The 57,671-nt window shown below is 35.5% G+C and carries 53 protein-coding genes and 1 riboswitch (1 of these 54 running past the window's edge); of the genes, 14 read left to right on the top strand and 39 right to left on the bottom strand.

Annotation, left to right across the window (positions count from 1 at the left end; genetic code table 11):
- On the bottom strand, positions 1-902 hold the 5' portion of the coding sequence (locus ACWNMZ_RS05305; protein ID WP_031536084.1) for a sugar ABC transporter substrate-binding protein. The gene continues 208 nt to the left of window position 1, outside the view; 902 of the gene's 1,110 nt are visible here — the first part of the coding sequence; its start codon is at positions 900-902; its stop codon lies beyond the left edge, outside the window.
- Between the two features lie 280 nt (positions 903-1,182).
- Positions 1,183-2,163 carry a sensor domain-containing diguanylate cyclase gene (locus tag ACWNMZ_RS05300; RefSeq protein WP_031536082.1) on the bottom strand — a complete coding sequence of 327 codons (981 nt, stop codon included), beginning with the start codon at positions 2,161-2,163 and terminating at the stop codon, positions 1,183-1,185.
- 107 nt (positions 2,164-2,270) lie between these two features.
- Positions 2,271-2,356, bottom strand: a riboswitch (cyclic di-GMP riboswitch).
- 256 nt (positions 2,357-2,612) lie between these two features.
- Between ACWNMZ_RS05300 and ACWNMZ_RS05295 the strand changes: the two genes are divergently transcribed.
- Positions 2,613-3,149, top strand: coding sequence for a CueP family metal-binding protein (locus ACWNMZ_RS05295; RefSeq protein ID WP_251628335.1), 537 nt, complete (start codon positions 2,613-2,615; stop codon positions 3,147-3,149).
- Positions 3,150-3,197: 48 nt separating this feature from the next.
- On the opposite strand, the gene ACWNMZ_RS05290 is transcribed toward ACWNMZ_RS05295, so the two are convergent.
- Genes ACWNMZ_RS05290 through ACWNMZ_RS05280 form a run of 3 tightly spaced genes read right to left on the bottom strand, consistent with a single transcriptional unit; the run spans position 3,198 to position 6,095 of the window.
- Positions 3,198-4,022, bottom strand: a complete 825-nt coding sequence (locus tag ACWNMZ_RS05290; RefSeq protein ID WP_251628334.1) for a GNAT family N-acetyltransferase — start codon at positions 4,020-4,022, stop codon at positions 3,198-3,200.
- A 14-nt stretch (positions 4,023-4,036) separates the two neighbouring features.
- Positions 4,037-5,107 carry a UvrB/UvrC motif-containing protein gene (locus ACWNMZ_RS05285; RefSeq protein WP_031536076.1) on the bottom strand — a complete coding sequence of 357 codons (1,071 nt, stop codon included), beginning with the start codon at positions 5,105-5,107 and terminating at the stop codon, positions 4,037-4,039.
- A 22-nt stretch (positions 5,108-5,129) separates the two neighbouring features.
- On the bottom strand, positions 5,130-6,095 hold the full coding sequence (locus ACWNMZ_RS05280; protein ID WP_031536074.1) for a S66 family peptidase: 966 nt from the start codon (positions 6,093-6,095) through the stop codon (positions 5,130-5,132).
- Between the two features lie 124 nt (positions 6,096-6,219).
- On the opposite strand from ACWNMZ_RS05280, the gene ACWNMZ_RS05275 reads away from it, so the two are divergent.
- Positions 6,220-6,432, top strand: a complete 213-nt coding sequence (locus ACWNMZ_RS05275) for a DUF5316 family protein (RefSeq protein ID WP_031536072.1) — start codon at positions 6,220-6,222, stop codon at positions 6,430-6,432.
- Between the two features lie 30 nt (positions 6,433-6,462).
- Here the strand turns inward: ACWNMZ_RS05275 and abc-f are convergent, their stop codons facing one another.
- Positions 6,463-8,097, bottom strand: coding sequence for a ribosomal protection-like ABC-F family protein (gene abc-f, locus ACWNMZ_RS05270; protein WP_031536071.1), 1,635 nt, complete (start codon positions 8,095-8,097; stop codon positions 6,463-6,465).
- A 481-nt stretch (positions 8,098-8,578) separates the two neighbouring features.
- Here abc-f and ACWNMZ_RS05265 point away from each other — a divergent pair, with 481 nt between their 5' ends.
- Positions 8,579-10,027, top strand: a complete 1,449-nt coding sequence (locus ACWNMZ_RS05265) for an amino acid ABC transporter substrate-binding protein/permease (RefSeq protein ID WP_235250788.1) — start codon at positions 8,579-8,581, stop codon at positions 10,025-10,027.
- Positions 10,014-10,742, top strand: coding sequence for an amino acid ABC transporter ATP-binding protein (locus ACWNMZ_RS05260; protein WP_031536067.1), 729 nt, complete (start codon positions 10,014-10,016; stop codon positions 10,740-10,742). Before ACWNMZ_RS05265 ends, ACWNMZ_RS05260 begins: the two co-directional genes overlap by 14 nt.
- A gap of 35 nt (positions 10,743-10,777) precedes the next feature.
- Here ACWNMZ_RS05260 and ACWNMZ_RS05255 read toward each other — a convergent pair whose 3' ends face one another.
- The gene (locus tag ACWNMZ_RS05255) at positions 10,778-11,125 is read right to left on the bottom strand and encodes a winged helix-turn-helix transcriptional regulator (protein ID WP_251628333.1); all 348 of its coding nucleotides are present in this window, start codon (positions 11,123-11,125) and stop codon (positions 10,778-10,780) included.
- Between the two features lie 175 nt (positions 11,126-11,300).
- On the opposite strand from ACWNMZ_RS05255, the gene ACWNMZ_RS05250 reads away from it, so the two are divergent.
- The gene (locus tag ACWNMZ_RS05250) at positions 11,301-12,155 is read left to right on the top strand and encodes an SDR family oxidoreductase (protein ID WP_251628332.1); all 855 of its coding nucleotides are present in this window, start codon (positions 11,301-11,303) and stop codon (positions 12,153-12,155) included.
- Positions 12,156-12,204: 49 nt separating this feature from the next.
- Here the strand turns inward: ACWNMZ_RS05250 and ACWNMZ_RS05245 are convergent, their stop codons facing one another.
- Positions 12,205-13,038: a helix-turn-helix transcriptional regulator gene (locus ACWNMZ_RS05245; RefSeq protein ID WP_031536056.1), complete on the bottom strand. Its 834-nt coding sequence runs from the start codon at positions 13,036-13,038 to the stop codon at positions 12,205-12,207.
- Positions 13,039-13,144: 106 nt separating this feature from the next.
- On the opposite strand from ACWNMZ_RS05245, the gene fabF reads away from it, so the two are divergent.
- Complete coding sequence (fabF, locus tag ACWNMZ_RS05240) at positions 13,145-14,377, top strand: beta-ketoacyl-ACP synthase II (protein WP_048719327.1); 1,233 nt, start codon at positions 13,145-13,147, stop codon at positions 14,375-14,377.
- Positions 14,378-14,432: 55 nt separating this feature from the next.
- On the opposite strand, the gene ACWNMZ_RS05235 is transcribed toward fabF, so the two are convergent.
- The 7 genes from ACWNMZ_RS05235 to ACWNMZ_RS05205 form a co-directional block, all read right to left on the bottom strand.
- Complete coding sequence (locus tag ACWNMZ_RS05235; protein WP_048719354.1) at positions 14,433-15,617, bottom strand: MFS transporter; 1,185 nt, start codon at positions 15,615-15,617, stop codon at positions 14,433-14,435.
- Positions 15,587-16,099, bottom strand: coding sequence for a hypothetical protein (locus tag ACWNMZ_RS05230; RefSeq protein WP_251628331.1), 513 nt, complete (start codon positions 16,097-16,099; stop codon positions 15,587-15,589). The genes ACWNMZ_RS05235 and ACWNMZ_RS05230 overlap by 31 nt, the downstream gene beginning before the upstream one ends.
- Before the next feature lie 98 nt (positions 16,100-16,197).
- Positions 16,198-17,241, bottom strand: coding sequence for an ArsR/SmtB family transcription factor (locus ACWNMZ_RS05225; protein WP_251628329.1), 1,044 nt, complete (start codon positions 17,239-17,241; stop codon positions 16,198-16,200).
- 131 nt (positions 17,242-17,372) lie between these two features.
- Entirely contained in the window at positions 17,373-18,593 is a 1,221-nt protein-coding gene (locus tag ACWNMZ_RS05220) for an MFS transporter (protein WP_251628327.1), read from the bottom strand.
- A 342-nt stretch (positions 18,594-18,935) separates the two neighbouring features.
- A complete protein-coding gene (locus ACWNMZ_RS05215) occupies positions 18,936-19,919 on the bottom strand; it encodes a ketoacyl-ACP synthase III (protein ID WP_031536048.1) in 984 nt (327 codons plus the stop codon).
- Positions 19,920-20,263: 344 nt separating this feature from the next.
- Positions 20,264-21,424, bottom strand: coding sequence for a Gfo/Idh/MocA family protein (locus ACWNMZ_RS05210; protein ID WP_031536046.1), 1,161 nt, complete (start codon positions 21,422-21,424; stop codon positions 20,264-20,266).
- A gap of 13 nt (positions 21,425-21,437) precedes the next feature.
- A complete protein-coding gene (locus ACWNMZ_RS05205) occupies positions 21,438-22,292 on the bottom strand; it encodes a sugar phosphate isomerase/epimerase family protein (RefSeq protein ID WP_031536044.1) in 855 nt (284 codons plus the stop codon).
- A gap of 329 nt (positions 22,293-22,621) precedes the next feature.
- On the opposite strand from ACWNMZ_RS05205, the gene ACWNMZ_RS05200 reads away from it, so the two are divergent.
- Positions 22,622-23,455 (top strand): AraC family transcriptional regulator, encoded by an 834-nt coding sequence (locus tag ACWNMZ_RS05200; RefSeq protein WP_031536042.1) that lies wholly within the window; start codon positions 22,622-22,624, stop codon positions 23,453-23,455.
- A gap of 59 nt (positions 23,456-23,514) precedes the next feature.
- On the opposite strand, the gene ACWNMZ_RS05195 is transcribed toward ACWNMZ_RS05200, so the two are convergent.
- From ACWNMZ_RS05195 to ACWNMZ_RS05165, 7 genes are all read right to left on the bottom strand, one after another.
- On the bottom strand, positions 23,515-23,946 hold the full coding sequence (locus ACWNMZ_RS05195) for a VOC family protein (RefSeq protein ID WP_048719315.1): 432 nt from the start codon (positions 23,944-23,946) through the stop codon (positions 23,515-23,517).
- Positions 23,947-24,062: 116 nt separating this feature from the next.
- On the bottom strand, positions 24,063-25,199 hold the full coding sequence (locus ACWNMZ_RS05190) for a M20 family metallopeptidase (RefSeq protein ID WP_031536040.1): 1,137 nt from the start codon (positions 25,197-25,199) through the stop codon (positions 24,063-24,065).
- 163 nt (positions 25,200-25,362) lie between these two features.
- Complete coding sequence (gene phoU, locus ACWNMZ_RS05185) at positions 25,363-26,022, bottom strand: phosphate signaling complex protein PhoU (RefSeq protein WP_251628326.1); 660 nt, start codon at positions 26,020-26,022, stop codon at positions 25,363-25,365.
- 12 nt (positions 26,023-26,034) lie between these two features.
- Complete coding sequence (gene pstB / locus ACWNMZ_RS05180) at positions 26,035-26,868, bottom strand: phosphate ABC transporter ATP-binding protein PstB (protein ID WP_081836559.1); 834 nt, start codon at positions 26,866-26,868, stop codon at positions 26,035-26,037.
- Positions 26,869-26,886: 18 nt separating this feature from the next.
- On the bottom strand, positions 26,887-27,711 hold the full coding sequence (pstA, locus tag ACWNMZ_RS05175; RefSeq protein WP_031536034.1) for a phosphate ABC transporter permease PstA: 825 nt from the start codon (positions 27,709-27,711) through the stop codon (positions 26,887-26,889).
- Between the two features lies 1 nt (position 27,712).
- Positions 27,713-28,627 carry a phosphate ABC transporter permease subunit PstC gene (pstC, locus tag ACWNMZ_RS05170; RefSeq protein WP_251628325.1) on the bottom strand — a complete coding sequence of 305 codons (915 nt, stop codon included), beginning with the start codon at positions 28,625-28,627 and terminating at the stop codon, positions 27,713-27,715.
- A 37-nt stretch (positions 28,628-28,664) separates the two neighbouring features.
- The gene (locus ACWNMZ_RS05165) at positions 28,665-29,498 is read right to left on the bottom strand and encodes a phosphate ABC transporter substrate-binding protein (RefSeq protein WP_035416093.1); all 834 of its coding nucleotides are present in this window, start codon (positions 29,496-29,498) and stop codon (positions 28,665-28,667) included.
- A gap of 342 nt (positions 29,499-29,840) precedes the next feature.
- Here ACWNMZ_RS05165 and ACWNMZ_RS05160 point away from each other — a divergent pair, with 342 nt between their 5' ends.
- Entirely contained in the window at positions 29,841-30,080 is a 240-nt protein-coding gene (locus ACWNMZ_RS05160; protein WP_031536027.1) for a hypothetical protein, read from the top strand.
- A 127-nt stretch (positions 30,081-30,207) separates the two neighbouring features.
- Positions 30,208-30,783 carry a DUF6944 family repetitive protein gene (locus tag ACWNMZ_RS05155; RefSeq protein WP_251628324.1) on the top strand — a complete coding sequence of 192 codons (576 nt, stop codon included), beginning with the start codon at positions 30,208-30,210 and terminating at the stop codon, positions 30,781-30,783.
- A gap of 89 nt (positions 30,784-30,872) precedes the next feature.
- On the opposite strand, the gene ACWNMZ_RS05150 is transcribed toward ACWNMZ_RS05155, so the two are convergent.
- The 7 genes from ACWNMZ_RS05150 to ACWNMZ_RS05120 form a co-directional block, all read right to left on the bottom strand.
- The gene (locus ACWNMZ_RS05150; protein WP_031536024.1) at positions 30,873-32,474 is read right to left on the bottom strand and encodes an ABC transporter permease; all 1,602 of its coding nucleotides are present in this window, start codon (positions 32,472-32,474) and stop codon (positions 30,873-30,875) included.
- Positions 32,474-33,391, bottom strand: a complete 918-nt coding sequence (locus tag ACWNMZ_RS05145) for an ABC transporter ATP-binding protein (protein WP_048717072.1) — start codon at positions 33,389-33,391, stop codon at positions 32,474-32,476. Before ACWNMZ_RS05145 ends, ACWNMZ_RS05150 begins: the two co-directional genes overlap by 1 nt.
- 90 nt (positions 33,392-33,481) lie before the next feature.
- Entirely contained in the window at positions 33,482-34,123 is a 642-nt protein-coding gene (locus ACWNMZ_RS05140) for a hypothetical protein (RefSeq protein ID WP_031536020.1), read from the bottom strand.
- Between the two features lie 863 nt (positions 34,124-34,986).
- Positions 34,987-35,694, bottom strand: a complete 708-nt coding sequence (locus ACWNMZ_RS05135) for a M48 family metallopeptidase (protein WP_449598326.1) — start codon at positions 35,692-35,694, stop codon at positions 34,987-34,989.
- 8 nt (positions 35,695-35,702) lie between these two features.
- Positions 35,703-36,206 carry a DUF1456 family protein gene (locus tag ACWNMZ_RS05130; protein ID WP_449598324.1) on the bottom strand — a complete coding sequence of 168 codons (504 nt, stop codon included), beginning with the start codon at positions 36,204-36,206 and terminating at the stop codon, positions 35,703-35,705.
- 85 nt (positions 36,207-36,291) lie between these two features.
- A complete protein-coding gene (locus tag ACWNMZ_RS05125; RefSeq protein ID WP_235252729.1) occupies positions 36,292-37,521 on the bottom strand; it encodes a sensor histidine kinase in 1,230 nt (409 codons plus the stop codon).
- A gap of 123 nt (positions 37,522-37,644) precedes the next feature.
- Complete coding sequence (locus tag ACWNMZ_RS05120; RefSeq protein ID WP_235252730.1) at positions 37,645-38,706, bottom strand: sensor domain-containing diguanylate cyclase; 1,062 nt, start codon at positions 38,704-38,706, stop codon at positions 37,645-37,647.
- Positions 38,707-39,148: 442 nt separating this feature from the next.
- Between ACWNMZ_RS05120 and ACWNMZ_RS05115 the strand changes: the two genes are divergently transcribed.
- Positions 39,149-40,237, top strand: a complete 1,089-nt coding sequence (locus ACWNMZ_RS05115; protein ID WP_449598323.1) for a diguanylate cyclase — start codon at positions 39,149-39,151, stop codon at positions 40,235-40,237.
- 96 nt (positions 40,238-40,333) lie between these two features.
- On the opposite strand, the gene ACWNMZ_RS05110 is transcribed toward ACWNMZ_RS05115, so the two are convergent.
- On the bottom strand, positions 40,334-40,822 hold the full coding sequence (locus ACWNMZ_RS05110; protein ID WP_441131021.1) for a hypothetical protein: 489 nt from the start codon (positions 40,820-40,822) through the stop codon (positions 40,334-40,336).
- Between the two features lie 323 nt (positions 40,823-41,145).
- Here ACWNMZ_RS05110 and ACWNMZ_RS05105 point away from each other — a divergent pair, with 323 nt between their 5' ends.
- Positions 41,146-42,699, top strand: coding sequence for an ABC-F family ATP-binding cassette domain-containing protein (locus ACWNMZ_RS05105; protein WP_031539997.1), 1,554 nt, complete (start codon positions 41,146-41,148; stop codon positions 42,697-42,699).
- 283 nt (positions 42,700-42,982) lie between these two features.
- Here the strand turns inward: ACWNMZ_RS05105 and ACWNMZ_RS05100 are convergent, their stop codons facing one another.
- The 6 genes from ACWNMZ_RS05100 to ACWNMZ_RS05075 form a co-directional block, all read right to left on the bottom strand.
- Entirely contained in the window at positions 42,983-43,933 is a 951-nt protein-coding gene (locus ACWNMZ_RS05100) for a glycoside hydrolase family 43 protein (protein WP_235252734.1), read from the bottom strand.
- Positions 43,934-45,882: 1,949 nt separating this feature from the next.
- Positions 45,883-48,024, bottom strand: coding sequence for a sacsin N-terminal ATP-binding-like domain-containing protein (locus tag ACWNMZ_RS05095; RefSeq protein WP_449598322.1), 2,142 nt, complete (start codon positions 48,022-48,024; stop codon positions 45,883-45,885).
- 54 nt (positions 48,025-48,078) lie between these two features.
- Entirely contained in the window at positions 48,079-48,663 is a 585-nt protein-coding gene (locus tag ACWNMZ_RS05090) for a hypothetical protein (protein ID WP_449598321.1), read from the bottom strand.
- A 102-nt stretch (positions 48,664-48,765) separates the two neighbouring features.
- Positions 48,766-48,906 (bottom strand): hypothetical protein, encoded by a 141-nt coding sequence (locus ACWNMZ_RS05085; RefSeq protein WP_449598320.1) that lies wholly within the window; start codon positions 48,904-48,906, stop codon positions 48,766-48,768.
- 19 nt (positions 48,907-48,925) lie between these two features.
- A complete protein-coding gene (locus tag ACWNMZ_RS05080; protein ID WP_449598489.1) occupies positions 48,926-49,108 on the bottom strand; it encodes an HNH endonuclease in 183 nt (60 codons plus the stop codon).
- Positions 49,109-49,442: 334 nt separating this feature from the next.
- Positions 49,443-49,691 (bottom strand): hypothetical protein, encoded by a 249-nt coding sequence (locus ACWNMZ_RS05075; protein WP_449598319.1) that lies wholly within the window; start codon positions 49,689-49,691, stop codon positions 49,443-49,445.
- A gap of 1,122 nt (positions 49,692-50,813) precedes the next feature.
- Here ACWNMZ_RS05075 and ACWNMZ_RS05070 point away from each other — a divergent pair.
- The 3 genes from ACWNMZ_RS05070 to ACWNMZ_RS05060 all read left to right on the top strand — a co-directional run bounded on the left by ACWNMZ_RS05070 (position 50,814) and on the right by ACWNMZ_RS05060 (position 55,657).
- Entirely contained in the window at positions 50,814-51,551 is a 738-nt protein-coding gene (locus tag ACWNMZ_RS05070) for a response regulator transcription factor (RefSeq protein WP_449598318.1), read from the top strand.
- 1,374 nt (positions 51,552-52,925) lie between these two features.
- The gene (locus tag ACWNMZ_RS05065) at positions 52,926-53,870 is read left to right on the top strand and encodes an SDR family oxidoreductase (RefSeq protein WP_031536848.1); all 945 of its coding nucleotides are present in this window, start codon (positions 52,926-52,928) and stop codon (positions 53,868-53,870) included.
- Between the two features lie 251 nt (positions 53,871-54,121).
- Positions 54,122-55,657, top strand: coding sequence for a multicopper oxidase family protein (locus ACWNMZ_RS05060; protein WP_031536849.1), 1,536 nt, complete (start codon positions 54,122-54,124; stop codon positions 55,655-55,657).
- 207 nt (positions 55,658-55,864) lie between these two features.
- Here ACWNMZ_RS05060 and ACWNMZ_RS05055 read toward each other — a convergent pair whose 3' ends face one another.
- Genes ACWNMZ_RS05055 through ACWNMZ_RS05045 form a run of 3 tightly spaced genes read right to left on the bottom strand, consistent with a single transcriptional unit; the run spans position 55,865 to position 57,635 of the window.
- Positions 55,865-56,602 (bottom strand): ABC transporter permease, encoded by a 738-nt coding sequence (locus tag ACWNMZ_RS05055; protein ID WP_031536850.1) that lies wholly within the window; start codon positions 56,600-56,602, stop codon positions 55,865-55,867.
- A complete protein-coding gene (locus ACWNMZ_RS05050) occupies positions 56,599-57,333 on the bottom strand; it encodes an ABC transporter ATP-binding protein (RefSeq protein ID WP_031536851.1) in 735 nt (244 codons plus the stop codon). Before ACWNMZ_RS05050 ends, ACWNMZ_RS05055 begins: the two co-directional genes overlap by 4 nt.
- Entirely contained in the window at positions 57,330-57,635 is a 306-nt protein-coding gene (locus tag ACWNMZ_RS05045) for an AbrB/MazE/SpoVT family DNA-binding domain-containing protein (protein WP_031536852.1), read from the bottom strand. Before ACWNMZ_RS05045 ends, ACWNMZ_RS05050 begins: the two co-directional genes overlap by 4 nt.
- Between the last annotated feature and the right edge of the window lie 36 nt (positions 57,636-57,671).

The raw sequence follows: 57,671 nt of genomic DNA, 5'->3' as shown, positions 1-57,671 counted from the left end.
TCTTTAAATACGGTCATGGATTGCTTTCCATCAATCACATATTGAATAGATGCCTTTTCTGCATCTTGTCCTGTCACGGTATAACTAGAAATATCTCCATCAGAAGCGAAAACATCAGCAATTGCGCGGGCAGTTCCATCATTAGGCGCTAAGACAGCAACATCGCCCTTCATGTCTGTTCCTACCGCTGTTAAATGAGTTTGTGCTTTATTTTTCGCTTCGTTTGGATCCCAGTTTGTTGTAACCTGGCCTAAGATTTTACTCATTTCATCACGACTAAGCTCTTGCTTATCTTTTAACTTTTCTGCTTCACTTGAGTTAGCAATTTTGAATGTTCCATCCGCAATTTTTGGTTGAAGTACATTCCATGCTCCCTCAAAGAATAAAAAGGCATTGTTATCTGATGCAGCTCCTGCATATAGATACAAAGGGACATCCTTTCCTTCTGAATGCTCAATCAAATATTGCCCTTGTGCAGCACCAACTGCCACACTATCAAAAGTGACATAGTAATCAACTGCATCAGTATCTGTAACCAAACGGTCGTATGAAATAACTTTAATGCCATCTTTTTTAGCAGCCTCAACAGCTGCCGCTGCTGCCGCTCCATCTTGTGGAGTTATAATAAGTACTTCAATTCCTTTATTAATTAACGTTTCCACATTTTCCTTTTCCTTCGCAGAAGAACCTTGGCTGAATAAAATTTCAGTCGTATATTCAGAGTCTTTTAAGGCATCTTTAAAACGCTGTTCATCCTGTACCCAGCGTGGCTCATCTTTCGTTGGCAAGACAATTCCCACACTAATTTTATTGCTGCTTCCACCTGTGCTGTTGCAAGCTCCCATCAGAGCAGCAATTAGCACTACTACAAGTAATAAGGATATGGATTTCCATCTTTTCATTGATTTTTTCCCCCTTTGAATTTGGTTCTTTCCTTTCTTTACAGTTAAAATTGTATGAGAAAAAACGCCTTTTTGTAAGCGTTAACAATAGTACTCTTTTAATATCATCTGTATTTTTTTAATATAGGGGTGGTAAAAGGATTTTATTTGGCTTAGCAATGCTTGAGGGTAAGGATATTTCAAAAGTGGAGCACTTCATCTTTTATAGTGGTAAAAAAAATAGCCCTCATTCGACTAATGAAGGCCGTTCTTTCAACCAATATACTAGCTATCCAACCAGTTACTTTACAATCACTCTATTTCCGTAAGGTATGGTATTTTTCTTTTTCTTCATTTTATTTTGGTACATATTATCATCTGCTTCTGTAAATAACGCAGTCATTTTTCCAAGGGAGCTTGAAACAAATGCATAGCCTATAGACATTTTTACAGTAGTATCCGTATCCCTTTCCTCATCGCCGCTTAATTCCATGGACATACGTTTGTACAACTCTTCTATTTCTTCCTTTCCCATTCCTTGTATTAGTAGGACAAACTCGTCCCCACCGATCCTTGAGACCGTTATATACGGGGAAGAAAAAGTGTTTAGTATTTTTCCAGCTTCTTTGATTAGATCGTCACCTTGTTTATGCCCATATTTATCATTTACCTGCTTTAGTTCGTCTAAATCACATAAAATAATAGCGATTGCCTCATCTATTTTTGTATCAAATTCTTCCATCTTTTGTTCAAAATAAAATCGATTATGTACCTCTGTCAGTGCATCATGAATCAGTTGATACTCTAAATTTTGTCGCAGTCGCACTTTCTCATCAATATTGCGAATAATTCCATGTATAGCTACTAGATTCCCTAGTTCATAAATAGGGGTGGCATATTCCTCAAACCACTTATAATTACCGTCTACACATCTCATACGTTGGATCAATGGCTCACTATAATCTATCTTTCCAATGAGTTTTTTGTACATAATATGATAATCATCTGGATGGATTAATTCTAAAGGAGCATGGGGATTTCGATAGAATTCCTTAACCATTCCCTCTCCTAAAATATAATCGGTGGATGGACTAATATACGAATGTCTCATTTGCGGTCTTACTTCATATCTGTAAACAATATCCTTCGAGCTTTCCACTAAGCGAAACATAATATCTTCCCTTTCCATTTTCACTTTCCAGCTATTATGTTTTCGTTTGGCATTTACCTTCCAAAAGAAAATACCAAATATTATCCCGCAAAAAAAATAGAAAATCCCCATCTTCATCCTCACCTTAAATTTGTGAGACTATCATCGGCATATTACAACGATCTAAATACAGAAAAAAACTAATCTTCTTCCGATTAGCCTTCCGTTTATAAAGATAAATCGGTAACTGGCTGACTTAATCTCCAAGATCTTAGTCCCTATAGCTTTGCGTCTTCACCTTTCGATGAATTTGCCTTTAACACCTTAATATATTTAATGAATTATTGCATTACATTTTTTCCTTTTTCTAGCTTCTATTACAAATTTTATAGGAAAATAGTCAGATGCACAAGAGATAGGAAGGACTTTTTTCACATTTTCTTACATAACTAGCAAAAATATCACTTCCTATTTAATTTGAAAAATTCACAAAATCTCCATTTCTCTTTCCTCTTTTTTGCGGTTTAGTTTGATATCTTAATAAATAAGCAATCAAACTAAAAAGGGAGAATGCGATTAAGATGAAAAAAAATAAACTTATCATCCCAATATTCATTACAATAGTATTTGCCATAACTATCTATTTATTAATCAATCAAAATAATCGCTATGAAAAAATGGAAAGTGGAGATGTTAAACAACTCGTCCATGATTATAGTACTGGCAAAATATCAGCCGTTTCTGCTTCGATTAGCTCCGATACACTAACAGTAAGCACGCCTGAAAACGAGGAACTTATCTATCAGTTGCCTAAAGGTGAATTTTTCGTATCATTTGCTCCTTACTTAATTGATACACACCCTTGCGCAATCCATAATCTAGCAGGTTGCCGCGGAGAATTGGCTTATAAGGAATTTGCTGTATATATTGAAGATCAAGATGGAAAGGTTTATGTGGATGAACAGATAACATCCCAAGCAAATGGTTTTATCGATGTATGGCTTCCTCGCAACAAGGATTTTAAAATGACTATCTCTTATAATGGCAAGACAGCTAAGACCGAATTTGCTACTTTTAAAGATGATAACACTTGTATTACTACCCTTCCTTTAACCTAACATGCTAAGTAGGTACCTATTTTCTAGGTTACCTACTTTTTTTGACAGTTACTTAATTTCGTAATAATCCTGAGAATGATAGCTTCGAAATCCACAAGACTCGTAAAGCTTAAGCGCACGAGCATTTTTGGCTTCTACTTCTAAAAAAATCGGCAAGCCTTTTTGCTCTTCTTGTTTTACTACTTTCGATAATGCCCTTCTGCCAATTCCTTGCCCGCGGAACTCTGGAAATACCACAAAACCATAAATCCATGCTTCTCCATTCATTTCAGAAACTCTGATTTTCCCTGCTATTTTTCCATCCACCTCAATAATCATACGGTGATCATCATCCAGTTCCCTTATTGTTTCTACATATGCTCTGACATCCTCTTCCACCATTCCAAATCCTAGGGCATCAAGCTGGATTTCTACTTCTTTGTCATGAACATAATCATAGGGTCTTAACTTAATCGCTGTGTCCTCGATTATGTTTGCCTTCTGCCATTTCATTTGATGCTCCGAAAAGGTATAGGAACAAGGAATTTTCTCTAAAAATGCTTTCGCACTCTGGGATGTAGCAGGAGCATTCAATAATATGCTCGTCGCCCCTCTCCTTCTTGCCTCCTCTAGACCTTCCGCCAGTAATGCTGTAAAAATCCCTTTTCTTCGATACTGTGGATGAACCATGCCACAAAACTCTACTTTTCTTCCAAAATAGTAGCTTCCTAAAAATCCAACTAGTTTGCCGTCTTCATTATGGAAAAAGTCCTCTTTATTTTCTCCATTTCGGTTTTCTAGCATATCGAAGTTAAGCTTTAACTCATATCCTTCCTCTTGCTCACAAATTTCTTTAAGTGATTTTATTTCTGCAATTTGCTCTTTTGACAGCATATTTATTTTCTCCTCTAATTTTGGATAGGAATCGGAAGGATTCTCCTAAGAACATCTTCCAAATAATCACATTCAGTGCTACTTACTCGATCATCCTCTATAACAGTATACGTACAATTGTCGCTGTTTAAATATTTATAAATAATATACGCTTCATCTATTTCCTCTTTTCCCAAAGCACTGATATGTTGGTTGGGTACAGAAAGGGATTCTATCCTTCTCTTCACTTCTTGAATATCTACCTGATTGACTTCATATATTTGTTGATAAATAATTTTATTTCGTCTAATAAGAAAAAGCTTTATTCGATAGTCAGCTAAGGATTCTACTGCCATTATTAGATGATTATCCACCATAAAACTTACTACTGATTCTGTTTGCAAAATCGTATTTATTTTCGTAATCGTATCTCTAATTTCTGCTGCCTTCTCAAACTCAACATTACTGGAGGCTTCAATCATTTTTGTGGACATCTCTTCTAGTACACCATTATCCTTTTTATTAAATAAAGCGATAAGCCGATGAATAATTTGTTGGTGAGCTTCTTTGGCTATTGGATCAAAACAAATCCCCATACACTTTCCGATGGAATAATTCAAGCACGGACTTTGACTCCACTTCTCTTGGGAGCAATTTATTTTATAAAATGCTTTTATTCCATTTATCACATTTTCTACTGTTCCTTTACTAGTGAAGGGACCAAAGTAATAATGAACATCGTCCTTATCTAACTCATTGGCGATCTCCATATGATAGTTTCCCTTCTGCCATCGAAAAACGATGTAGTTATAAGCCTTTGTTGTTTTCATCATTCTATTGTACATAGGTTGAATTTCCTTTATTAACTTACATTCCAGCATCAATGCCTCAAATTCCGTATCTGTTAGGATAAAGTCGAAATCCTTTATATGCTTTACAAGCTTCTCCCATTTGCCAAACCGATTTTTCGAATGCTGGAAATAGGAAGAAACTCTATTTTTTAATTTTTTTGATTTGCCAACATAAATGATGTGACCAGAGGAGTCTTTCATCAAATACACCCCTGGAGATGTTGGCAGATTTTTTATTTTTTCTTTAAGCTCCAAGTCGATTCCTCCTCTGGATTGTTTAAAAAGTAGTCATCTTTATTCCATGTGTCATCGTATCAATCTCTACTTCTCCTCCAATTGGAAAAGTAAAGAATGGTTGAATATGTCCAAAATCAACATTATAGAGAACAGGGATTTTTTTCAAAAGAGGATGTTTATCCAGAATAAATAGAAGCTGCTCCTCTGACATCTTAGAAGCTTTTTGAAATCTCCCAATTACTAGCGCTTTTATGGAGCCAGCAGTCTGTAATAAAGAAGTTAAGTCTCTTGCAAACGTTTCTGGAATGGTTAATTCATCATCTTCTACAAACAGAAGGCTGTCTTTCAGATTTGGCATATATTCTGTTCCCTGCAGTAAATTTAAGGTACATAGATTACCGCCAAACACTTGCCCTTTTGCCCTACCCTCTTGGTATACTTCCCAGCCACCAGGTTCATAGTTACGATTTTCTTGATCCAAATACCATGCATCATCTGTCCATACATCAGAAGGCTCAACCATAAATTTCTGTGATTCCATCAAGCATTTCTGGAAATATTCCGTTTGGTATTCCTGTAACTTATCCATTTGAAAGCTAGAAAAGTGCGGTCCTGAATATGTAATAAAATCAGCCTTTGTTGTGATGGCTGTTGCTAAAGCAGTAATATCACTATACCCACAAAGTATCTTTGGATTGTTTTTTATTAATTCATAATCCAAATAAGGCAATAGCTCATTACTGTTAAATCCACCAATTACAGTTAAAATCCCTTTCACCTTTTTATCCCGAAAAGCATCATGAATATCTTCTATTCGATGTTCTATTGTCGTGGAAAACTGTAAGTCGGATTCAAAAATATACTTACCAAACGTAACAACAAATCCAAAATCCTCTAATCTTTTCTTTGCTTGCACAATTCCCTCTTCCGATAAAATTTTTGCACTTCGACTAGGAGCGATTACTCTAATTTCATCCCCCTTTTGTAGCTTAACAGGTACTCTCATGCCTATTCCTCCTCTTTCTTTTTATTAAAACACAAATAATCTTATATTTCTGTAACTTTTAGGGAGGACAAAACGTATATTTTACAAAAGAAAAAGGTGCTTCATTGGAAAAGGAGGAATAACTATGTTTACATTTTTTTTAGTCATTGGGATTATCGCGATTTTTATCGCTGTAACTATGGTAGGCGCATGGCCCGATGGACGGCAACATAGAAACCATTATTTCACAGAAACAAAAGAAGATCGCGCATTAAACACAAAGATTTCCATAGTAGTTGGTTTGATTGGGATTGTGTCATTAGCAATAGCTACAGCAATTTATTATTTTGTAAATTGAGTGGGACAAGGAACCCGGCCCCACGTCCCACTACTCCAACTCCTTCATTCGCTTCGTCAAATCCAGAAACTTTCTATCTAATTCTGCATATTTTTTATCCTTTGGTGTCATAAAGCTTAATTTTCCTAGAACTTCTTGTCTTTCTGTTTCTAGCTTTAAACGCAGTTCCTCTTTATTGTCCCTTTCCTGCTTCTCCGATTCTGTCCATTGCCTCTTTAAGAATCCTTCTGCTAAAACTATTTTGCTTGTTGTTGTTTTCTCCAAAAAATAGCGGTCATGGGAAACGATTAGAAGAGTCCCATTATATTGCGATAACGTTTCTTCTAATTGTTCACGGGATGGCAAGTCAAGATGGTTCGTTGGTTCATCCAGAATAAGCACGTCTTTTTCTTCTAAAATATATGCCATTAACTTACACTTTACCCGTTCCCCCATGCTCATATTTTTTATCGGTTCCTTCCATTGGGACGGCATAAACCCTAGATGTTTCATTAACGTTTGTACTTTTCCCCTTGCAGCAAACGTCTCAGTAAAAAATAGCTGTTCTGGTGTTTCCTCTAAAGGGAGATCAAATACTTCCTGTGTTAAATACCCCATATTGGCCGTAGGAGAAATCCAGGCTTCCCCGTCTGCTTTTTCTTTTCCTAAAATAATGTTTAATAAGGTTGTCTTCCCGCTTCCATTCGGACCTATAATAGCAACCTTCTCGCCATATTGAATCGTAATATTCCCTTTTTCAAACAAAACGCGAGAGCCAAATTTCTTCGATAAATCCTTAATCTCCAAAAAGCGTTTTCCTTTCTTTTTATTCGCTTCAATCGAAAAAGATACCGTATACTCTTCTTCTACACGCTCCACTTTATTTCTTTCCAGTTCCTTTTCCAATCGTTTTTGCTTCGATTTCACTTGAGCATCCATTCGTTTCGCCTTTGCCCGATAATATTCCTTTGGAAACTCTTGTTTGGTTGATTGCGCATGTGCCTTTTGCGCCCAAGAGGTAATCTCTTTCATTTGTCCTTCGACTTGTTTAATCTTCTTTTGTTGTTTATCATATTCCCTCTGCTGGGTTAACCTTTTCTGTTCGCGCGCTTCCATATAACTGGAATAGTTTCCTTTATGTTCAATAAGCTTCCTACTTTCAATAGACCAAATCTTTGTGGTTACACTATCTAGAAAATAACGATCATGAGAGACAAGGAGAATGGTACCCTTATATTTTTTGATTTGCTGTTGAAGGAGTTTCATACTTCGCTCATCTAAATGATTGGTTGGTTCATCTAAAAGCAGTATGTCTGCTTCAACAGCAAAACCTCTAGCAAGCCGAGCTTTTAACTTTTCCCCACCGCTCATATTCTGAAAATCATTTGTTGGCACTTGCCATTTTTCCAACAGCTTCATTTCAGTTGAATTTTCTTCCGCTAGGTCATAGTTTTCTGTTTCTTGCTCAACCATTCTAATAACCAAATTTTCCTTTATCCACTTCAAATGCCCATTTGTAGGAGCTATATCTTGATTTATTAATTGCAATAATGTTGATTTGCCTGCACCATTCTTGCCAATAATCCCAATAACCTCTCCCTGCCGTACACTTGCATTTATTTTTTCAAAAATGGTTGCATCCAACACTTCATAACTGATATTCACTAATTTAAATAGTTCTGTCATCCGATCAAACCCTTTCTATGAAGGGAGAAAAAAAATCCTCCCAATTTTCCTTGGAAGGATTAGCCGTACCTAATTATCCGCTCGTTCCCAATCATGATCATATACAAAAAAACCGTGCATATCGACCACTAATTGTGCGCATACCATTAGAGATATACACAGAAAAGCGTTATATGAAAATGGGCAGACTAATCCTATTTTTGGTTAATTTGAAATTTTTTCATTCAAATTGTTGAAAAATAAGATTAGTTCTTCATCGTTCACCCATCATCCCTTTCGTTGTAAGTAACTGTAGTATAACATACTTTCTGTAATGTAATCCATTTCTGACAAAAAATATGGAAAAATTTCACTTTATATTCCTATCTGTACAATATCACGATTGTTTAGTATTATTTTAATTATGTTTTTGTTAGATAATCTAACATAAGATATCCAAAACTTATCAACATCAAGAATAATGCGAAAAGGAGTTACACGAATGAAGCAAAAGAGAATGTCTAAATTTATTTTATTCTTTGTAGTTATCTTAACTATATTGAGTATTATTTCTCCCATAACAAAAGCAGAAGCAAAGGAGAAAGTATATCAGATTGCAACAGATATTACATTTGCACCATTTGAATTTCAGGATGTAAATGGTGATTTCGTTGGAATTGATATGGACTTAATCGCTGCTATTGCAAAAGACCAAGGCTTCCAATATGAAATGAAGCCACTTGGATTTAACGCTGCTGTTCAAGCGCTTGAATCAAACCAAGTAGATGCTGTTATTGCCGGAATGAGTATTACAGAGGAAAGACAAAAGAAGTTTGATTTCTCTGATCCTTATTTTGATTCAGGTATCATTATGGCGGTTGATAGTGATAATGAGACCATCTCCTCTTATGAAGATTTAAAAGGTCAAAAAGTTGCTGTGAAAACAGGAACAGAAGGTGCTAGCTTTGCAGAGAGCATCAAAGACGAATACGGATTTTCAATCGTGACTTTTGACGATTCTGCTAATATGTACGAAGAAGTAAGAACAGGAAATTCCGTTGCTGTATTTGATGATTATCCTGTATTAGCATATGGAATCAAGCAAGGAAATGGATTAAAAATTGTCACAGATAAAGAAGCAGGAGCATCATATGGTTTTGCTGTCTCAAAAGGACAAAACACAGAGCTTCTTGAGATGTTTAACACTGGTTTGGCTAATTTAAAGGCGTCAGGTGAATATCAAAGAATATTAGATAAATACTTAGAAACTGGCTCAGATGTGGAAGAAGGAAGCGGCTTTTTCGGTCTATTGAAAGAAAGTTTCCCAAGCTTGCTATCTGGTTTAAAAATGACATTGATCTTAACCGTTATTTCTCTGTTAATTGCAACCGTACTTGGGATTATTTTCGGATTATTACGTATTGCAAAAAATAAAGTGTTAAACACAATCGCTATTATTTACATCGATATATTCCGAGGAACACCATTAATCGTTCAAGCATTCTTTATTTATTTTGGAATACCAGCAGCTCTTGATTTTCGTATTTCAGCTGTTGCTGCCGGTCTTATTACCCTAAGTTTAAATGCTGGTGCTTACATGGCTGAGATTGTCCGCGGAGGAATTCAATCGGTTGATAAAGGACAAATGGAAGCTGCACGTAGTCTGGGACTTCCTTATGGAAAAGCAATGAGAAAAGTCGTCCTTCCACAGGCGATTCAATTAATGATTCCAGCATTTATTAACCAGTTTGTTATCACCTTGAAAGATACGTCTATTCTTTCGATTATCGGTATCAATGAATTGACACAAAGCGGAAAAATTATTATTGCAAGAAACTTAGAATCATTCCAAATGTGGCTAATTGTCGGCATTATGTACTTTATTGTCATTATGATTCTAACAAAAGTATCAAATGTATTAGAAAGAAGGATAAAAAATGGCCAAGCTTAAAGTGACGAATCTGAAAAAATCATATGGTAGTCTCGAAGTATTGAAATCAATTGATTTACAGGTAACAGAAGGCGAAGTTGTTTGCTTAATCGGTCCTTCTGGATCTGGTAAAAGTACCCTTCTGCGCTGTTTAAATATGTTAGAAGAAGTAACAAGTGGAGAAGTAGTAGTAAATGACTTTAAATTAACCGATAAAAAAAATGACATAAATAAAATTAGAGAAAATATTGGAATGGTGTTCCAGCACTTTAATCTTTTTCCACACTTAACGGTATTAGAAAATATCACGCTAGCACCAGTTGATTTAAAGAAAGCAACGCCACAGCAAGCGAAAGAAAAAGCATTAGCACTTTTAGATCGAGTTGGTTTGAAAGAAAAGGCGAACGAAAATCCAGCTAAATTATCTGGTGGCCAAAAGCAAAGGGTCGCAATCGCACGTGCCCTTGCCATGAATCCTGATATTATGCTATTCGATGAACCAACAAGTGCCTTAGATCCGGAAATGGTCGGAGAAGTATTGAATGTTATAAAACAATTGGCACAAGAAGGAATGACCATGGTTATCGTTACACATGAGATGGGCTTCGCTAGAGAAGTGGCGGACCGTGTAATCTTCATGGATAATGGATACATTGTCGAAGAAGGTACACCACAAGAGATCTTTGGAAACCCACAAAATGAGCGTACGAAAGATTTCTTGAATAAAGTATTGTAAAGCTTATGGGGACAATCAATTGTCCCCATCTTTCTTTAGTCCTTATAATGCTTCTTCCCCCACTCCCCCATTAAATCAAGAATGGGGATAAAGCTTACTCCCTTTTCTGTTAAAGAATACTCCACTTTAGGCGGCACTTCTTTATATACTTCTCGATGTACCATTTGATCTGCTTCCAATTCCCTTAGCTGTCTTGTTAAAATTCCTTTTGAAATGCCTGGTAACAGCCTTTGTAGTTCATTAAAGCGTTTTGTTCCTTGACTTAAATGCCATAAGATAATAATTTTCCATCTTCCCGCTGTTAAATTTTGCGTATAAGTAACAGGACAGAACCCTTCCTCTTCACTCGAGTCAGGTGTTCCTTGAACAAAATAACGAGCCATCTGATCTATCTCCTTTCCCATGGTACTATTTATGTGACTATGTTATTAAAAAATAACTACTTTTATTTTTCTAACTATGAATATACTATATACCTATATTGAATATACAACAACACATCTTGTCAGAAACATTTGGTTATAATGAAATAAGAAAATGAATGGGAGGAAATATAAAATGAAACTATTAGTAACAGGTGCTACTGGTAAACTCGGCTCTAAAATCGTGAATGTTTTACTATCAAAAGTTTCTGCTGACCAGCTTGCAGTCAGTGTTCGTCATCCTGAAAAAGCAGAAGATTTACGTGTAAAAGGTGTAGATGTTCGCGAGGGAGATTTCGATAAGCCAGAAACATTGGAAACAGCCTTTAAAGGAATTAATCGATTATTGATTATTTCAGCAGATGGAGACACGGAAACAAGAATTCGTCAACACAGTAACGCAGTCGCAGCAGCCAAAAATGCTGGTGTTTCGTTTATCGCATATACAAGTATTGCAAATGCACAAGAAAGCACAAATTTCCTTGCTGAAGTTCACAAAGCAACAGAAGAAGCTATTCTTCAAACAGGCATCCCCTATTCTTTCTTGCGTAACAACTGGTACCTTGAAAATGAACTTTCTACTATTCAAGGTGTTCAAGCGGGAGCACCATGGATTACCTCTGCTGGAGAGGGAAAAGTCGGCTGGGCTTTACAACAAGACTATGCAGAAGCAGCAGCAGAAGTACTAGCAGGAGAAGGACATGAGAATACGATTTATGAGCTGTCTGGCAAACTATTATCTCAGGAAGATATCGCTGCTGCTGTTAGCACAGTGATTGGAAAAGAAGTACCCGTTCAACAGGTTGATGACACAACTTATGCTGAAATAATGACTAAAGCTGGCGTACCAGACTTTATCGTTCCTATGCTTGTGGCTATCCAAAAGGATATTCGCGAAGGTTCCCTAGAAATAGAAAGCAAAGACTTTGAGAAATTGCTTGGACGTTCGGAAACTCCTATTGTAGAGGGAATTAGACAGCTTATTAATTGATTGGAACATTAGGGACACAACCACTGCTGTGTCCCTTTATTATTCTAAACTATTTCATCAAATGCTTAATCTTCTCTTCTGTACCAGTCCCATCAACAGGCGTATAAATGCTACATCTTAAATCATTTCGGCCATGAACTTGCAAAGAAGTTAAATTATAAATCATTTTCCCAGCCTTGGAGTGACGAAATTCAATTAATACTTCAGGCGCAGAACTTACTTCACTTTCATTCCACATTTTATTAAAATCCGGATAGTTCTTTTTCATCTCTTCAATAAATTCTCCATACCACTCATCTGCCATATACTGCCCTAAATAAGTGCGAAAGATAGAGAGAAATCCTTTGACAAAGTCTTCCCAATTAACAGCTAATGCTCTTAGCTCTTTTCTTGAAAAAACCAGTTCAATTAGATTTCTTTTTTCAAGTGGAATTTTTTCAAAATCCAAGAATACTTGTTTAGCAGCTTCATTCCATCCTACAATAAAGGAGCGTCGATCGGTAATAATCGAAGGACAGTAACGAAGCTCTTTTAAAATTTTCTCCAAGGATGGCGTAATCATTTCCTCTTCCTCTCCTTTTGGAAAGAAGGAACCACCTTCTTCAAAAGCTAATCCGTACACATATTTTCTCTCATCTAAACTCAATTGGAGCGCATCTGCAACAGCGTCTAAAACTGAAATAGATACTTTAATGTCTCTACCTTGCTCTAGCCAGGTATACCATGTAGTGCTTACACCAGCTAATTGTGCTACTTCCTCGCGACGAAGTCCTGCCGTTCTTCTTCTACTACCAGCAGGAAGTCCAACCATTTGTGGCTGTATTTTTGACCGTTTTGTTTTTAGAAAATCGGATAGCGCTTCTAATCGGATGTCTCTATTCATATACATTCTCCTTTTTAACCTAGTATTAATTATACTAGTATAAACTACAACTTGTAATAGGATAAAAAAAGCATACAATAAATAAAAAAGGAATGGGGGAAAATTTGTGAAAAGAGTCGTTATCACTGGAATGGGAATCATTTCACCGTTAGGAAACAATGTAGATGATTATTGGCAGAACCTTTTAAATGGAATATCTGGAATCAGTATGATCGAGCATTTAGATGCCTCTTCATTAAAAACAAGAATAGCTGGAGTTGTAACGGACTTTCATCCAGAAGAAAGATGGGGTACAAAGGAAGCGAAGAAGCTTGACCGATTTAGCCAGTTTGCATTAGCAGCAGCAGATGAAGCTTTATCTAACTCTCAGCTAGACTTAAATAAAGTAGACAAAGAGCGGCTAGGTGTCTATGTAGGTTCAGGGATTGGCGGTTTAACCACCCTTATTGATAATGTAAATACATTAAATCAACGAGGGCCTAATCGAGTAAGTCCTAATTTAGTGCCGATGATGATTTCAAACGCTGCTGCGGCACAAATTAGTATTAGATTCGGAGCCCAAGGTCCTTCCCTTTCTCCTGTAACAGCTTGTTCCATTGGAAATACCTCGATTGGGGAAGCTTTTCACACCATTCGAAATGGTGATGCAGACGTGATGTTTGCCGGTGGAGCGGAAGCAGCTATTACAAATTTATCCTTAGCTAGCTTTGGTAATGCAAGGGCCTTATCTACTAATAATGAGGAACCCACATTAGCAAGCAGACCTTTTGATAGAAATCGAGATGGATTTGTAATGAGTGAAGGTGCGGCAATCTTGGTCGTTGAAGACTTGGAACATGCCCTTAAGAGAAATGCTAAGATATTAGCTGAAATTATTGGCTATGGAGCGAGCTCTGACGCTCATCATATGGTTGCAACCCATCCAGAAGGAAGAGGCGCATATCTCGCCATGAAAAATGCATTAGCAAAAGCAAATGTCTCCCCTTCTGATGTGGATGTAATTAGTGCTCATGCGACTAGTACACCAGTAGGCGATTTATCGGAAACATTAGCTATTAAGAAATTATTTGAAGCGGAAGCTTATAAAATACCAGTAACCGCGAACAAATCGATGCTTGGTCATATGCTTGGTGCCGCGGGTGGAGCGGAGGCAATCGCCTTAGTTAAGAGTTTGCGAGAAGGTATTATTCCACCAACTATTAATTTAAAAACTCCAGATTCTGACTGTGATTTAGACTATGTCCCAGAAGGAGCAAGAAAAGCTTCCTTATCTATTGGTTTATCCAATTCCTTTGGGTTTGGCGGTCATAATTCTGCGATTTTGTTGAAAAAGTATTAAAGGGAAAAGACTAGGAAAATCACTATCAGCGTTTCCTAGTCTTTTTTATCGGAATTTAGGAAGCAAGCTTTTCCTCAGTATTCACGTTATCTATAAACGCAAAATATGGTAGTAGCATTCCTAGTAGGGAAATAATAGCAATTAATGTTCCAATTAAAATGTACAAAGGTCGGATTCCCCATACTTCACTTAGAACTCCACTTATTAATACGCCAAGCGGCATCATTGCACGAATGATAAAAGAGCGCACGGAAATAATTTTTCCCATTAGATGATTAGGAACAGTTTGCTGACAAATCGTTATATTATGGATACTAAAAAAAGCCATCGCGATACCTGCAATCAATTCTGTTGCTATGGCAAAAATGAGCGAGCTAGTTATCCCAAGATTAATATAAGTCAACCCTCCAATTAAAAGTGCCCCTAGCATCAATCTTCGTCTTGAGGCGTATTTTAATTTCCCAACCAATAATGTCCCTATCATATAGCCTAACGGAAATCCCGCCATAAAATAACCATACATGGCATTATTTCCGTATAGAACCGTTTTGATATATGGGATATTAATTACCATCGTAACCCCTACTCCAAATTGGACAAATGCTAGAAAAACCCCTAACCACACTATCGTCCTTTGCTGAAAAAAGTAACTGATTCCCTCCATAAATTCAGTACCCCATGCTTTTCTCTCCGGTCTCTTTTCTCTTTCTTCGGAAACTCCTAATAAAAGACTTCCGCTAATAATCAAGGAAAGGCAAATAAAAGATAAAGTGCTGTTAACCCCGATATATTCAATGACCACCCCTGCCATAACAGGAGCCGTAAAGGTCATTAATCTCGCCATTCCTTCTATGTATGCATTAGCTGTATGCAATTGTTTTTTTGAAACAATACTGGATAGTATCGCTTGATTGGCTGGTGAATAAATAGGTGTTATTAATCCTATAATGATTTGGACAATAAAAATATGCCATGGGACTAATGTGTTTGTCATAACACCGATAAGGGGTATGACAAACACAAGTCCCCTGCTCCAAAGTGCAAAAATCATGGTCCATTTTCTACTCCAACGATCAATATAAGGTCCAATAAAAACCTGAAGCGCAAGGGAGGGCAGGAAATATAATAGCCACATACTCCCCAATGCCCAAGATGAGTCTGTTATTTCATAGATTAATAACGAATTGCAAAAGGTTCCAAAAGCTCCTGCTAATTCTGATATGCCATTACCAATCCACATATATGTAAATGATTTATTTCGAAAAATATACAAACTAGCACCACTTTCTTTGGTTTGGCTGATATATTTCTATTTTGGCTGATATCCTTGGTGGTTTGGCTGATATATTCTTTTTTTGGCTGATATCCTTGGTGGTTTGCTGATATATTCTTTTTTTGGCTGATATCCTTGTCGGTTTGGCTGATACATTCTTTTTTTGACTGATATCCTTGTCGGTTTGGCTGATATATTCCCATTTTGGCTGATATCCTTGTCGGTTTGGCTGATATATTCTTTTTTTGGCTGATATCCTTGGTGGTTTGGCTGATATATTCTTTTTTTGGCTGATATCCTTGTCGGTTTGGCTGATATATTCTTTTTTTGGCTGATATCCTTGTCGGTTTGGCTGATATATTCTTTTTTTGGCTGATATCCTTGTTGGTTTGGCTGATATATTCTTTTTTTGGCTGATATCCTTGGTGGTTTGGCTGATATATCCTCATTTTGACTGATATATCCTTATTTTGGGCTAATTTCCTTGTAGAATTGGATCTTATTATACTGCGTTTCAATCATTTTTTTGTGGTTTCTTCTAAATCCCTCATTGTTGAAAGTATTGCTCTAATTCTTTTGCTAATGACATGATAGCTCGCGTCTTTAATACATACTTCCCTTCTTCTATTCCTACTAGTTGTGCAGATCTCAATATCTTTAAATGATGGTGAATCGTTGATTTTCCCAACGCTAATTTTTCCGTCATTTCCTGAAGTGTTCGACTTTGTTCAAATAATAATTTCACTATTCTCATGCGTACTTCATCCCCTAAAGCCTTATGTTTCAATACAAGAAAATTGCTCGGCATATATTTATCACTCGGAGATAGGCTTTCATTTGAAACGGGATAATAATATACTTTCGTTTCTTCTAAATCTGCTGCAATATTCCATGGTCGATATATGTATTGTGGAATAAGTAATACTTTATAAACGCTTGGTTCTGGCATATACTTAATCCCACCCGTCGCCCATTCTACAAATTCTTCGGGTTCCATTTTCTTTTTCATTTTTTCTTTTGCACGAGCATCCGTTTGTAAGATAGATTTCAAGTTTTCCAAATCAGGTTCTATGACTGCTTTATACCAACCACTCATGACTATAATCAGATGCTGTTTCAGCTGTTGTGCATCAATCTTACAAATAAAAGAAATATAGCTTGGAAAAAAAGGGTTGTCTTTTGTAGCTTCTCTTAACTGCTCTATCGCTTCGAGCTTTTTATCTGCTGCTTGTTCTCTAATAGGCTGATAGTTTTTACTTATAAACGGAATACATTGGTAGATCAATTCTCTTTCAGTGAGATTATTGATATATTCGCTAAATGCTTCTAGGCTGGAAAAATCCTTTTGATGGAGTAATTGAAGTAATGCCTTCCACGTATTATTTTTTTCTACATAATCTAATTCTGCTTGTAAATCGACAGAAAGACTCGTTCTTACATCTTTCCAATAACTTGTTGGCCTATCTAACGAATTGAGTAGCCGGTTATTCGTGATAGCTGCTATGCCAAGTGCACACTCCCATAGTAGTGAATACTTCATTTCAACTTGGTACGTCTCTCTTTTCCGACCAGTAGTACTAAAAACTTCCATTCAACAACACCTCTATTTTATTTTCAGTTAACTATATTCTAAATTATTAGAATTATTAATTCAACGTTTTTCGAATATTTATTCAAAAAAACTCGACCTCTTTTTTATAAAGGTCAAGTTTTTTCCAAAGATTAGTTTCTTTCTTTGCCGAAATAACTATTGCTAGCAAACAAGGACTTATTTTTATAGATGATTATACTGGCAAATGCAAGAAGTAAGCTTGATAGAACAAACACCATTCTTACGCCTAATAAATCAGTAAGCATTCCCATCAGCAAAGACCCAATACCAAAGATTCCTGTACCAATTGCTCCCAATGAGGTATATACCTTCGATAATTGTTCTTTTGGTAAGCTCGTTTGAATGACCGTTTGTTGAGGAATACTTTTTATTTGTGTAAAAATGCCAACACCAAACGATAGAACTAGCGCGAATACAGGAATACTATTTAAACTAAATAATATGGTAAGAAGAAAACTAAAGAATGCGCCTACTAATAAAAAGCTCCCTATTTTTCTTTCCACTAAGGAAGCATATTTTATACAATAGAGGCTTCCTAAAATTAGTCCTAAGAAGAAGGCTCCATTAATAAAGCCCCACCATTTTTGTTCCACTTCTAAAGCATCACTAACAAATACGTATAAAACAGCCGCAATCCATACTGTTCCAGCAAAACCCTCTAAAAGATCAATGGAGGCAATTTTTCTTAATACCGGAGTATGAAATAGTATCTCCCACCCCTCTTTGATTTGTTCTACTTTTCTCGCTGACTTAATTGTTTCTGCATAGACGGTTTCCAAAAAGCATAGTAAGAAACTGGAAATAATAAACAGACAGCTAACAAACCAAATAAGTTGTTGTGAGCTTAAAATTAGGAGAAACATACTTCCAACAAACCACATTGTTGCTTGAATCAATTGGGTCACCGTTTCTGCAATTCCGTTCGCTTTCATTAAATACTCAGGTTCAACGTAATACGGTATCAAAGTTTGTCTTATTGGATTTGCACAACCATCAAGAAATGCAATGAATCCTATGACGATAAAGACCACAAAGTAATTTGATTCATTTAACCCTGTTAATGAAAAGCCTAATAATATTAGCAATATTGTCTTCCCCAATTGAGAACCCGCCATTAACCAGTTCAACCTTACTTTTCCGACGAGAAGGGGTGTTATTATACTGGAAATAAACATACAAGTTGTAATGGTAAAAGGGACAAATGATGCAGCTGTTGCTGATCCCTTCAAGTCATAGATAATACTAATAACACTTACAATATAGAGAACATCCCCTATATTCGCAAAAGATTGCCCGATCATTAATAATGAAAAGTTTTTATTATAATTCATGTTTCATCCCCCATTATTTATTAAAGTAAATTTAGTTAATGGGAGATTATTAAATTGGACAGTTCACTTTTGTACATACTCCTTTAGAACGGATAAGCCAGGGGATAGAGGATTATCACAAAATTTTCTTACATCTATTTTAACACCCAATAGTATATTCGGTTACCTCTTTTTAGATTTTGCTGTTTTTGATGATAAGATAGATAATTTCTCTATTACTTTTCTTGATTCTAATAAGACGCCACATATTCTTACCGCCACTTCCTCGTCATGCAAAAAAAGAGCACTTTTCCTAATGCCCTTTCTCATCATTCCATATACTATTACTAAGGTTAACTATTTTTAAAGTGACCATTTAATCAATAATCCTGCATGTGCTAGGCCTCCACCAAAACCATATAATAAAACATTATCACCGGCTTTTAATTTCCCCTCTTTCACACCTATAGCCAATGACAATGGAATAGTAGCTGCAGAAGTATTTCCGTAATGAACAAGGCTAAAGATTGTTTGTTCTATTGGAAAATTACTTTTCTCACAAATCGATTCTATCATTCTCAAATTTGCACTATGTGGGACAAACCAATCTATATCATCCAAGGACAGGCTTCCCTTTTCCGCAACAATTTTCATACCGCTCGTAACTGTTTTAATAGCCCATTTATACACTTCTCTCCCGTTTTGAACAATGCAGCCATTTCCCAGTAAATCGATGCCGTTCATTTGAGTAGCCAGATTTGTGCAATATAGATGTTGACCACCCTCCCCTTCAGACCCTATATGGGAAGAAATAAAGCTTGGTTGATCCTCCACATATTCTATAAGAACCGCCCCTGCTCCATCGCCAAAAAGGATACAAGTCGTGCGATCTGTGAAATCCGTAATTTTTGATAAAGTTTCTGCACCTACGACAAGGACTTTTTTATTTAATCCCGCTGTAATCAGCCCATTTGCAACATACAACCCATAAGTAAATCCTGCACAGGCAGCATTTAAATCAATCGCACCAGCATTCTTTATCCCTAGCTTAGCTTGCAGATTGGATGCAACACTTGGCGTTGTATAGTCAGGAGTCATCGTACAAACAATGATTAAATCAACATCATCAATCGTTTTATCGTATTGTTCTATCAAATTACGTACTGCTTTATAGCTAAGATCACTCGTATACTCTTTTTCATTTGCTATTCTCCGTTCCTTTATACCTGTTCGTTTCACAATCCATTCATCGTTCGTATCAACCATTTTTTCTAAATCATTATTTGTTAAAATACGTTCTGGAACGTATGAACCTATTGCTGTAATACGTGCTTTAGAAGCTGACATTCACATCACCTCATTATTCATTTCTTTATATTTTAACACCAATTACTATTACCTGGTACTAATTTATACTCAAACTATTCCCTCTGTTTAAAAAAATGCTATTCATCTCCCTTTAGAATATGTATTTTTGCTTTATTTGGTTTACCTATTTTTCATCAAAAATCCCTCACCTTATTATGAAGATGAGGAATCCTTCTCTTTCTGTGGACGTGGAATACCCACACAGCATGATGAATTATACTAATACCATAAAATTTTAAGGAAAAAGGCTAAAAAAGACTCTATATCTGTAAATAGATTCTTACAAATATAGAGTCTCACCCATACAGAAATATTAATGAATCCTAATGCGTTCCTGAAACATCCAATGTTCCTACGTCATTCTGCTTCTTTTGAAAGGTAGACTGCTCTATTCTCTGTGTCAATTGTTCAAAAAATAGGTCTTCATCTAAGGGAATGTCCACCCAACGATCTGTCCATGCAGATAAATGCATGGCATTTGAAATCGTTAATCCATCGATGCCTTCTATCCCTGGTGCGATGAGCTCTGCTCCATTTCTAATGGCATTTGTCCAATTTTCGATAATGCCAACATGCTGGGTGTTGTCTCCTTCAATCGGAATGTCGCATTTCCAACACTCTGGACTACCAAATCCTCCTTTAAACTCTCTATTAAATACTCTTTCTGATACGCGCAATCGCCAAAAAGTTAACTTACCATCTTCAATAACAATCTTGCCTTTATCACCTGTCACTTCTAATCTATTTGTTCCTGGCGCTTCGCCAGTAGAAGTAATAAATACACCTGTAGCTCCATTATCATACTCTACGTAAGCGGTAACATCATCTTCCACTTCAATATCGTGATATTTTCCAAAATCCATAAAAGCACGTACTCGCTTTGGCATTCCACAAATCCATTGCCATAAATCAAGTTGATGTGGATCTTGATTTAGCAGGACACCGCCTCCTTCACCAGACCAGGTTGCTCTCCAGCCACCAGAATCATAATAACTTTGCGGTCTATACCAATTTGTTATAATCCATACCGTTCTCTTTAATTCTCCCAGTTCTCCTGAATCCATTAAGTCCTTTACTTTTCGATATAATGGATTCGTTCGTTGATTATACATAATACCAAATACCTTACCACTCTTTTTAGCGACTTCATTCATTTCTCTTACCGCTTTTGTATATACTCCAGCAGGTTTTTCAATTAAGGTATGATAGCCAGCTTGTAAAGCTCTAATTGCTAGACTTGGATGGTCATAATGTGGGGTAACAATCATCACTGCATTAAAAGCATTGGAATTAAAGAAATCATCCACATTATGAAAGCGTTTAACTTGTTCTCCAAATTTCTTTTTTGCCCATTCTAGCCTTTCCCCACTTATATCACAGACTGCCGTAAGCTCTGCATGAGGAATTTTGTCTGTAACCAAACTTTCAGCATGATTTGATCCCATTGCTCCGATGCCAATTATTCCGATACGCACTTTATTCATAAGGATCCTCCTCTTATTGAATCTTATTTATGATATTTTTTATTGCTCGTACAGCAACCGCAAATCTTTTTTCTCCTCCAACAGGTAAATCATAACCAGGAGAGTCTGGAGTAAGCAAAGAAAAATCAGAATAATTCCATAAATGAGGTTCTAGTGATAAAAAGCCATCATAACCTGTTTTATATAATTCCTGTAAAATTTCTGATACGTTTCCGTCTCCTTTCCCTGCAGGTACCACATGATGATCACTGTAAACGGCATCCTTCACATGAATATATGCAATATAATCTTTTAGCAGCATAAATGCCTCTGGATAATTCTTGGCATTACATTGCACAAAATTTGCAAAGTCAAAAATTCCTTTCACATATTCACAATTCAATGTCTCTAATAGATCGAAACATCTTTCTGGCGTATCTCCATAAATGCCGGATTCATTTTCATGGAGAAGAACCACATTTTTCCCCTCTGTAACTTGAATAAAGCTTCTCCATCGGTTTATTACTTCTTCTCTATAAACACTTGGATCCTCTCCTTTAGGCATAAAAAAGCTAAACATCCGAATATATTTACATTCCATAATCTCAGCTATCTCTAACGTATGCTTAAACAACTGTAGATGTGGTCTAAAATCGTCGGTAATATTGATTTTGCCAATTGGAGAACCAATTGCGGAGAGCTTAAATCCTCTCTCATCCATTTGACGTTTTATCTCTTGTACCTCTTCTAACGTATGATGGACAAGTAATTTTCCATTTACTCCTCTCATCTCTATAAACTTAATATCGTGTGATTCTAATACATCCATCTGCGTTTTTAATTGATCATTTATTTCGTCAGCAAATGCAGACAATATAAATCTACTCATTCTATTCACCCTCACATCAGTTTTATGAAACCACTAAAAAACTGCCATTTAATCATAATTATTGGTGACCGACTTTTAAATTAAGCTATTTCATTTGTTTACAAATAAATAAATCCTTATTTAGCTTGAAGATATTATACTTTTTAGTGCCCTCTGTTTATAGTTAAGTGACTACCAGTAGTTCTAACCGTATTTTATACTATCTACTGTCCTTTCTTCTTTGAACTTATTGCTTAATTTATTGCAAATATTGCTTTTTCGTTTTGTAAGCGCTAAAGTAAGAAGAAGAAGTATAAATTAGTCAACAAAAAAGGAGAGGTGAAATCCTTATGAAAGAAATCCTACATTATAGTAGTGATTACTTTACCTTGAACCACACAATCAATGATTCTCCTCATAATATTGATACACATATACATGACTGCTATGAGTTGTTCTACTTTATTTCTGGCGGTCTTACTTATTATATTGAAGGTCAAGTTTATGAATTACATCCCCATGATATCATCATCACAAACGCGAGAGAGCTACATAGAATTGTTTTCCATTCCAATGATTGTTATGAACGAAAGTATATTCACTTTTCCCCAGAATACATATCCTCTTTTCAAATAGAAGAATATAATATGTTTCATTTTATTGAACGTAGAAAATTGGGTTATTTTAATAAGATTTCTGCTAAAGATGTACGAGAAGCAGGAATTGATAAGATGTGGGCGCAAATGGAAGAAACAGCACTTAGTCATTCTCCTGAAAAGATAATCTTAATGAAAACCTATTTCATACAGATGCTCATTAATATGAATAACATCTTTATGACATATAATAATCCTTTGGTGACTAGTCAAAGTTATAATCAAAAAGTGGTCGCCATTTTAGAATTTATCAATAAAAATTTAGACAAAAAAATTACATTACATTTATTAGAGACGGAGTTTTTTGTAAATAAATATTACCTCTGCCATATTTTTAAGAAGAGCACAGGATTTACGGTTATGGAATATTTAACATATAAAAGAATTATGTGGGCGATGGATTTGCTCCTGTCGGGTGACTCGGCACTGGATGTAGCTCATCGTGTTGGATTTGGGGACTATTCTACCTTTTATAAGGCATTCAAAAATATTACTGGTTCTTCTCCTAGACAGTATTGTAATCAATAAGTTCCTTATAAATTAAAAAAGAAGGAAGATTTACATTCGCGAAATCTCCCTTCTTTTTATCAACTATGTTCTTCTGTAATTGTTGAAATCTGCCATGTTATCCCAAATTTATCTTTCACTTGTCCAAAAGATGGGCTCCAAGGAGTTTCTTGAAGAGGCATTACTACTTCTCCACCATCTAAAAGTTTATCATATACTTCTTTTGTTTTTTCTGGATTATTTAAGAGAACTGCTACATCCACTTGTGAACCAACTTGGAATGGTTGTCCAGGGAAAGTATCAGATATCATGAGAAATGTATTTCCGATTCTTAATTGTGCATGTAAAACAAGATTTTTTGCTTCCTCCGAAAGGGGAAATTCTGGGTTATCAGGCAGATCGGCATATGTTTGTACGCCAAGGTTTTCAGCTTCTAATGCCTGTTCATAAAATGCAACTGCTTCCTTGCCATTTCCATTCGTTCGTAAATACGGATGAATTCCTAAAATCATAAATACACCTCTTTAACTTTTTTCCATGTATCTTCCTCTCATTATTCTTACCAAATTTCTTTCTAGATAATCTTCCCCATTCTATTCCTTTACTTACTGTTTAGAAGGCTTTCTGCCTAATTCCGCTTATTTATTTTATCCAATACTTTTACCAATAATTGTCCTCGTTCATTTAATGATGATATAACCATAAACTCATCGTCTTGGTGTGCATTTCCTCCCCTTGGTCCTAAACCATCTATTGTAGGAATTCCCATATTTCCTGTGAAGTTACCATCTGAACCACCACCACTATAGGTAGATCCTAAATCTATATTCCATTCAGAAGCAGCATCTCTCATGAATGAAAGTAATTCATTCTGCCTTTCATCCGTTTTCCATGCTGGTCGAGTAATCCCTCCGCTAATTTCAATACGAGTATTTGGAGTTTCCGTGAAGCTGCAAATTTCTAAAATTTTTGCTTGAGCAAATTCTCCCTGTTCCTGTGTTTCAAAACGCAAGTCAATTCCTGCTTCTGCGAAGGGTGCAATTGTATTAACAGATTGACCACCGCTCACTAAACCTACATTTACATGAATACCTTCCTTTTTCGTCAACTCATGTAATGCAACAATTTTTAATGCAAGCTCTTGTATAGCACTTGCCCCTTTCTCTGGTGCAACACCGGCATGTGCTGATTTTCCGTATATTTTCACAAAGAATTTCCCGCCACCTTTACGGCCAGTAACCACATTTCCAGCTAGATCAGCAGGCTCCATAATAAACACATACTGTACTTTCTTTGCAGTAGCTACTATCAATTCTCGCGATGAAATGGAACCTATTTCTTCATCTGTATTAATAATTATCAAGACATTTTTATATGCATCATTATTTTGCGAAATTAAGTATTTTAAAGCATACAATGTCATTACATGACTTGCCTTCATATCGAAAACTCCTGGACCTTTTGCAAAATCCCCTTCCACTGTAAACGGACGTTTGGCAACTGTGCCAGCGGGAAAAACGGTATCAATATGTCCAATTAGTAAAATGCTTGGATTTGTTGCCTCTTCATGCTTTAAGACGATATTATTTCCTTTGTCTGGTATTTCGTGTACATCTGCAATAAAACCAAGCTGGGCAAATTCATTAATTAAAATGTCTCCTACTTTATCTACTCCTGCTTTCTGATAGGATCCACTATCTATATTTACGATTCGCTCAAGCAAGTGGAGCATATTATCCTTTTCTTTTTCAAAATAGTCTTGCATTCCTCTACCTCCCTATTTATCATACAAATCGATATTTTATCTACAATTATCAATTTATCAGAAATATCAAAAAATAAAAACATAACAAACGATTATTATAGACTAAAAAGGCAAAAGGAGAGAAAAACTTATTTAGTTCCTCTCTCCTTTTGCTATATACTAGTTAAGAATTGAAATCATATATTTTTCCTTTAATCAAATACCCTGTACTTTCCGCCATATTTGTAATATGGTCAGCAGTTCTTTCCAAATAGCGATTGATAAATAATAATTGGACAAGCTGATTCGTTTCTTCTGGATGCTCACTTAAGTATGCTGTCAGTTTCTTATATGTTTCTAAATAATAATCATCTACTTCATCTTCTAGCTTACTAATTTCTTTCGCAAGGACAATATCTTCTTCTATAAAGGATTGAATTGCCTTTTTCAGCATTTCAACAGATATTTCCTTTATTTTTTCTAAATGAGTGATATCTAGTAGCGAAGTCGGTTTTCCTATCTTGATCGTTGCTTTGGCGATGTTTACAGCAAAATCTGCAACTCGTTCTATTTCAGAGGAAATTTTGATAACACCAATTACAACACGTAAATCTCTTGCAACTGGCTGCTCTTTCGCCATTAACCAAATCGCAAAATGATTAATTTCAGATTCAAGGTTATCAATATCCGTATCTTCCTCCATCACCTTTAAAGCAATTTCTACATCTTGTGCTTTTAAGGCATCAAACGACTCTTCCAAAGAAACAATCGACATTTCACCCATTTCTCTAATTTTTCCTTTTAACTCTTCAAGTTTCTTCTCAAAATTCTCTCGAATGACCATTATTTCCTCCTATTATCCAAAGCGACCTGTTACATAATCTTCTGTGCGCTGATCTCTTGGTGTAGAAAAAATCTTGTTTGTTTCATCATATTCAACCACTTCACCATTTAAGAAAAAGGCTGTTTTATCGGAAATCCGTGCCGCTTGCTGCATATTATGTGTAACAATAACAATCGTATATTCTTTTTTCATTTTTGTAATCAACTCTTCTACTTTCAAGGTAGAAATCGGATCTAGAGCCGACGTCGGCTCATCCATTAGAATGACATCTGGTTTCATTGCAATGGCACGGGCTATACAAACACGTTGCTGCTGTCCACCTGACAAACCAAGTGCAGAGGTTTTTAGACGGTCTTTTACTTCCTCCCAAATCGCAGCCCCTCGTAAGCTCTCTTCCACAATTTTATTTAATTCTTTCTTATTCTTTATTCCTTGCATTCTCGGACCATAGGCAACATTATCAAAAATACTCATTGGGAATAAATTAGGCTTTTGAAATACCATACCTACTCTTGTACGTAATTTTATGACATCATTTGAAGCATATATATTTTCCCCATCAATGACGATATCTCCTGCAATTTTTACACCATCAATTAAATCATTCATACGATTAAGTGTTCTTAGGAAGGTTGATTTTCCACATCCAGATGGTCCGATTAAAGCCGTTACCTTTTTTTCTTCAATATCAAGAGATACGCCAAACAGTGCTTGCTTTTCCCCGTAAAATAAATTCAAATCACTCACACTAATTTTCGATGTACCAAGTGTAGCTTCTTCTTGACCGACCTGTAAAAATGCTTTCCCAGTTTTCTTTTGGTTTTTTTCCTTTACTGTTGTAGTCATAAACATACTCCTTATGAATTAGTAGTCTGCTTTATTCAACTTTTTGGATATATATGTTGCAATAAGGTTGATAGCTAGAATTATTACAATTAAAACAATCCCGACTGCAGCAGCTAGTTCTATATCTCCAGACTCTTGTGTTACTAAAAACGAATGAACGGTTAATGTTCGTGCAGAAGAAAGCAAGCCCTCTGGCATTGCTGCAACTGTTCCGGCAGTCAAGAAAATAGCTGCAGACTCCCCAACAATTCTCCCGATGGAAAGAATTATTCCGGATAAGATACCTGGCATCGCACTAGGTAAAATAACCTTATATAATGTTTGTAATCTCGTTGTACCAAGGGCTAAAGATCCTTCTCGATAGGTTGGAGGAACTGTTTTTAAAGATTCCTCTGTAGTTCGGATAATAACCGGTAAAACAATAATTGCTAATGTTAAGGAAGCTGCTAAAATAGACATTCCTAATTTTAAGGTTGTTACAAAGAATACTGCCCCAAATAAGCCGTAAATAATCGAGGGAATACCTGTTAAGCTTTCTGTTGCAAAGCGAATTACTTTTACCAATCGGCCTTGCTTCGCATATTCTTGTAAATAAACAGCCGCTAATATCCCAATCGGTGTTGCAATAATTAAAGAAATGACAATCGTATAGATGGTTGTTACAATCATTGGCCAAATTCCGCCACCACCTGTTGGGGAATAATCGCCAAAAATAAACTCGAAGCTAATTAAATGTGCACCTTTATAAAATATATATCCTACAATCATTACGAGTACGGCAACGGATAAGATGGCAGAAAACCAAAGAAGTCCATGCAACAAATTATCTTTCATCTTTCTCATCTTATTTGCCACCCTTCGAACTAATTTTTGCTAAAACAAAATTCAAGATTAGAATAAATGAGAATAATACAATCCCTGTTGCAAATAGCATTTCTTGATGCGTACCAGCAGCATAGCCCATTTCAAGAGCAATGTTAGTTGTTAACGGACGAATACTATCTGTTAAGCTTGTTGGCACAATCAAACTATTACCAGCAACGAGAATTACTGCCATTGTTTCTCCAATTGCTCGCCCTAACCCTAATACAATAGCTGTCATAATCCCGGATTTAGCAGCTGGGACCACGACTTTAAAAATAGTGCCGATTTCCGATACTCCAAGTGCAAGAGATCCTTCACGATATGTTCTTGGTACAGCGCGAATCGCCGTCTCTGCCACTGTCACAATCGTTGGCAGCATCATAATTGCTAACACTAAAATAACAGCTAATAAGCTTTGACCCTTTACTAATCCTAATGTATTTTGTAAAAATGGAACAATAATTGCTAGACCAAAAACCCCGTATAAAACGGAAGGAATACCTGCTAAAAGCTGAATGGCTGGTGAAACAATTTTCGCTATCCGCTTTGAAGCGATTTCTGCGAGAAAGATTGCCGTAAACAAACCAATCGGAACGCCAATAATAAGTGCTCCAACTGTTGCATATAGGGATGCAACAATCATTGGCCAAATTCCAAATTCCCCTTCACTCGGCACCCAGTCGACGCCAAAAAGAAAGTCAAAAAAACTAAATCCTTCCGCGATAAATGGATGAGCTCCTTTATAAAATACAAATCCAATAATTAATAACAAACTAATGACGGAAAGAAGAGCACAAACCAAGAATACTCTTGCTGACACCTTCTCAAACAAATATTTTCTTTTATTTGCCTTGCCCATCTCTGAGGCTTGCTTTTCAGTCGTTTGAATAGACACTTTGTTTTCCTCCAAGATTACTTCTAAAGATTTGGTTTTACTTTATTGGGATAACCCCTGCTTCTGCTGCAATCTTTTGACCTTCATCACTTAAAATATAATCGATGAATTTCTGTCCATTCGCAGTTAGATCTCCTTCTTTATAAACAAACAAAAACGGTCGTGATAAACTATATTTTTTTGCTAATACATTTTCAGCCGTGGCTTCTACACCATCAATATCGATTGTCGAAATAGTATCATCAATATATTCAAAGGAAATAAAGCCAACTGCATGTTTATTATTTGCAACGGTTGTTTTAATATTTCCATTCCCACTTGCGATGATAGAGTTTCTAATTAATTCGCCTGAGCTATAGCCTACAATCTCCTGGAAGGCATCACGTGAACCAGATCCATCCTCCCGAGAAACAACCACAATCTCCATGTCGTCTCCACCAAGCTGACTCCAGTTCGTCACTTCACCAGTGAAAATTTGCTTTACTTGTTCTAAAGTTAAATCTTTTACTTTATTGCTCGGATGAGTGACTACTACAATTCCATCATAAGCAATTACAACTTCCTTTAATTTTTGCATTTCATCTTCCTTTAAATCCCTGGAAGACATCCCAATCTCTGAGACACCACTTATTGCATTTGTAATACCTGCAGAAGACCCAATTTGATTTATTTCAATTTTTGTATTATCGTGTTCATGGTATTTTGCCGCTAATTTCTCAGCAAGCGGTCCAACGGAAGTAGATCCTGAAATCGATATTGGTTTACTGTCATTTGTCGATTGTTCTGTTTCTGCATTACTTGCACATGCTGATAATAAAGCAAGTATAGTCAGGAACATGAATACCATTTTTAGTTTTTTAATTATGACCATGATTTACCTCCAAAAGAATAGCAACTTTTCTTTGTCATATCTTGTCTAATAGTATGATAAATCTCCAGTGTAAATATTCCATTGACTCTATGTAAAGGTTTTGTAAATTACGTTAAAAACAAGATAGTGTGTGTTATTTTTTGTAAAAATAATTTTAATAGATAGATGATAGTAAAAATTTTAGAAAACATCTTACAAAACTTTTCAAAAACGAACAGATAATATACCTAATCTTTTTCTCTGTATAATTTATATTTAAACTGGTATAACTTTCTAAAAAGCAGCGTTTAAGATTATAATAGGCGAAGATGTATTATTTTATGTAGGTTAGGAGGTTGCAAAATGGACAAACAAGGTCAAGAAAGATTTTTATCCTTTATTTTACAAAGAGTACAAGAAGGAAAGGAAGAAGAAGCGAAAGCCATATTAATGGAAAACTTCCGAAAACAAAATGAAGGCACTTTTTCTCAAAGTGATATTGCAGAATTTATTCCTAAAATGATTACTCTGATAAGACCAGAAAAATTAGAAGAAATCCAAGCAATTGTAAAGCAGTTTTCCGGGAACTTCGGAAGTAAGTAAGAATGTAGACTTTCATTTAAATAGAGCTCACAAAACAGAACTATCTCCAATGCTTGTCTTTTTTATCCCACTTATCCTTTTATTGAATATGATATTGGGTGTAAAGTGAATGGGCGGTAGATAATAAATGAGTGGACATTTTAAAGAAATATTCGGATCTACAATCAACACGATTGGTACTATCCAAGCTGCTATTGGAAGTACCCCTTCGTTCCACCTTTCTAAAGAAACGAATTATCAACTCCGGTTAGTTGGTAATGTATTACAAGGAACAGGCAGCGCATTATCAGCTGACGGACAAGGAACGATTTCATTAGAAATGCTAGGAGATGAAATTCAAGCAATTGGAAATTCAACGGTTGTAACCGGCTTAATTCTTTATAAATTGAGTAAGATCCCAACTGAACAAAAATTAATTATTACGGGTAGCTGGATTCAAGCATTAGGTAGCTTTGTCGGACTTACAGATGAATTTTTTGACCATACGGCAGATGGAAGAATCGAAAATATAATTGGTGGTTTATTACAGGGGATTGGAAATTCTTTGCAGGCAGTGGGTGGAACGGAACAATTAAAAGGTATAAGTAGCCAGCAAAACCTCGGTACCATCGGAAGCTGGATTCAAGCGACTGGAGCTGTCCTTTCGCTCATTGGGCAAATAAAAGAAGAAGTTGAAGAGGTCGCCTTAAATATAAATGAATAATTAGTGCTGGTAGTAGAAAGAGAGGAAGAAAAACTCTTCCTCTCTACTGGATTTAACTACTATTGCACGCAAACTTTAATAGATATATATTACCCCTGAACATCACGTTTGGGAAACCCTTTCACGCTGGCAACCATTAATCCCGCTCCAATAATTATTAGTATAAATAATGGAAGAAACGTAGCATCCTCAATAGGAACTTGTGGAACGTGACCAAATGGAGAAAGTTTGCCTACCCAATTTGGAAATTGAAATAAGTTTCCTAAATATAAAACGAAAAAGGAATATAAAAAGTAACCCCATATCCAGCTCGTAAATCTCGGGAGAAGTCCATTCAGAATGGCCGCAAACCCAATCATTACAATCATCGCCGGAAAATACACGATGGCAGCATGATAGATCATACTAAATGATATTCCCTCTTCTATTACTGCTACAGCTGCAGACCACAAGCCAATCGCACTAAGAGATAGCATCACAAAACCATTTACAAGTGCAAGCACTACATAAGAGCCAATCAGCTTTTCCCGCGATATTGCGCGAACCAATAAATGCTCTAATCTTCCCTTTTTTTCCTCCACACGAAGTTTGTTCATCGCCATAACAGGAGGAATGGTTGCAATTAGGGAAAGCACAATCATTAATGTCGGAATAAATTGCTCTACGATCGATGTTCCTTCTGCATGTTGCAGCATTTGTTGATACATATCATTGCCTTCAAAAAATGATTCCAAATCACCGAATATTGAACCATAGGAGGCACCTAAAATATATAATCCAATTGCCCAAGCTATAAATCCTGTACGCTGTAAGCGAAATGCTAATCCAAGTGGACTTTGTAAAAAGCGTGATGCATATCTTCTACCTGATTTTGCAGCTATAAATCCTTGTTCCAAATCACGAATACTATTTAGAAAATTTGCTAGCACGTATAAGATGGCAGCAAGAGCCAGCATCAATAAGATGGCTCCCCAATTATTTGATGAATAAACCGCTGCTTTTGATACCCATCCTAACGGTGATATCCATGTTAATGTCTCATTACTTACATCTGTGACTGCTCGAAAAAGATAAGAAAGAATTAATACAGCAATAGACCATCCAATTGTCCCTCGAGAATTCTCTGATAGTTGGGCAAACACCGCCGTCACTCCTGTAAAAACGAAACCTGTTCCTCCTAATGCTGCTCCGTATAGTAACGATCCTTCAAGGTCCATGCTTTCAATTCCAAGAGCATATAGTCCAAAGCCGATTAATAACGCTAACGCAATAAATGTTCCACTCGTTACGATTAATGTAGCATTTAAATAAGAAAGACGACCCGTTGGCAGGGAACGAAGAATTTCAATACGACCATCTTCCTCATCTGCTCTTGTATGGCGGGTAACGAGCAAAATGGCCATTATCCCAACAATCACAGCCGTCATAACGATCATTTGATGTGCTGTCATGGCTCCAATTGTATAATGATCAAGATCTCCTGTCCCAAGCATCGCAGTCATTGCCGGGTTTGTCATTGTTTCTGTAATAGCGTCCCTATCCTGTTGTGTTTGATATAAACCATCTAATGCAGGAGGAGTAATTAAAGTAAAAAGAACTAATCCTATTAGCCATAATAGAATTCTTATCCGATCAAGCCGGAGAATAAATCGTGAAAGGAGACCAGTGTTAGCAAATCGATTTCGATTCATTAACGTACACCTCCAGTTTCTTTCCCTTCTCCTTTATCTTTCCTTTCATAATGACTCATAAATAAGTCTTCAAGGGTTGGTGGTGCGCTTTCAAGCTTTACAATCCCAAACTGACTAATATATTTGATTGTATTATCCAGTTCCTCGGTATCTACTTGAAAAGACATACCTTTATCTGTATCTTTTATTTCGTATACCCCTGGTAATTCATGCAAGGATCCAATAGCTTCGCTTGTCTCCACAAGCATATATGTTCTTGTTAAGTGACGCAGTTCTTTTAATGTACCACTTTCAATGATTTGTCCCTGTCGAATGATTCCGACCCTATCACATAATTTTTCTACCTCTGAAAGTATATGGCTTGATAGAAGGACGCTTTTTCCTTTCCTTTTTACTTCCATAACACACTCTTGAAATACTTTCTCCATCAGCGGATCAAGTCCGGAGGTTGGTTCATCTAAAATATATAAATCAGCATCTTGCGAAAAGGCAGCAATTAGTGCAACCTTTTGACGGTTTCCCTTCGAATAAGTTCGACATTTCTTTGTTGGATCCAAATCAAATTTTTTTATCAATTCTTCTCTTCTGTTAGTTATATTGTTTCCTCGTAATTTAACAAATAAATCAATTACTTCCCCGCCAGTTAAATTCGGCCATAAATTGACATCCCCAGGTACATAAGCCAAGCGCTTGTGAATGTCCACCGCATCCTCCCAAGCATCCTTGCCAAATAACTTCACATCGCCTGCTGTTGCCTTTAAAATGCCAAGCAACACGCGGATTGTCGTTGATTTCCCAGCTCCATTCGGACCAATAAATCCAAATATTTCCCCACTGCCTACTTCAAAATTAACCCCATTAAGTGCTGTAAATCCTCCAAACTTCTTCGTTAAATTCCGGACTTCCAATACACTCATCGTTTTTCCCCCTCATTTATAAAAACTATTTTTCAGTAAGGTAGAATAGGTCTCCCATTCTTCAAATATTCTCTCCGACTCTATCAAAACTCAGTTATCTATGGGATCAATTCCTACTATATACTTACTACGCGGGAGATAATAGATTTCATATTTCTCCTCTTTGAACATTTCTATATCAAAATTCGTATTTGTTTTAAATACTTCTCCATCCATACTTTTATACACATAATCGACTGCTCCACCATACATTCCCGATGGATAATCTACCTCATAATCCGCTAAAACAATAACCTTCTCCACAGCCCCACTTTCAAGGTAATCTTTTGAATCTGCTATATTATTAATCCATTCAATTCCTAAAAAGATATACGCTAATCCTAAAAAGATAATGGTAAGGAAAGTAGCTGGCACTATTAATTTCTTTGGTTCTGCTGCCTTTTTAGCCAATAGGAGATAGATACTTCCAATCAGAACAATCAATCCAGCAATTAAAAACAAGCCTCCCCAAGTTGAATAGACGATAACATCCTTTAATAAAAAGAAGATGAAGGGATAATGCCCTTCTGTCAAATTTTTAACAAACAGCATATCTGTAACAAGCAAGCTAAAATATACCCAGATTACGAATAATGCAAATACTGCTATGAAGACATACGCTTGCCATTTATCCCACCAAGTTTCAGTTTGCTCTATGCCTTGTTTGTTCTCTCGCTTGGTTTTCGCGGTCATTTTTATCCCTCCAATTTTTTATAATAAGGGATTACGATTTACTAGAACAGAAGGTTCCGCTTACCTAATTTTTTGAGTAAATAGTCTGATATAAGGAGATGTTGTATAAGTAAAATTTCTTTTTTCCTATTGAAACAACAACAATCTTTTAGAAAACAGCCAAAAAGAAGAAGAGGCTGGGACATAAGTATTTAAACCAACAATAAACACGAACTATAATGCAAAATAATTATATTATAGTTCGTATTTGTTTTTTTGAAAAATGTTTAAAAACGAAGTGAAATGGAGCGGAGGACGCTCGACTCCTGCGGGAAATAGAGGAAAGGCTGAGACCCCGCAGCGCAGTGAGGAGGTCACTGAAAAAGTATAGATTTTCCAAATTAAATAAGGATTTATTTATATGAGAGCAAATATTAAGTTGGTTTGGAGAGGCGATAGCTCGACTCCTATGGGAGCAGCGAGAAAGTCCGAGACCCTGCAGGAACGCAGTGACGAAGCGGCTCGGCGCTCGCCCCATGGAAAGCGAGCTGTCGCCTCGGAAAACAAATGAAATACCTAAATTTAAAAGTCAGCCACCAACAATTATAATGATATTGCAGTTTTTCAGTGGTCTCGCAGTGAGGAGGCTCAGCTTCCTCTCCGACGCATCGTGCGTCTGTAGCGCAATGGAACGACTTAGTTTTTACAGTTAACTATATTTTTTAAAAAATAAAGTAGCTTTATTTAAGAGCTGGATTAAAGATTGTTCGTCTTTAAAGATTAGTTATTTAGTTTTGTCCCATCCTCATAGATTAATTTACAATGATTATTTCTTGGAATAGGATTTAACTTATTCCTTTGCCAAGTCTTCTTTTTCCGAAAATCTAAACGGTCATCTTCCAGCTCGACAAAGCTAGCCAATTTTCCTTCTCTTTATAATCAGGCATTATTCTTCCAACAAGCCTCCAAAAGGATCGGTCATGATTAAGATGAACCATATGACACATTTCATGCACAACAACATAATCAATTACTTCAAGTGGAGCCATCGCTAATCTCCAATTAAAGGTTAATTGGAAATTAGCATCACAGGTTCCCCAATTGGTTTTGCTATCTGTAATACGTATCGATCGGGGCTTTGTTTTAAAGTTGCTTTGATAGAAGGAAACTCTCTCTTCCATTAAAGCCTTACTTCTCTGATAATAATATCTTCTCAGTAATTGTTTGATTCTTTCCTTATCAAGATGCTTTACATAGATATGCAGGATTTCTTCAGAAAACGCAACTCTTTCTTGCGTAATAGTGATATCCTGGATAATTTGAATAGGATAGGAATTACCTAAATAAAGAAATCTTTCATTATTCTCATATGCCTTTTCCTGTGGTCCATCCATTCTTTTCTTCATTTCTTGTACTTTACTATGGATGGAATCCCAGTTTCCTTCTAACACATGAATTATCCGTTCATCAGGCGTCTTTTTAGGTGCTAAAATTTCTATATTTCCATATCCATCTATCTTAATCCCAATGGAAGTTCGATTTTTATACTTTACATCAAAAAGGATGGTTTCCCCTAAATATGTATGTATCATAGCTTCACCTAACTGCTCTTACCCCTATATTTAATGGCTAGTCCTTTTAAAAAGTTTCGAGCGAAATTATCTAAACATACTTTATAATTTTTATGCCCTTCTTTTCGTAAAAAGGCGCCTAGTTCCCCTTTTGATACATTTAATCCAGCTTTTTTAAATATATCTATCATATCATCAGTTGTTAATGACAGCGCGATTTTGACTTTCTTTAAAAGGATATTATTTACACTCGTATTGTTTTTTATTGACGATTCAGGTGTATTTGGTTGTCCTGGTTTCGGCTCTTGCTTTCCCCTTTTATAAATGATAAAGCCATTTAAAAAGGAATCTAGCATACTATTCGTCAATTTTATTTGATCATCATTCTCTGCTTCTTCATCTGACTTTTTAAGTATTTTAACTACCTCAGGTACAGATATCTCTTTCCCGCCAAGCTTAAATATTTCTGCCATTTCACTATTTTTTATTTCTAATGCATATCTTAATCGAATTAATATATCATTATTTTCCATTGTTTGACCTCCAATTTACAAAACTACTTATTTTTTTAGTTTATCTTTTTTCTTATTGCAAAGACAGCAGGCTAGGACATTTACTTTATCTAAAATAGCTTTGTTTATCATAATATGGAAAGCAAATGCTAGTAGTTGTTCCTTGATTTTTAGAGCTTACGAAATCAATCTTGCCATTATATTTCTCGACAATATTAAAGCATATCATCAAGCCTAAACCTGTTCCTTTACTTTTTAAAGAATAAAAGGGGGTGCCAAGAGCTGCCAATTCTTCCTCCGACATTCCTTTTCCATGATCGATTACTTTTATTACAACAAACTCTTTTTCCTTTTCAGCCGTTACTATTACTAATTCGCCATAATTAGAAGCCTCAATCGCATTTTTTATAATATTTATGAGTAATTGCTTTAATTCGATGATGTTAGCCGAGATTGTACAATCACCTGTAACCTTTAATTCAATCCGATTATCATGTAATAGACCATAGGAATGGAGCAAATCTGTGACACTCTGTAGAACATCCTTAACATCTACTATCTCTGCCGCTTGTTCTTGCTCTGGTTTTGCCATTGTTAAAAATTGTGTAATTACCTGTTCAGCCATATTTAATTCATCTATCATCAAAGTAAAATTGCGTTTTTGATCGGAGGAAAATGATTTATCCTTTTCATATAATTGCAAAAATCCTTTCACAACAGTAAGAGGATTTCGAATCTCATGGGCAACCGCTGCTGCAAGTTGACCAGATGTCTTTAGACGCTCCGATTGCTGAATTTGTTCATAATATAATTGCTGCTTTTTCATTCGCCCATTCGTTAAATAAAAAATAAAATAGATGATAATTTGGCTCGCAATAAAGTTTAAAATGTTTCCAATTAAATCCTGTTCTAAATAACTATATTGGGGCTTCTGATTCGTTAACATAATGTAACCAAATAAAATTAAAATTAATCCTCCATTTAAGTACAAGGTAAAATAAAAAAGCTTTGAATTAAAAAATAAGATGGATAGGGCCGGTATAAAACATAATAAAATAAAATTAGACCCCGTATCTGGATAAAAAAGAAACAGGGAGTAGAAATAAATGGATGCTAATCCGATGATACATATTCTAAGAGTATCTGTTTCTTTTTTAGGATAAAGCAATAAACACAAAGACAAACTGAATGCCCAGATAAGTTGAACTATAAACCCCCATCCACAATTGCTTAATCGTGGATTATCAATAAATAACCCACCAAGGATAATAGCTATAATAGCCCAAACGACAATATAGTAAATTTTTATATTAAAATTATTTTTAATCTCCTTCATGGATACCCCTTACGTTCTTAATCTTTATACACACTTTAAAATATATCATTTTTTTTGAATCAAAGGGGTAAATATGACTATTTTTTTACCATATTGATAGGTTTTCTTGGTTTTACTTTCCATTTAAGTACCGATGTCAAAAAACTGAAAATTATTTTTACCGCGTTTTTTTGCATTATACATCGCATTATCTGCAAGCTTCATTATCGTATCAAGATCATTTCCGTCTTGAGGATAAAGAGAAATTCCAATACTAAATGTTACTTGATTAGATTCCGAAATAAATAAAGGCATATTGTCGATTATTTTTTTTGCTAATGATAGACAATCTGTTTGGACAGCATTTGGGAGGATGATGATAAATTCATCTCCACCAAACCTTCCAACTACATCGTCTTCTTTTATACAAAGTTTCAGGTATTCACTAACTTGCTTTAACAAAAAGTCACCTTTAGCATGTCCGTAAGTATCATTAATTTGTTTAAAACCATCTAAATCGACAAACATAATCCCGAAACTTTTATTGTTTTGTTTCGATTCTTCGATTACTTGATTAAGCCGCTCCAGCAGACTTCTGCGATTTGGAAGCTGAGTTAAAGTATCTAAATAGGATAAATCCTTTAACCTTTGGCTATTTTTTTCCTGATCCGTTACATCTCTTGCGATTACTTCTCTAGCCGGTTCCCCATCGAACAGAATATAGGTTGATTTTGCTTCAATGTATCGAACAGTTCCATCTTCGTCATATAAATTAAAATGATGGATTTTAAATTGCTGATCCACCTCATATTTTTCACTAGAGAATCTTAAGCTTTCATAAGATTTATCATTCAAAATTTCCTTCCAAGGCAAATTGATCAATTCAAATGGTTCCTTAAAGCCAAACAATTTAGCTCCTGCTTCGTTCGAATAGACGATGATTCCTTTTCGATGAACGTAAATAGCTTCTGGTGAATGATCAAGTAATTTTTGATACTGCTTTTCTTTGTCTACTGACTGACGAATGACCTTTCTAAGAAGGGCCATAAGTAGGATGAACAAAAGAAATTGGAGAATTTGAACTGCAATCGTGACAATCATTTCCCACGTTTCTTTTGAAGCTTCAAATCCAATGAACAGCTCCATTATTGCTAAAGCTACTAATATAAATAAAAGTACATTTATTTTTTTTATAAAAAAGCTCATATTGATTCTCCTAAAAGTAGACCTTTACCTGAGTAGATTTCAAAAATTTCCTTTAGTAGAATCTCCTTACATCTACAGAAAAAGAAAATTGATTCAATCCATTATATTAACAAAAACAGAATAAGTAAAACTTGCTATATAATCAGGGAAAATACTGATTCAACTAATGCATTTAAGCTTGTTCCTGCTCCCTTTTCATACTTACTCTATCGGAAATAAAGCAAGAGGATAAGAATGTTTACAAGCAAATACATATTGGCTTCTCCTTAACCATCTATATTTAAATATTATCTTCATATTTTTACCATTACCTGTATTATTATCCTTTTGATTGATTTTTTTCATCCTAATTTCACCCGATATCTTTTTCCATAAAAAACCATACCAAATCAATTCCATTCTATTTATAGCTATGTTATCTTAATTAAGGTGATTAATTATTATGATAATAAAAGAGTTATTTTCTAATCTTGCCATATTGGTATCCTTACTTTTTTTGTATAGTCAAATAACCAAACAGAAGCCTTTAAATCGTCAATCCTCGTTAAAGAGGAAAATAACAATTGGGATTGTAGGAGGTATTTTCGGAAATATACTCATGCATTATAGTATTCATATTGGAAATATCATTATAGATCTTAGACATATTCCAATTATGATTTTAGCTTTTTATGGAGGAGCAATCCCTGCATTTATTTCCATGCTTTTAATCATTATAGGTCGATTATTTTATGGCATTAATTTGGCATCCTTTTTGGCCATTGCTCTCATTTTTTCATCTACTATTGGTGCTGTATGGTTTTCTTGTTTTACCTTATCTACCAAAAACAAAATCATTTTAACCCTAAGTTGGAATAATTTTGTTTTTACCATATTCGCCATCTATCTAATCAATGACTGGAATATTCTCCTTGTGTTAATTCCAACCTATTGCATCATTTCCTATCTTGGTGGATTTATTGGATTTTATGTCATAAATCATTTAAGATCGATTCAATTATTGTTTGAAAAATATAGAAATGAGTCCACAATAGATGGTCTTACAGGATTAAATAATTATCGGAATTTTGACAAGCTCTTTAATTCGTTAATAAATCAAGTTACTGTTAAAGAAGAAAAACTTTCACTCCTTTATATTGACATTGATTTCTTTAAGAAAATTAATGATCGATATGGACATCTAAAGGGAGATGAAATACTAAAAAGCCTTGGGGAGATATTACAAAAATGTACCAAGTCATATGATGTCGTCAGTAGAAATGGTGGAGAAGAGTTTACCGTATTATTATTAGATTGCCCTTTGGAAAAAGCAAAAGAAATGGCAGAAAACATTCGAAAAACTGTAGAGGAATTTCCTTTCTATGCGTTAGAAGAAAAAATCCACCTAACCGTTTCAATAGGAATTGCTTGCTACAATGAAACTACTCTCAAAGCAGTAGATATTATTGATGATGCCGACAGAGCCCTTTATTACGCAAAAAATTCTGGAAGAAATAAAGTATGTATAGCGAACCAGTTTACGGAAAAATAAGATCCCAAACCTAGAATGAATAGAAGTAAAAATGGAAAGAACGAATCAGCTATTTCACGATTCATTCTTTCCACTTTTTTAATCACATAGTTTTTATTAATTTATTTCTAATCTTATAAGTCTCCACTTAGTAAAACAGAATTTTTCATATAAATATTGAAATATATATAACATTAACGACAAAATTGAAAAAACATACATAAGTTGTATTTTTTTCATTCGTACTAAAGATGCTATACCAAATTTTGTTAAGAAAGGCACTGCAGTATATGTAAACATTCCATCAAATAGCATATTTAATGCAAAATATCTAAAAAACTTGCCATACGTCCATTTTAATATCCATATTGAACCAACAAAAAAAGGACCAAGCATAAAAGGAATTTCTCCTGATAATCTAGGATGAAGGGTTTCATACCACCACCACCATTTTCGCTTTTTAGCTATAACATTGACTAACTTCACCATTGATGCAATAAAGACTCCTGCTGGCAAATAACGCTTGAACGTTTTCTTCCCTAATAACGGCGCAGTAACCCAAGGCAATATCATGGACAAGGACAATACTGTCTTGGAATATCTCATTATTTTCATCCTACACACCCTTTAAACATTCATTAAGAATATTATTCCCCAAAAATTGCTAATGTTTACGTATGGGATGAATTCTTTTCTTTCATTTTTTATTCAACTATTCCTATATAGGAAAACCTTGTAGCATATTGTATAATAGACTTTTATCCAATCGTTTAGACGATTCAATGATCTAATTCAATTAAGAAAGGGTAGTCTTCAAGTTAGCCCCAAAATTGAATTACGTTTTGCACAAATAATAAAATTCGAGTTAGAAAATCTATTCTAAATTTAGTATGATATCCACATGTGATATAAAAGAAGGGGTTAAAAAAATGAGCGTATTAAACGTACAAAACTTAAGCCACGGTTTCGGTGATCGTGCGATATTTAATGATGTGTCTTTTCGACTTTTAAAAGGGGAACACGTTGGACTTGTTGGGGCAAATGGTGAAGGGAAATCTACTTTCATGAATATTGTGACCGGCAAGCTGCAACCTGACGAGGGGAAAGTACAGTGGTCACGAAAAGTTCGTGTTGGTTATTTAGATCAGCATGCCGTACTTCAAAAAGGGACTACGATGCGTGAAGCTTTGAGTACTGCTTTTCAATATCTTTTTGATGCAGAAGCAGAGATTAATGAGCTTTATGCAAAAATGGGTGATGAAAATGTTGATATCGATTCATTACTTGCAGAAGTTGGAGAGCTACAAGAAACATTAGATAGTAATGATTTCTATCAAATTAATTCAAAAGTGGAGGAAGTGGCTCGTGGTCTAGGATTAGATGATGTTGGACTTGATCGAGATGTAGCTGATCTTAGCGGTGGGCAACGTACGAAAGTTTTGCTGGCTAAGCTATTACTAGAAAAACCTGAAATCCTCTTACTAGATGAGCCTACGAACTATTTAGATGAACAGCATATCGAATGGTTAAAGCGCTATTTACAGGATTATGAGAATGCATTTATCTTGATTTCACATGATATTCCATTTTTGAACAGTGTTGTTAACCTGATCTATCACATGGAAAACCAAGAGTTGAATCGCTATGCTGGTGACTATGACAACTTCGTAAAAATACATGAAATGAAGAAACAACAGCTAGAATCTGCTTACAAGCGTCAACAACAAGAAATTGCAAATTTAAAAGATTTTGTTGCTCGCAACAAGGCAAGTGTCGCAACCCGTAATATGGCAATGTCCCGTCAAAAGAAACTAGACAAAATGGAAATTATTGAATTAGGGAAAGAAAAGCCAAAACCAGAGTTTAAATTCAAAGAAGCTCGCGCAGCTAGTCGTTGGATTTTCACGGCAGAAGATCTTGTTATTGGCTATAACGAACCACTTTCTCGCCCCCTAAATTTGAAAATGGAACGTGGACAAAAAATTGCCTTCGTTGGTGCAAACGGTATTGGTAAATCCACTCTGTTAAAAAGTATTCTTGGATTAATCACCCCAATTTCGGGTACCGTAGAACGCGGTGATTATCAACACATTGGCTACTTCGAGCAAGAAGTGAAAGAGTCCAACTACAATACATGTATTGAAGAAATTTGGAGCGAATTCCCTAGCATGAATCAGGCGGAAGTTCGTGCTGCTCTTGCAAAATGTGGATTAACAACGAAACATATTGAAAGTAAAATCGAAGTCCTTTCTGGTGGGGAAAAAGCCAAAGTTCGCTTATGCAAAATTTTAAACACAGAAACGAACTTATTAATCCTAGATGAGCCTACCAATCACTTGGATGTCGATGCAAAAGAAGAACTGAAACGTGCATTAAAGGAATATCGCGGAAGCATTTTAATGGTATCCCACGAACCTGATTTCTATCGTGAAATCGCGACAGATATTTGGAATTGCGAGGATTGGACTACGAAGGTGTTTTAAGTAAAGATGAAGGGGTACCCATTGCAATTGGGTACCCCTTTTAAAATTTTAATAAAATATTATTTTTTCACACGACATGTAAAATCCAGGCCAAACATAATAACTGGGTTCCTATACTTTATAGTTAAAACTCTAGTACTGATGGAACTAGGTTTATTCGTCTGTTTTATAAACGGTTCAAGCGTGTTTAGGTGGTAGGAATTTTGTTCTTTACGTGTCATAATTCCTTCTACTTTTTAGAATATAAGGAGAATAGGAGAACCATTCCTCTGTTTCCTACTCATCACTCACCAGAAGGAATGGTAATCGGTGCTGATGTACATAACGGGACTCCAAAATTAGGAGAACCATCGGCATTCCAATTGAATTTTTGAATTCTAGCACTTCGTCGCTGGCTTCCTCCTTCTGATTCGGAAATAGCATGATAAACAATCCAATCTTCTGTCCCGTCAGGAGATTGTGTAAAACTATTATGGCCAGGAGCAAATACCTTATTTTCGATACTTTTCTTGAACACAGGCTCAGTAGATTTAAGCCAAACTTCGGGATTCATGACATCCATATTCTCAGAGATTGTTAACATTCCCAAACTATAATCATCAGACCAAGTGGTACTAGCAGAATAGATTAGAAACAATTTATTATTCCTCTTTAACATTACAGGTCCCTCATTAATCGCCATTCCACCTTGCTTTTCCCAATTATACTCAGGTTTTGATAATAATACGTTGGGACCAGTAAGTGTCCACGGATTTTCCATCTCAGCTATATATAGAGCTGATCCATACGCAGGAAAGTTACCATATCCAGCATATACAAAATAAAGACAACCTTTATGTTCAAAAATCGTTCCATCTAAACCAGGATATTCTGTATTTACATATCCTCTGTCTAGCCAATTCCCGTCAAACGGATCTTCCGCCGAATTCTCTAGCACAAATATCTTCCTTGATTGATCATCCCCTATCCCGTCATTTGCCGTGAAATATATATACCATTTCCCATTTATCCGATGAATTTCTGGAGCCCAAATATTAGCACAATTGATTCCTTCACTCGGAGCAGTCCAAATCGTTTTACAATTTCCTTGTGCCATTCCACTTAATGTTGGCGACTTCCATAAATCAAGCCTTGTCCTTTTTGTGACCATAAAATAGTAAGTATCTTTATCCTTATACACCCATGGATCTGCCCCAGGTTCTAGAATCGGGTTATAAAAAGTTGATTTCCCCATAACTTCCTCCTCTTACCACGTTTTTAAACTAGAAAACTACATTTCAAATAAACTTTTAATAAAGCCTTTGAGTTAGAATTCGAAATAATGAGAGCTTTAGTGTAAGGAAAGGTTGCATCAGAAAGCGTTTACAAATTATAAAAAGGCGAACGCTTGAACACTTTCTGCTTTAAATAGATATAGCCTCTCTTTTAATAAAACAAACTAAATGCTATCACATGATGCCATTTCACATTATGGTGGCTTCTGGATTTCAACAGCTGCCTCAAAGAAGAAAGAGTAAGCTCTGTTTCTCCATTGTATCCCTCTTTGTTTAGGACCTCGTTCCTCCACCTTGTATAATCTTAGCCGCTTATGATATTTCTATCTTAAATAATCCTCGAATTCTATAACATATCCCTTCTCTCACCTAAAGTTACCCAATATATTTATTCTCTACCGCCTCTTTCTTTTCCTTTTAAAATTAACAGGGAGTATATGAATAGGCTACACTTTTTTAGGTCAAGTAGATTATGATTCCCCCTTTTCTGAAGGCGTCATATAACTTGAGAACCCTATTGAATTTTAAGTCACAGTGACAACCCGAAATTTGTCGATAACTATAGGTATATCTGTAACTATCATACGTAAATGGATTACTCAATTTCGATTTAAGTGAGGTATTTTCCAATAAAGTTCGTTCATTTGTCCTCCCAAAAAATATATGCGGTGTAATTGTATTCATTTTTCTTTACAATGTTGCCATCACAATCACTTAAAAATACAGCATTGCAATCTTATTAACTCCCTGTCAACATAATTCAAGGTATCACTATGACAGAGAATCAATATACTCGCAGATGAAAAAAATCAATCATGATGAGTATTTAGAATGGTGGAGGATAACAATAGCGAACTCACTCAGCTTGCAGAAAAGAAAAATGACATGATCTCCATGCTTGAAAGTAATCGACAAGTTAAAAGAAGAGCTTCTTCCATTTCTTAACTTTGATTGCTAACGTCCGAAATTCTACATCGTCTCATCAATATAATCAATGTAAAAGAAGACGGCACACCGGTTATTCATTACCGATTTGCCGCCCCGACATTTGTATAGAAGCATGATTTCCCCTTATCGGGAGCCTGCTTCTTCTTTTTGTACAACAAAAATAGAAATCCCGTATTTCTCCCACCTCAAACCCGCATTCCACCGTTCCAGTTAAAATAAAGATTTCCGACTGAACCCCCATTTTGAGTAATTTCTGATTCAAAAATGACCGTTTTCCGCCTGTTTTTTCGCATTTCTTTCACGTTTTTTTGGGAGTGAAAATAAAGTCTACCGATTTTGAGAAGAATAATAAGAGGAAAAATGAATTGGGGAGATAAGATAGAACATGGAGAAATGAGAGAGAAAAGATGGGAAAAAGACATTGGGTCTCTTATTGAAGGGATGCCTGAGTAAACTATTGAGAAAAGCCTGATATATAAGGGATAGAGGAGAAAAGAGTAAGGAAAAAAGAAAGAAAAACTATTGATTTTGTATTGAATTTCTATTGAAAAAGAGAAGAAAAAATCCCGGGTTCCTAATGAGGAAAAACCGGGATAATATTGAATCAGAATCGAAAATCGGAAATGTTTATTTTAACGGAAGTCGGTTCTGAATCGGAAATGTTTAATATGGTTGGGTGGTTTCTATTGTTTGGTTACACTTTTAAAATCATCTGCGATACTACCTCAACATGTGTTATCATTATAGCCTAATAGATTTTCGCAAAAGTATGGAATTGCGTAAATGTATGCCTCTAAAATAGTACTTATAATAGCAGATTTCCTGTGCATTCATATGGCATTAAACGAGATTGTGACAGTATATTAATTAAATTTAGTTAAACTTTTATATTTTGCTTGTAAAAAATTGAGCTCTTCAAAAGAAATTTTAGATGTATCATACCAACAAGAAATCCCTTGAATCAAAACTTTCTTTTTGAATAGGGCATTTCGATTTGTTCACCCGTGTATTTATCGCCATACCATTCCCATCGGACAACACGCTTTTCGAAATTAACATTTTTTGCGGGATTATTAATATACGTAGCCGTCATATGATCTTCGTGTTGTTCAATTAAACAAATGTAATATTCCTCCCCCAATTGAAAAGCGGCTGTAAACTCATTATTTGTTAATTTAATGGATTTATCCCCACTACTAAGACTTTTCACTTCAATATAACGTTTTCTTCCATCAGGCATAATACTTTCAACATCGTAGCCCAGATTTTGTTTTCCTACATACCTAGCTCTATTACCAAAATTTTTTTCCAGTTCAACGCATTGTTGTTCAGCTGTATACCATTTGGATACAGTCATCTTCTGGTTAACAGATATACTTTCAGATTTTGCTGACTGTAATTGTTTCGATTGAAGCGATGTTCTTTCAGACTCTAGATCACTAAAGTCTTCTTCATCTTCTAATTCATCATCATAAGCCGAGTCTTCTTCCCAAATAACTACATTATAATTCTCCTCAATCCAACGCTTCTCGGAATCAGATATTTGAGAATCAATATAATCGATAAAGTCATCTGGCAAAATAATATCCTTATTAACATCAAGAAATTTGATAATCTTCCCTCCGCTTTCTTTTAATAAACAGTCCTCTATTTTTATTTCTTGATTTTTAATCATCTTTGCGTTTCTTGCTCCTTTAAAGAGAAACACATAAATCTTGGCTAATAATCCATTTTCTACATTATCTATAAAAGAACGGTCCTTCAAGGCCTCAACCCAATCTTCTAAGGCAAATTCTTTCTCCGCATATTCATTTAAAAGGTTGGCTAATTCTGGCATTTGATCAATTAAATCCGTTAAGATGCTTCGTTCCCTTATATATATTGAATGTTTCCGTATTAAATTAAACTCTGCAGTTTCAAACCATTTTGGTAGCTTATAACAATCCTTTGGGGAGACCAATTCCCCAGTCTCTAGTGGAATCCAAGACTCACTTTGTAATTTTTCTTTTATTAATTGATGGCATAAAACACTGTATTTTGTGAAGTTAGTCTTTCTTCTTATCATATCAAAAATCAAGGCATACTCTGATTTTTCGTGTTTTACAACTCCTTGAAGTACTTCAAAGAGCAGCTCTGAGATATGATTAAGGGAATTTTTTGTCTGTTCATCAAACTCAAGGTGCTTTCTGGATGGATCAGTCGAAAAATCTGCATTGATTTTAAATGGAAAGCCTGTCTTTTCAAGTGTTGGCAGATAACAGTGATACACAGCTTTTTTATCATCGCACTCCACTATGTACCCATTATCGTCTACAACAAAAGCGATATCATATTTCTTATTATTTTCATGTTTTGAAAAAACCAAATATTGCAATGGTTTATCTTCATTATCAACGATTTTTAACCATTTACCATTCAGAAAGTCCTTCTCTGATACTCTATTTATTTGGTATTCCCATTTCTTCCCCTCTAAATAAATAGACACATCAGAAATATGATTTAAAAAAATAAAATAACTTTCATCTAAAGATTTCATTTCTTCAGTCAAATAGTTTAATTTAGCATTTTTGAAAATAAAAACGGTTTGATAGCCTTTATTTTTAAGACTTTCTACCTCTTGAACAATGTGGTCCTCCAATTCATTTTTATCAATTATAAATGGAATTCGAATCAGAGGAATATCCTTCTCAGGTATACTTAGCACTTGAGAACATGTTGCCCTTGAGAAAGTAAAATAAGTATCATTTGAATAAATAATAATGTCATTACTTAAATAACTTGTACTTTTAAATCCGACGCCCCTATAGCCAATTGTTACTCCACGCTGTTTATGACTGGCACCGGAACGACAAATGCTCATAATATCTTTTTCGTTAAAAGGTCTACCATTATTTGCAAAAAATAGATTTCCTTTGGTATTAAAGAGTTTAATTTTATTTGATTGGGCATCATCTGAATTTTGTAGGAGTTCAATCAAGATTCGTTCCCCATAACTTTCTGCAATATATTTTTCCATAGCTCCCATATCTTTGAATAAATTAGGTGAATGGACTGCCTCATTTAAGAAGTCATTACTAATCTTTTTAATTAATGTTTTAATCATTCTTGTTCCCCCCTTTAAGAAAACCTGATATCAAATAGATACCAGGTTCCACTTTTATAAGTAATCAATCAGAAATACTGAAATCCTTGCCTTACCTTCTTTATCATGAATATGGGGCAAATAATTTAAAAACAAGTTTGCCATATCGATTGTTAATTGATTATCATATCTAAAATAATACTCAAGCGGTTCCTCTATTGCTTTAGTCAAACTAACCTTTTTATTATTTAAAAATCCCTCATACATTTTTTCTAAGTCATCTATGTTATTTTTATATATACATGGTACTATATAAGCATTAGTAAAATTTTCGGACATGGCTGTGGAAAACTCAAATTGTCCTTCTGTAAATAATTTTTCAGCCAGCTCACCATACGTTCTTAAAAAATCAATGACATATTCACCACCCTTTTTATCCGCCAAATCACCAAGGACATAACCAGAAAGCCACTTTTTTCCCCATTCATCTAATTTTTCGTATTGCGGATTGTCTAAAAGGTGCACCCACATATCGATAGCCATTTCTTGATCAAGTTCCAATACTTTTATTAAGAGATTCTCTAGTCGATCATAATTTTTTTCTAAGTTTTGAACTAATACATTGAAACTGTCTAACAAAATATCCTTTTTGTTGCTCATATGTAAAAACCTCCCAAATTTTAAATATCATAATAAAAGCAAAATGTTCTGATATCATCATACCAAATTATTCCTTGTAATTCTGTAATTACTTTTTGATTCCTAACTTAAAAGGATTAATGCAAAATACACCAAGCTTAATTTTTCCCGCTTCTGCTTTTTGAAAGCTTCTTGGATGTGTATACCAATTAAATTTTTATTGTTAAATCCGTACTTTGGCCACTGATTATAATTAATGGCCATAAATACTCCTCTTTATAATCTATACTAGAGATTTTGTTCTATTGATTTTTTCTTTTAAGTCAACAATGCCATATGGTCTATCACCAACTTTTAAATGTAAGGCTAGATGACAATTGGGACAAACCGGACGTAAATCATTAATTGGGTCCACTTCATACTCTTCGTTTATTTCAGAAAGAGCTTTCAGATGATGGACATGAATTTCCCCTTCAAACTCGTCTCAGTAAATCTCTGCAAAATCAAATTTGCAAACTGAACAGTGACAACCATAGTGGTCTATACATTGTTGTCTTGCTTTGTAATTTCTTTCATACGCATTAACCAGAACCTGTTTCTTTGCTCCTTCTTTAAGCTTAGGAGATTCTTTTACGGCAATTCTTCTGCCATTAGTGTCATTTGCTTTCTTTTAATCAAACCATCAATTTCAGGCCAATATGAAACATCAATTTCCTGTTTCGATTGTGAAAATCTAGTTAGACTACCGTCAATTTTATTTAGTTCTGATATGCTAATAGGTTGAAAGATTTTGACCGTGTTTATATCAAATCTATAGGCTCCATAATATTGTCCCTCGATTGGACTATCATACTTTCAATGATCTGAAGATTCGCCGATGCAATAATCAAATTATCAAATTGAGAGAGTACTAGAGAATCTTCAGATGTATTCATTCCGGTTTTCCTAAAGTAATACAAGCCCTCACGATCATTAATAAGGTTTCCTAGGAAAAAGTTCTTTTGAACATCCTCTATGCTCATTTCAGGAAATTCTTCTCTACTATTCATTGGTAATATTCTTATGGATAGCGGCACATCATTCTTCGAAGTAGGCCTTGGCAAGTCAATATCAATATGTAAATAATCTGCAAGCTTTTACCATTCTGTACATTCCCTAATTTTCTTAAGTTCTTCAGAAAACACCTCTTTAGGAGTAAGTTTCTTTGCTTCAGGAAAATACTAAGTGTAAAGTTTATAAAACCCTTCTCCCGCCACATTTACTCCTTTTGTTACAACCTTTACTGATAGAAAAGGTAAAGTTGATTACTGCTGTTTTTTCAACCTGTTGGAGCATAGATTAACTCCTGCAACAGGACAAACCTACTATTTTTATAGAATATTATACTACTTTTGATATATCTTTCGAAGTTTCGTGGAAATTTGTTACAATAAAATGTAATAGTGGCGAATTTGTGAGGATGAATTTAAAATCTACTTTAAGCACTTGAAGTAGTGGGTGCAGTGCAGAGATTGAGGTCGACAGATTCCTTACTGGTGAAGATTCAAGAAAAGAAAGTTGGTACTGTTATGGTTGATATTATTATGGCAGGTTTTGGGGTTATTTGTATCTTTGGTGTTCTTATTATATATAAAAAGAGCAATAAGAATAAATTGCTAAAGGATCCTACCTATATAGAGTTAATTAATTCAGCTAGGAATTTCCTAAGTGAAATCGAAATTAAAAGGAAAATATATTTAAATTTTAAGTCACAGTGACAACCCGAAATTTGTCGATAACTATAGGTATTTCTGTAACTATCATACGTAAATGGATTACTCAATTTCGATTTAAGTGAGGAATTTTCCAATGAAGTTCGTTCATTTGTCCTCCCAAAAACTATATGCAGTGTAATTGTATTCATTTTTCTTTATAATGTTGCCATTACAACTTAAAAATACAGAATTACAATCTTTTTAACGCCCTGTCGACATAATTCGTGGCGTCACTGTGACAGAGAATTCATAATAGCACTTTTTGACTAATTTTAGGAATATATATCCAAGAAACAGCAAAGATTGAGTGAAATAACAAACAATAAATAGGACAATATTATTTTCTAATACTAGAATCAGTAGATTTCAATATGATATATTTAGATAGAATATTCACTGGAAAAAGGAGGTAAGCACATGATTTCCACCACCATTTTGATCGTAGAGGATGAAAGCTTCATTATTAATATCTTACGTCTTTACTTAGAGAAGGAAGGCTATACTGTTTATTCCTCCTTCAATGTTGCCGATGGTTTACGACTGATAGAAGAAATTCCTCCTGATATTGTTCTACTCGATATTAATCTTCCAGATAAAAATGGGTTTGAACTTGCCAGGAGATATCGTGAAATTTCTGATGGAATTCTCATATTTATTACTGGTGAAAATACCAAAAGTACGATCATCGAAGGCTTTGAAATTGGCTGTGATGACTATATTACTAAACCATTCGACCCCCCTGAAGTCCTCGCCCGCATCAAAGCAATTATGAGAAGAACTGGTACGTTCACTTCAAACTCCTCACATGTATTAAACCTTGGTGATTTAATCATAAACTTTTCAGATAAAAGTATATACAAAAAAGGTAAAGAAGTGGATCTTCATACAAAAGAAAGAATGCTGTTATTTTATTTAGTTGAGCACCCGAATCAAGTTTTTAGCGCCGAACTGTTATTTGATCGTATTTGGGGAATCGATTCAGAAACAGATTTAAAAACCGTTTCTGTTCATTTAAGTACACTCAGAAGTAAAATCGAGGATGACCCTAAAAATCCAGAGTATGTTCGTACAATTAGAGGATTTGGATACAAATTTTCAACGCAGGCAAAAAAGAAGGTAAATAATGAGCAAACGGTAATCAAGAATGAATTTTAAGTCACAGTGACAACCCGAAATTTGTCGATAAATATAGGTATATCTGTATCTATCCTACGCAAATGGATTAATCAATTTCGATTTAAATAAGGAATATTCCCAAATGAAGTTCGTTCATTTGTCCTCCCAAAAAATATATGCGGTGTAATTGCATTCATTTTTCTTTACAATGTTGCCATCACAATCACTTAAAAATACAGCATTGCAATCTTATTAACTCCCTGTCAACATAATTCAAGGTATCACTATGACAGAGAATCAATATACTCGCAGATGAAAAAAATCAATCATGATGAGTATTTAGAATGGTGGAGGATAACAATAGCGAACTCACTCAGCTTGCAGAAAAGAAAAATGACATGATCTCCATGCTTGAAAGTAATCGACAAGTTAAAAGAAGAGCTTCTTCCATTTCTTAACTTTGATTGCTAACGTCCGAAATTCTACATCGTCTCATCAATATAATCAATGTAAAAGAAGACGGCACACCGGTTATTCATTACCGATTTGCCGCCCCGACATTTGTATAGAAGCATGATTTCCCCTTATCGGGAGCCTGCTTCTTCTTTTAAAATCATCTGCGATACTACCTCAACATGGCTTGAGAGGACAGAATGAATGTCATTTGAACCTGCCAGTTCTCGGAAACATATCTACTGCGTTTTTGGGGCTATCGGTAGACGGAAACATATCCACTCAGTCAAATTACCTTCACTGGACGAACCACGCTGTCATCTTCATCATTAATCAACTTTCCTTCTAAATATTTATCAAATATTCCAAGAGAAAGAAAGGTAACAACTCCGTCATTATTTTAAATTTCCAATTCTATTGGCTTTGACGAAAGGAAAATCAAATGCACTTTTATATCCTCATCCACACCGATAAATTCCTTTACTTTCTAAGGTTCTGAAAGTATTATGTCATATCTCTGCCTGCAACGATCATAATACCCATATAACATCAAAATCACCATAATATATTTCCCAATCACCGAAAATCCTTTGGTATTTTACATCTTTTTCATTAATCTTTTTAGAGTATGGGATAGGTTTGTACGTAACGAGGATTAGCATAATAGGGCGGTCTAGGTCCTATTAACGGCATTGACCACGTGTAAGGGTTGTTATTATAGAGCATCTCTACTTTTTCATCTAGAAAATTCACTAGTAATAATTTGACTTCAGGGCTATATTGAAACAAGCGAATAACCTCCTCTTAAATTTACCTAATACACCTTATTCAGCAACCTCTTATAAAGAGCAAGTACTTCTTTCATAAAGCTTTAAACAATTTTGGATTGGAACATGCACTAGGTACGCCCATGCAACATAATGTAAAATGGTATTTTCTATTAATGCAAGGAGGTCTCCAATGAAACAGTATGAGCAAAAAAATCAGAAGAGAATCACCGATGGAAATTATCCAATATATCCAAATTACGGGGTAATAACTCGCTATGAAGAAATTCCGATTAATGTCCCTGAACAACGTCAACTTCGACAACCGGGCGTTGAAAAACTGATGGTTCCCCGGCCTATTATTGAAAATCCAGAGTACAGGGGAAGCGGGAAATTAACAGGGAAAGTCGCCCTCATCACAGGTGGGGACAGTGGGATCGGAGCAGCTGTAGCAATTGCGTTTGCTAAAGAAGGTGCTAGTGTTGCCATTTCCTACTTGGATGAACATGAAGATGCAAGCAGAACAAAAGCACGGATCGAACAACTCGACCAGCGTAGCATTTTATTGCCAGGTGATGTCCGAGAGAAAATTCAATGTATCTCCATCGTGGAACAAACGATCCAATCATTCGGACGATTGGATATTCTTGTTAACCACGTGGGTATCCAGTTCCAGCAGCCAAGTTTACTCGATATCACTGACGAGCAATTCGATGACACCTTTAAAGTTAATATCTATTCTCATTTTTACACAACTAGAGCAGCGCTTCCCTATTTGAAACCAGGCAGCTCAATTATTAATACATCTTCGGTTACGGCTTTTAAAGGTCCTTCACAATTGATTGATTACACATCAACGAAGGCAGCGAATATTGGCTTTACTCGTGCTTTGGCCAATAATCTTATAGATAATGGAATTCGGGTCAATGCTGTAGCACCAGGATCAACCTGGACTCCACTCCAACCGTCAACATATTCTGCAGATCAGGTCGCTATATTAGGTTCCAGTAATCCGATGCGGAGAATGGCCCAACCATTTGAGCTTGCGCCAGCATACGTCTATCTTGCCTCTGACGATTCCAGATTTGTTACTGGCCAAACCATTCATGTTAATGGTGGAGAGCTAACATCATCATAAGAAACTATTCGACCAGTAAGATTAGTTAATCTTGATGCTTGATAAATTCCATTAAATAAGTTAATAATTGTGGGTACAACTTGTCAGTTCCTTGGTGTTAGGGATTAAGTGTTGCGTGTGGTAACCCCACTTTTAATCTAAAACTATGGGGGTGGCAAGTTTTTTGCATTTATAGCCCTTTAAATCAAGGATTATTAACTTTTTTAATATAAAAGTTTTGACATTACGGTATGTTATAAAGGAGGCGAATTATGATTCTCTCTAAATTTGTAGACGAACTACCCATCCCACCTATTTTAAAACCTCGATGGAAAGATCAGTTTTATACTTATTACGAAGTAAATATGACTGAATTCAGTCAATCACTTCATAGTCAGTTAAATGACTCAACTGTTTGGGGGTACGAAGGTGGATATCCAGGACCTACAATTGAAGTCGAAAGTGGAGAAAAAGTGTTTATTAAATGGATTAACAATCTTCCTGATAAGCATCTTTTTCCAATCGATTATACGGTTCATGGGGCTCATCGGGACGTGCCTGATGTAAGAACAGTCGTGCACGTACACGGTGCTTGTGTTGAATGGGAAAGCGATGGCTACCCAGAGGCTTGGTTTACAAAGGGATTCAAACAAGTGGGGCCATATTTTAGAAAGCAAATCTATCGATATGATAATTGTAATAATGCTTGCACGCTGTGGTATCATGACCATACGATTGGGATTACGAGGCTAAATATTTATGCAGGTTTGGCAGGATTTTATCTTATCAGGGAAAATCGGGAGCGTTCATTGAATTTACCGAGTGGAAAATATGAGATTCCTCTTATGATACAAGACAAGACATTTAATGAGGATGGTTCTCTTTACTACCCGAAGCAACCGGAAAAACCGATTCCTGAATTAGAAATGTCGATTATTCCTGAATTTATTGGGGATACGATTCTAGTAAATGGTAAAGTATGGCCTTATTTAAAAGTGGAACCACGTAAATACCGATTTAGGCTTTTAAACGGATCCAACACTCGTTTCTATAGGATTAAGCTTGATTCTGAACAACTTATGTATCAAATTGCGACTGATGGAGGACTGCTAGAATATCCAATTGGTATCAAGGAAATCATGTTAGCCCCTGCAGAAAGGGCAGATGTAATCATTGATTTTACCAACTTAGAAGGGAAGAATATTATCATGAAAAATGATGCCCCCGCTCCTTTTCCAGGGGGGATCAAACCGGATCCAAATACGGTTGGTCAAGTGATGCAATTTAGAGTAACTCTTCCTTTATCAAGTGTTGACACTAGTACAATTCCGGCTTATATGATACCTGTTCCAAAAATAAAGGAACAGTCAGTTACGAGGATAAGATACCTAACATTAAATGATAATATGGATCAGTACGGTCGTGAATGGATGCTATTGGATAATAAACCATGGGATGCACCCATATCAGAAAATCCAAAATTAGGGGCAACCGAAATATGGTACCTCATCAACGTAACTGATGATTCACACCCAATTCATCTTCACTTAATTGATTTTCAAATACTTGACCGAAGAAATTTCGATGTTGATAAGTTTAACAAGGAGAAGGTTATCGAATATACAGGTCCGGCAATGCCACCGGAACCACAAGAACGAGGATGGAAAGATACCGTTCGAGCTAATCCGAAGCAAGTTACTCGAATAATCATGCGGTTCGGACCATTTACCGGGTTATATATATGGCACTGTCATATCTTGGAGCACGAGGATTATGAGATGATGAGACCGTATATTGTTATCCGATAATAATCGATGGCTCGAGAGGACAGAACGAATGTCTTTCGAGCTGTCGGTTCTTGGAAACATATCCACGACATTTTTTACACTATCGGTAGGTAGGAACATATCAATCAATTTTCCATTTTTTGAGAAACATGATATGAGGGAATATATCCATCTTAAGCTAAATTTACATAAATCTTATCACATATTAACTTAATCACGCTCCTAAATTTAAGTATTATCACTACTCATTTTTCTAGTGAAAACTATAATTGCTATAGACATAACTATAACAGCATATCCAATTACCCACCATAAATGTGGGAATATATGATGATAGTCACCTGAAATTGCAGCCCGTCCTGCATCAACAGCATGTGCAAAGGGAAGCAATTCAGCAATTTTCTTAAAGGGTCCTCCAACAAGGGCAAGATCAAACCAAGTACCTGAAAGCCATGCACTTAAATTTGTCAGTAAAGCTCCGCATACGCCACCTACCTGCTTATCGGTGAACAAACTGCCACAAAGTAATCCAATAGCAATAAACAGTATTGCAGCTGGAACTAAAACTATAACTGCTAGTAAAACATTTAAACTAATTGTCAATCCAAGAAAGAATGCAACAGCAAAGCACACTCCAACCTGTAAGATTGCCATGGGTAGTAAGGGGAGTGTGTACCCAAATATGAAATTACTGGACATAAGCGGAGATGTGAATAAGCGTAACATCAATGAACTAGTTCTGTCTTTTGCAATCAACATGCCGGAGAAGAGTGAAATAAATGATAGTCCGAAAACAGCAATTCCAGGAGTCAATTGTTCAATTACAAATAGCTCTACAGGAACATTCGATTGAATAGCAGAGAGTAACAAGAGTAAAATAACGGGAAAGCCTATGCCAAAAGCTAAGTTAAGTTTATCCCTCAAAATTTCTTTACTATTCCTCGTAGCCAATGCTAATGTCTTCATACACTAGCCCTCCCTTCTCCTGCAATGGCAATAAAGGCATCTTCAAAACTTTCGGCGCTTGTTTTTTTAATCAGTTCGTCAGCTGTACCAACTTCTTTTAACTCTCCTTTTGTCATTATCCCTATACGATCTGACAAAGAGACTGCTTCCTCTAAGTAATGGGTGGTTAATATTATCGTGACCTTACCTTTCATTTTTTTAATAATAGTCCAAAGTTCTCTTCTTGCAATTACATCAAGTCCAAGAGTGGGTTCATCAAGAAATAATAACCGTGGTTCTGATATTAATGCCATTGCAATACTAAGACGTCTCTGCCAACCACCTGATAATGTTTTAGCTCGATCTTTTGCTATGTTAGACAGACCAAATGAAGAAATGATTTCATTTGATTTTTCTTTGGAATCTTTTCTATCATACCCATATATTCCGGTAATAAATTCAAGGTTCTCTCTAACAGTCAAATTTGGAGCGATTGCAGTTTCTTGAGGAGAAACATTAATTAATTCTTTTACCTTGAAAGCATCTGAGATAATGCTGTTTCCTAATACTAAGGCATCACCATTTGTTGGTTTTACAAGACATGATAACATTTTTATAGTTGTAGTTTTACCAGCACCATTTACTCCGAGCAAAGCAAATAATTCTCCTTGATTAACGCTTAGATTAAGAGCATTAACTGCAACTCTCTCCTTATATTTCTTTGTAAGATTTTCTGTTTGGATTGCTATCATTCCTCGCCCTCCTTATCTTTATTTAGCTTTTTGATTTCTTCCGCAAAAATTAAACTATCTTTTTCGTTATGCTCAGGATAAATTTCTTTTGATCTCCCATCAAGAATTGCATCTGCAATCTTGTCGAAAACACCCATCCGTTCAATTGCAATACCTTTTTGAGCGTCTGCAAGTAGTATCAATGTATCCCCAGATTCAATGCTAAACATATCACGCACTTCTTTTGGTATAACAATCTGTCCTTTAGGTCCTACTTTAACTGACCCCATGTATTTACCATCCTTTTCTTTATCACTCTTCATAACATAACCTCCAAATCATTTTTATAATTTTATCTA

It is taken from the genome of Niallia sp. Marseille-Q9988 (assembly GCF_976954375.1).
This window is presented reverse-complemented; position numbering and strand designations above follow the sequence as displayed.

Bases quoted from the DNA above. Each gene is read 5' to 3' on its own strand.
- ACWNMZ_RS05120 (WP_235252730.1), bottom strand. From the start codon at position 38,706: ATGAGCTTTTTTATAAAAAAAATAAATGTACTTTTATTTATATTAGTA.
- ACWNMZ_RS05140 (WP_031536020.1), bottom strand. From the start codon at position 34,123: ATGACCGCGAAAACCAAGCGAGAGAACAAACAAGGCATAGAGCAAACT.
- ACWNMZ_RS05135 (WP_449598326.1), bottom strand. From the start codon at position 35,694: ATGATACATACATATTTAGGGGAAACCATCCTTTTTGATGTAAAGTAT.
- ACWNMZ_RS05210 (WP_031536046.1), bottom strand. From the start codon at position 21,424: ATGAATAAAGTGCGTATCGGAATAATTGGCATCGGAGCAATGGGATCA.
- ACWNMZ_RS05075 (WP_449598319.1), bottom strand. From the start codon at position 49,691: ATGAATAGTAGAGAAGAATTTCCTGAAATGAGCATAGAGGATGTTCAA.
- ACWNMZ_RS05220 (WP_251628327.1), bottom strand. From the start codon at position 18,593: ATGAATTATAATAAAAACTTTTCATTATTAATGATCGGGCAATCTTTT.
- ACWNMZ_RS05205 (WP_031536044.1), bottom strand. From the start codon at position 22,292: ATGAGTAGATTTATATTGTCTGCATTTGCTGACGAAATAAATGATCAA.
- ACWNMZ_RS05085 (WP_449598320.1), bottom strand. From the start codon at position 48,906: ATGGCCATTAATTATAATCAGTGGCCAAAGTACGGATTTAACAATAAA.
- ACWNMZ_RS05250 (WP_251628332.1), top strand. From the start codon at position 11,301: ATGAAACTATTAGTAACAGGTGCTACTGGTAAACTCGGCTCTAAAATC.
- ACWNMZ_RS05160 (WP_031536027.1), top strand. From the start codon at position 29,841: ATGGACAAACAAGGTCAAGAAAGATTTTTATCCTTTATTTTACAAAGA.
- ACWNMZ_RS05265 (WP_235250788.1), top strand. From the start codon at position 8,579: ATGAAGCAAAAGAGAATGTCTAAATTTATTTTATTCTTTGTAGTTATC.
- ACWNMZ_RS05215 (WP_031536048.1), bottom strand. From the start codon at position 19,919: ATGTCAGCTTCTAAAGCACGTATTACAGCAATAGGTTCATACGTTCCA.
- ACWNMZ_RS05295 (WP_251628335.1), top strand. From the start codon at position 2,613: ATGAAAAAAAATAAACTTATCATCCCAATATTCATTACAATAGTATTT.
- ACWNMZ_RS05115 (WP_449598323.1), top strand. From the start codon at position 39,149: ATGATAATAAAAGAGTTATTTTCTAATCTTGCCATATTGGTATCCTTA.
- ACWNMZ_RS05260 (WP_031536067.1), top strand. From the start codon at position 10,014: ATGGCCAAGCTTAAAGTGACGAATCTGAAAAAATCATATGGTAGTCTC.
- ACWNMZ_RS05195 (WP_048719315.1), bottom strand. From the start codon at position 23,946: ATGATTTTAGGAATTCATCCGTATTTACGAACGAATGGAAATGGCAAG.
- ACWNMZ_RS05055 (WP_031536850.1), bottom strand. From the start codon at position 56,602: ATGAAGACATTAGCATTGGCTACGAGGAATAGTAAAGAAATTTTGAGG.
- ACWNMZ_RS05235 (WP_048719354.1), bottom strand. From the start codon at position 15,617: ATGTGGATTGGTAATGGCATATCAGAATTAGCAGGAGCTTTTGGAACC.
- ACWNMZ_RS05255 (WP_251628333.1), bottom strand. From the start codon at position 11,125: ATGGCTCGTTATTTTGTTCAAGGAACACCTGACTCGAGTGAAGAGGAA.
- ACWNMZ_RS05105 (WP_031539997.1), top strand. From the start codon at position 41,146: ATGAGCGTATTAAACGTACAAAACTTAAGCCACGGTTTCGGTGATCGT.
- ACWNMZ_RS05300 (WP_031536082.1), bottom strand. From the start codon at position 2,163: ATGGGGATTTTCTATTTTTTTTGCGGGATAATATTTGGTATTTTCTTT.
- ACWNMZ_RS05050 (WP_031536851.1), bottom strand. From the start codon at position 57,333: ATGATAGCAATCCAAACAGAAAATCTTACAAAGAAATATAAGGAGAGA.
- ACWNMZ_RS05245 (WP_031536056.1), bottom strand. From the start codon at position 13,038: ATGAATAGAGACATCCGATTAGAAGCGCTATCCGATTTTCTAAAAACA.
- ACWNMZ_RS05280 (WP_031536074.1), bottom strand. From the start codon at position 6,095: ATGAGAGTACCTGTTAAGCTACAAAAGGGGGATGAAATTAGAGTAATC.
- ACWNMZ_RS05290 (WP_251628334.1), bottom strand. From the start codon at position 4,022: ATGCTGTCAAAAGAGCAAATTGCAGAAATAAAATCACTTAAAGAAATT.
- ACWNMZ_RS05110 (WP_441131021.1), bottom strand. From the start codon at position 40,822: ATGAGATATTCCAAGACAGTATTGTCCTTGTCCATGATATTGCCTTGG.
- ACWNMZ_RS05145 (WP_048717072.1), bottom strand. From the start codon at position 33,391: ATGAGTGTATTGGAAGTCCGGAATTTAACGAAGAAGTTTGGAGGATTT.
- ACWNMZ_RS05130 (WP_449598324.1), bottom strand. From the start codon at position 36,206: ATGGAAAATAATGATATATTAATTCGATTAAGATATGCATTAGAAATA.
- phoU (WP_251628326.1), bottom strand. From the start codon at position 26,022: ATGGTCATTCGAGAGAATTTTGAGAAGAAACTTGAAGAGTTAAAAGGA.
- ACWNMZ_RS05060 (WP_031536849.1), top strand. From the start codon at position 54,122: ATGATTCTCTCTAAATTTGTAGACGAACTACCCATCCCACCTATTTTA.
- ACWNMZ_RS05100 (WP_235252734.1), bottom strand. From the start codon at position 43,933: ATGGGGAAATCAACTTTTTATAACCCGATTCTAGAACCTGGGGCAGAT.
- abc-f (WP_031536071.1), bottom strand. From the start codon at position 8,097: ATGACAGAACTATTTAAATTAGTGAATATCAGTTATGAAGTGTTGGAT.
- ACWNMZ_RS05095 (WP_449598322.1), bottom strand. From the start codon at position 48,024: ATGATTAAAACATTAATTAAAAAGATTAGTAATGACTTCTTAAATGAG.
- ACWNMZ_RS05090 (WP_449598321.1), bottom strand. From the start codon at position 48,663: ATGAGCAACAAAAAGGATATTTTGTTAGACAGTTTCAATGTATTAGTT.
- ACWNMZ_RS05155 (WP_251628324.1), top strand. From the start codon at position 30,208: ATGAGTGGACATTTTAAAGAAATATTCGGATCTACAATCAACACGATT.
- ACWNMZ_RS05230 (WP_251628331.1), bottom strand. From the start codon at position 16,099: ATGAGGATATATCAGCCAAACCACCAAGGATATCAGCCAAAAAAAGAA.
- ACWNMZ_RS05150 (WP_031536024.1), bottom strand. From the start codon at position 32,474: ATGAATCGAAATCGATTTGCTAACACTGGTCTCCTTTCACGATTTATT.
- ACWNMZ_RS05065 (WP_031536848.1), top strand. From the start codon at position 52,926: ATGAAACAGTATGAGCAAAAAAATCAGAAGAGAATCACCGATGGAAAT.
- ACWNMZ_RS05225 (WP_251628329.1), bottom strand. From the start codon at position 17,241: ATGGAAGTTTTTAGTACTACTGGTCGGAAAAGAGAGACGTACCAAGTT.
- ACWNMZ_RS05070 (WP_449598318.1), top strand. From the start codon at position 50,814: ATGATTTCCACCACCATTTTGATCGTAGAGGATGAAAGCTTCATTATT.
- ACWNMZ_RS05190 (WP_031536040.1), bottom strand. From the start codon at position 25,199: ATGCAAGACTATTTTGAAAAAGAAAAGGATAATATGCTCCACTTGCTT.
- pstA (WP_031536034.1), bottom strand. From the start codon at position 27,711: ATGAGAAAGATGAAAGATAATTTGTTGCATGGACTTCTTTGGTTTTCT.
- ACWNMZ_RS05125 (WP_235252729.1), bottom strand. From the start codon at position 37,521: ATGAAGGAGATTAAAAATAATTTTAATATAAAAATTTACTATATTGTC.
- ACWNMZ_RS05045 (WP_031536852.1), bottom strand. From the start codon at position 57,635: ATGAAGAGTGATAAAGAAAAGGATGGTAAATACATGGGGTCAGTTAAA.
- ACWNMZ_RS05275 (WP_031536072.1), top strand. From the start codon at position 6,220: ATGTTTACATTTTTTTTAGTCATTGGGATTATCGCGATTTTTATCGCT.
- ACWNMZ_RS05165 (WP_035416093.1), bottom strand. From the start codon at position 29,498: ATGGTCATAATTAAAAAACTAAAAATGGTATTCATGTTCCTGACTATA.
- ACWNMZ_RS05200 (WP_031536042.1), top strand. From the start codon at position 22,622: ATGAAAGAAATCCTACATTATAGTAGTGATTACTTTACCTTGAACCAC.
- pstB (WP_081836559.1), bottom strand. From the start codon at position 26,868: ATGACTACAACAGTAAAGGAAAAAAACCAAAAGAAAACTGGGAAAGCA.